Annotated in this window: 59 protein-coding genes (2 of these 59 running past the window's edge); 30 read left to right on the top strand and 29 right to left on the bottom strand. The window is 64.5% G+C overall.

The features are described 5' to 3' along the window. Positions 1-1585, top strand: partial view of a THUMP domain-containing class I SAM-dependent RNA methyltransferase gene (locus ACODSD_RS06095; RefSeq protein ID WP_488876967.1) — the 3' portion only. 1151 nt of this gene lie to the left of the window's left edge; the window shows 1585 of its 2736 coding nt (coding positions 1152-2736); its start codon lies beyond the left edge, outside the window; the stop codon is at positions 1583-1585. Between the two features lie 92 nt (positions 1586-1677). Here ACODSD_RS06095 and ACODSD_RS06100 read toward each other — a convergent pair whose 3' ends face one another. Continuing rightward, complete coding sequence (locus tag ACODSD_RS06100; RefSeq protein WP_081544270.1) at positions 1678-2031, bottom strand: type II toxin-antitoxin system HicB family antitoxin; 354 nt, start codon at positions 2029-2031, stop codon at positions 1678-1680. Continuing rightward, complete coding sequence (locus ACODSD_RS06105) at positions 2028-2267, bottom strand: type II toxin-antitoxin system HicA family toxin (protein ID WP_259043236.1); 240 nt, start codon at positions 2265-2267, stop codon at positions 2028-2030. The genes ACODSD_RS06100 and ACODSD_RS06105 overlap by 4 nt, the downstream gene beginning before the upstream one ends. 442 nt (positions 2268-2709) lie before the next feature. Here ACODSD_RS06105 and ACODSD_RS06110 point away from each other — a divergent pair, with 442 nt between their 5' ends. Together ACODSD_RS06110 and ACODSD_RS06115 are read left to right on the top strand one after the other, a co-directional pair. Next, the gene (locus tag ACODSD_RS06110) at positions 2710-3003 is read left to right on the top strand and encodes a DUF1484 family protein (RefSeq protein ID WP_488876968.1); all 294 of its coding nucleotides are present in this window, start codon (positions 2710-2712) and stop codon (positions 3001-3003) included. A gap of 196 nt (positions 3004-3199) precedes the next feature. Next, the gene (locus ACODSD_RS06115; RefSeq protein WP_019100349.1) at positions 3200-3802 is read left to right on the top strand and encodes a MarC family protein; all 603 of its coding nucleotides are present in this window, start codon (positions 3200-3202) and stop codon (positions 3800-3802) included. A gap of 25 nt (positions 3803-3827) precedes the next feature. On the opposite strand, the gene ACODSD_RS06120 is transcribed toward ACODSD_RS06115, so the two are convergent. Continuing rightward, positions 3828-4553 carry a substrate-binding periplasmic protein gene (locus tag ACODSD_RS06120; protein ID WP_107798129.1) on the bottom strand — a complete coding sequence of 242 codons (726 nt, stop codon included), beginning with the start codon at positions 4551-4553 and terminating at the stop codon, positions 3828-3830. 239 nt (positions 4554-4792) lie between these two features. On the opposite strand from ACODSD_RS06120, the gene ACODSD_RS06125 reads away from it, so the two are divergent. Continuing rightward, positions 4793-6127 carry a dicarboxylate/amino acid:cation symporter gene (locus ACODSD_RS06125; RefSeq protein ID WP_107798128.1) on the top strand — a complete coding sequence of 445 codons (1335 nt, stop codon included), beginning with the start codon at positions 4793-4795 and terminating at the stop codon, positions 6125-6127. Positions 6128-6252: 125 nt separating this feature from the next. Further along, positions 6253-6843, top strand: a complete 591-nt coding sequence (locus ACODSD_RS06130; protein ID WP_199225794.1) for a thiol peroxidase — start codon at positions 6253-6255, stop codon at positions 6841-6843. Between the two features lie 73 nt (positions 6844-6916). Here the strand turns inward: ACODSD_RS06130 and ACODSD_RS06135 are convergent, their stop codons facing one another. From ACODSD_RS06135 to ppsA, 3 genes are all read right to left on the bottom strand, one after another. Further along, positions 6917-7264 (bottom strand): NirD/YgiW/YdeI family stress tolerance protein, encoded by a 348-nt coding sequence (locus ACODSD_RS06135; protein ID WP_235084381.1) that lies wholly within the window; start codon positions 7262-7264, stop codon positions 6917-6919. A 49-nt stretch (positions 7265-7313) separates the two neighbouring features. After that, on the bottom strand, positions 7314-7736 hold the full coding sequence (locus ACODSD_RS06140) for a hypothetical protein (protein WP_146176563.1): 423 nt from the start codon (positions 7734-7736) through the stop codon (positions 7314-7316). A gap of 135 nt (positions 7737-7871) precedes the next feature. Continuing rightward, on the bottom strand, positions 7872-10259 hold the full coding sequence (gene ppsA / locus ACODSD_RS06145) for a phosphoenolpyruvate synthase (RefSeq protein WP_107798125.1): 2388 nt from the start codon (positions 10257-10259) through the stop codon (positions 7872-7874). 322 nt (positions 10260-10581) lie between these two features. Here ppsA and ppsR point away from each other — a divergent pair, with 322 nt between their 5' ends. The 5 genes from ppsR (at position 10582) to ACODSD_RS06170 (ending at position 14224) form a co-directional block, all read left to right on the top strand. After that, positions 10582-11406 carry a posphoenolpyruvate synthetase regulatory kinase/phosphorylase PpsR gene (gene ppsR, locus ACODSD_RS06150; RefSeq protein ID WP_048415701.1) on the top strand — a complete coding sequence of 275 codons (825 nt, stop codon included), beginning with the start codon at positions 10582-10584 and terminating at the stop codon, positions 11404-11406. Positions 11407-11738: 332 nt separating this feature from the next. Further along, positions 11739-12038, top strand: a complete 300-nt coding sequence (locus ACODSD_RS06155; protein ID WP_488876969.1) for a hypothetical protein — start codon at positions 11739-11741, stop codon at positions 12036-12038. Positions 12039-12265: 227 nt separating this feature from the next. Next, positions 12266-13288: a tryptophan--tRNA ligase gene (trpS, locus tag ACODSD_RS06160; RefSeq protein WP_235084383.1), complete on the top strand. Its 1023-nt coding sequence runs from the start codon at positions 12266-12268 to the stop codon at positions 13286-13288. 73 nt (positions 13289-13361) lie between these two features. Next, positions 13362-13667, top strand: a complete 306-nt coding sequence (locus tag ACODSD_RS06165) for a chorismate mutase (RefSeq protein ID WP_107798122.1) — start codon at positions 13362-13364, stop codon at positions 13665-13667. Positions 13668-13759: 92 nt separating this feature from the next. Continuing rightward, positions 13760-14224, top strand: a complete 465-nt coding sequence (locus tag ACODSD_RS06170) for a CreA family protein (RefSeq protein WP_107798121.1) — start codon at positions 13760-13762, stop codon at positions 14222-14224. Positions 14225-14268: 44 nt separating this feature from the next. Here the strand turns inward: ACODSD_RS06170 and ACODSD_RS06175 are convergent, their stop codons facing one another. From ACODSD_RS06175 to mltG, 7 genes are read right to left on the bottom strand one after another with little or no spacing between them, the layout of a single operon-like run. Continuing rightward, a complete protein-coding gene (locus ACODSD_RS06175) occupies positions 14269-15045 on the bottom strand; it encodes an MBL fold metallo-hydrolase (protein WP_227106882.1) in 777 nt (258 codons plus the stop codon). Positions 15046-15069: 24 nt separating this feature from the next. Beyond that, a complete protein-coding gene (locus ACODSD_RS06180; RefSeq protein ID WP_107798119.1) occupies positions 15070-15462 on the bottom strand; it encodes a hypothetical protein in 393 nt (130 codons plus the stop codon). 14 nt (positions 15463-15476) lie between these two features. Further along, complete coding sequence (locus ACODSD_RS06185; RefSeq protein WP_227106878.1) at positions 15477-16247, bottom strand: TatD family hydrolase; 771 nt, start codon at positions 16245-16247, stop codon at positions 15477-15479. A 48-nt stretch (positions 16248-16295) separates the two neighbouring features. Further along, positions 16296-16670 carry a PilZ domain-containing protein gene (locus ACODSD_RS06190; protein WP_048416050.1) on the bottom strand — a complete coding sequence of 125 codons (375 nt, stop codon included), beginning with the start codon at positions 16668-16670 and terminating at the stop codon, positions 16296-16298. A 19-nt stretch (positions 16671-16689) separates the two neighbouring features. Beyond that, the gene (locus tag ACODSD_RS06195; RefSeq protein WP_235084397.1) at positions 16690-17703 is read right to left on the bottom strand and encodes a DNA polymerase III subunit delta'; all 1014 of its coding nucleotides are present in this window, start codon (positions 17701-17703) and stop codon (positions 16690-16692) included. Beyond that, complete coding sequence (tmk, locus tag ACODSD_RS06200) at positions 17703-18338, bottom strand: dTMP kinase (RefSeq protein WP_081544255.1); 636 nt, start codon at positions 18336-18338, stop codon at positions 17703-17705. Before tmk ends, ACODSD_RS06195 begins: the two co-directional genes overlap by 1 nt. Then, a complete protein-coding gene (gene mltG, locus ACODSD_RS06205; RefSeq protein WP_107798116.1) occupies positions 18338-19330 on the bottom strand; it encodes an endolytic transglycosylase MltG in 993 nt (330 codons plus the stop codon). Before mltG ends, tmk begins: the two co-directional genes overlap by 1 nt. Positions 19331-19528: 198 nt before the next feature. Here mltG and ACODSD_RS06210 point away from each other — a divergent pair, with 198 nt between their 5' ends. The 8 genes from ACODSD_RS06210 to ACODSD_RS06245 all read left to right on the top strand — a co-directional run bounded on the left by ACODSD_RS06210 (position 19529) and on the right by ACODSD_RS06245 (position 26763). Next, positions 19529-20206 carry a DUF3313 family protein gene (locus ACODSD_RS06210; RefSeq protein ID WP_227106874.1) on the top strand — a complete coding sequence of 226 codons (678 nt, stop codon included), beginning with the start codon at positions 19529-19531 and terminating at the stop codon, positions 20204-20206. A 106-nt stretch (positions 20207-20312) separates the two neighbouring features. Then, positions 20313-20993 carry a DUF3313 family protein gene (locus tag ACODSD_RS06215; protein ID WP_488876970.1) on the top strand — a complete coding sequence of 227 codons (681 nt, stop codon included), beginning with the start codon at positions 20313-20315 and terminating at the stop codon, positions 20991-20993. Between the two features lie 57 nt (positions 20994-21050). Beyond that, positions 21051-21779, top strand: coding sequence for a molybdate ABC transporter substrate-binding protein (gene modA / locus ACODSD_RS06220; protein ID WP_107798113.1), 729 nt, complete (start codon positions 21051-21053; stop codon positions 21777-21779). Continuing rightward, positions 21776-22450, top strand: a complete 675-nt coding sequence (gene modB, locus ACODSD_RS06225; protein ID WP_107798112.1) for a molybdate ABC transporter permease subunit — start codon at positions 21776-21778, stop codon at positions 22448-22450. The genes modA and modB overlap by 4 nt, the downstream gene beginning before the upstream one ends. Positions 22451-22713: 263 nt before the next feature. Next, entirely contained in the window at positions 22714-22977 is a 264-nt protein-coding gene (locus ACODSD_RS06230) for a hypothetical protein (RefSeq protein ID WP_107798111.1), read from the top strand. Positions 22978-23147: 170 nt separating this feature from the next. Further along, on the top strand, positions 23148-24629 hold the full coding sequence (gene fliD, locus ACODSD_RS06235; RefSeq protein WP_488876971.1) for a flagellar filament capping protein FliD: 1482 nt from the start codon (positions 23148-23150) through the stop codon (positions 24627-24629). A 92-nt stretch (positions 24630-24721) separates the two neighbouring features. Next, entirely contained in the window at positions 24722-25420 is a 699-nt protein-coding gene (locus tag ACODSD_RS06240) for a FadR/GntR family transcriptional regulator (protein ID WP_488876972.1), read from the top strand. Positions 25421-25491: 71 nt separating this feature from the next. Next, positions 25492-26763 (top strand): CynX/NimT family MFS transporter, encoded by a 1272-nt coding sequence (locus tag ACODSD_RS06245; RefSeq protein WP_488876973.1) that lies wholly within the window; start codon positions 25492-25494, stop codon positions 26761-26763. A gap of 208 nt (positions 26764-26971) precedes the next feature. Here ACODSD_RS06245 and ACODSD_RS06250 read toward each other — a convergent pair whose 3' ends face one another. From ACODSD_RS06250 to ACODSD_RS06260, 3 genes are read right to left on the bottom strand one after another with little or no spacing between them, the layout of a single operon-like run. Continuing rightward, positions 26972-27496 (bottom strand): DUF2946 family protein, encoded by a 525-nt coding sequence (locus tag ACODSD_RS06250; protein ID WP_227106865.1) that lies wholly within the window; start codon positions 27494-27496, stop codon positions 26972-26974. A 55-nt stretch (positions 27497-27551) separates the two neighbouring features. Beyond that, positions 27552-30044, bottom strand: coding sequence for an ABC transporter permease (locus tag ACODSD_RS06255; RefSeq protein WP_253313787.1), 2493 nt, complete (start codon positions 30042-30044; stop codon positions 27552-27554). Continuing rightward, entirely contained in the window at positions 30041-30733 is a 693-nt protein-coding gene (locus ACODSD_RS06260) for an ABC transporter ATP-binding protein (protein WP_048414370.1), read from the bottom strand. Before ACODSD_RS06260 ends, ACODSD_RS06255 begins: the two co-directional genes overlap by 4 nt. Positions 30734-30735: 2 nt before the next feature. Here ACODSD_RS06260 and ACODSD_RS06265 point away from each other — a divergent pair, with 2 nt between their 5' ends. Continuing rightward, the gene (locus ACODSD_RS06265; protein ID WP_227106861.1) at positions 30736-31335 is read left to right on the top strand and encodes an arylesterase; all 600 of its coding nucleotides are present in this window, start codon (positions 30736-30738) and stop codon (positions 31333-31335) included. 100 nt (positions 31336-31435) lie between these two features. After that, a complete protein-coding gene (locus tag ACODSD_RS06270; protein ID WP_488876974.1) occupies positions 31436-32722 on the top strand; it encodes an MFS transporter in 1287 nt (428 codons plus the stop codon). Between the two features lie 76 nt (positions 32723-32798). Here ACODSD_RS06270 and ACODSD_RS06275 read toward each other — a convergent pair whose 3' ends face one another. The 6 genes from ACODSD_RS06275 to ACODSD_RS06300 form a co-directional block, all read right to left on the bottom strand. Next, complete coding sequence (locus ACODSD_RS06275) at positions 32799-34040, bottom strand: GGDEF domain-containing protein (protein ID WP_146176562.1); 1242 nt, start codon at positions 34038-34040, stop codon at positions 32799-32801. After that, positions 34037-35239, bottom strand: coding sequence for a GGDEF domain-containing protein (locus tag ACODSD_RS06280; protein WP_488876975.1), 1203 nt, complete (start codon positions 35237-35239; stop codon positions 34037-34039). Before ACODSD_RS06280 ends, ACODSD_RS06275 begins: the two co-directional genes overlap by 4 nt. Before the next feature lie 138 nt (positions 35240-35377). Continuing rightward, entirely contained in the window at positions 35378-35992 is a 615-nt protein-coding gene (locus ACODSD_RS06285) for a peroxiredoxin (protein ID WP_107798102.1), read from the bottom strand. A 290-nt stretch (positions 35993-36282) separates the two neighbouring features. Next, positions 36283-38076, bottom strand: coding sequence for an aspartate--tRNA ligase (gene aspS, locus ACODSD_RS06290; RefSeq protein ID WP_488876976.1), 1794 nt, complete (start codon positions 38074-38076; stop codon positions 36283-36285). An 84-nt stretch (positions 38077-38160) separates the two neighbouring features. Beyond that, positions 38161-38811, bottom strand: a complete 651-nt coding sequence (locus tag ACODSD_RS06295; RefSeq protein ID WP_254894626.1) for a DUF502 domain-containing protein — start codon at positions 38809-38811, stop codon at positions 38161-38163. Between the two features lie 24 nt (positions 38812-38835). After that, complete coding sequence (locus tag ACODSD_RS06300; RefSeq protein ID WP_107798100.1) at positions 38836-39102, bottom strand: FmdB family zinc ribbon protein; 267 nt, start codon at positions 39100-39102, stop codon at positions 38836-38838. A 265-nt stretch (positions 39103-39367) separates the two neighbouring features. Between ACODSD_RS06300 and fabI the strand changes: the two genes are divergently transcribed. Genes fabI through ACODSD_RS06315 form a run of 3 tightly spaced genes read left to right on the top strand, consistent with a single transcriptional unit; the run spans position 39368 to position 42242 of the window. Next, positions 39368-40144 carry an enoyl-ACP reductase FabI gene (gene fabI / locus ACODSD_RS06305; protein WP_107801628.1) on the top strand — a complete coding sequence of 259 codons (777 nt, stop codon included), beginning with the start codon at positions 39368-39370 and terminating at the stop codon, positions 40142-40144. Positions 40145-40155: 11 nt separating this feature from the next. Next, positions 40156-41091 carry a phosphate acetyltransferase gene (locus ACODSD_RS06310; RefSeq protein ID WP_235084438.1) on the top strand — a complete coding sequence of 312 codons (936 nt, stop codon included), beginning with the start codon at positions 40156-40158 and terminating at the stop codon, positions 41089-41091. Further along, complete coding sequence (locus ACODSD_RS06315; protein ID WP_235084440.1) at positions 41088-42242, top strand: acetate/propionate family kinase; 1155 nt, start codon at positions 41088-41090, stop codon at positions 42240-42242. Before ACODSD_RS06310 ends, ACODSD_RS06315 begins: the two co-directional genes overlap by 4 nt. Before the next feature lie 88 nt (positions 42243-42330). Here the strand turns inward: ACODSD_RS06315 and ACODSD_RS06320 are convergent, their stop codons facing one another. Further along, positions 42331-43374 carry a phospholipase A gene (locus ACODSD_RS06320; protein WP_488876977.1) on the bottom strand — a complete coding sequence of 348 codons (1044 nt, stop codon included), beginning with the start codon at positions 43372-43374 and terminating at the stop codon, positions 42331-42333. 93 nt (positions 43375-43467) lie between these two features. After that, positions 43468-43731 (bottom strand): 30S ribosomal protein S20, encoded by a 264-nt coding sequence (gene rpsT, locus ACODSD_RS06325; protein ID WP_048409254.1) that lies wholly within the window; start codon positions 43729-43731, stop codon positions 43468-43470. Positions 43732-43857: 126 nt separating this feature from the next. On the opposite strand from rpsT, the gene murJ reads away from it, so the two are divergent. Genes murJ through queF form a run of 3 tightly spaced genes read left to right on the top strand, consistent with a single transcriptional unit; the run spans position 43858 to position 47052 of the window. Continuing rightward, complete coding sequence (gene murJ / locus ACODSD_RS06330) at positions 43858-45393, top strand: murein biosynthesis integral membrane protein MurJ (protein WP_227106845.1); 1536 nt, start codon at positions 43858-43860, stop codon at positions 45391-45393. Between the two features lies 1 nt (position 45394). Further along, positions 45395-46162, top strand: a complete 768-nt coding sequence (locus tag ACODSD_RS06335) for a CPBP family intramembrane glutamic endopeptidase (protein WP_488876978.1) — start codon at positions 45395-45397, stop codon at positions 46160-46162. 50 nt (positions 46163-46212) lie between these two features. After that, positions 46213-47052 carry an NADPH-dependent 7-cyano-7-deazaguanine reductase QueF gene (gene queF / locus ACODSD_RS06340; RefSeq protein WP_488876979.1) on the top strand — a complete coding sequence of 280 codons (840 nt, stop codon included), beginning with the start codon at positions 46213-46215 and terminating at the stop codon, positions 47050-47052. 234 nt (positions 47053-47286) lie between these two features. On the opposite strand, the gene ACODSD_RS06345 is transcribed toward queF, so the two are convergent. From ACODSD_RS06345 to aroQ, 5 genes are all read right to left on the bottom strand, one after another. Further along, the gene (locus ACODSD_RS06345; RefSeq protein ID WP_488876980.1) at positions 47287-48432 is read right to left on the bottom strand and encodes a DUF3426 domain-containing protein; all 1146 of its coding nucleotides are present in this window, start codon (positions 48430-48432) and stop codon (positions 47287-47289) included. After that, a complete protein-coding gene (prmA, locus tag ACODSD_RS06350) occupies positions 48393-49289 on the bottom strand; it encodes a 50S ribosomal protein L11 methyltransferase (RefSeq protein ID WP_107798093.1) in 897 nt (298 codons plus the stop codon). The genes ACODSD_RS06345 and prmA overlap by 40 nt, the downstream gene beginning before the upstream one ends. After that, positions 49289-50647, bottom strand: coding sequence for an acetyl-CoA carboxylase biotin carboxylase subunit (gene accC, locus ACODSD_RS06355; protein WP_235084448.1), 1359 nt, complete (start codon positions 50645-50647; stop codon positions 49289-49291). Before accC ends, prmA begins: the two co-directional genes overlap by 1 nt. A gap of 126 nt (positions 50648-50773) precedes the next feature. Continuing rightward, positions 50774-51229: an acetyl-CoA carboxylase biotin carboxyl carrier protein gene (accB, locus tag ACODSD_RS06360; RefSeq protein WP_107798091.1), complete on the bottom strand. Its 456-nt coding sequence runs from the start codon at positions 51227-51229 to the stop codon at positions 50774-50776. 36 nt (positions 51230-51265) lie between these two features. After that, positions 51266-51715 (bottom strand): type II 3-dehydroquinate dehydratase, encoded by a 450-nt coding sequence (gene aroQ / locus ACODSD_RS06365; protein ID WP_107801626.1) that lies wholly within the window; start codon positions 51713-51715, stop codon positions 51266-51268. A gap of 279 nt (positions 51716-51994) precedes the next feature. On the opposite strand from aroQ, the gene queA reads away from it, so the two are divergent. The 4 genes from queA to ACODSD_RS06385 all read left to right on the top strand — a co-directional run. Beyond that, complete coding sequence (gene queA / locus ACODSD_RS06370; RefSeq protein WP_488876981.1) at positions 51995-53017, top strand: tRNA preQ1(34) S-adenosylmethionine ribosyltransferase-isomerase QueA; 1023 nt, start codon at positions 51995-51997, stop codon at positions 53015-53017. A gap of 36 nt (positions 53018-53053) precedes the next feature. Further along, positions 53054-53425: a gamma-butyrobetaine hydroxylase family protein gene (locus ACODSD_RS06375; protein WP_107798089.1), complete on the top strand. Its 372-nt coding sequence runs from the start codon at positions 53054-53056 to the stop codon at positions 53423-53425. A gap of 2 nt (positions 53426-53427) precedes the next feature. Continuing rightward, on the top strand, positions 53428-54162 hold the full coding sequence (gene ubiE, locus ACODSD_RS06380) for a bifunctional demethylmenaquinone methyltransferase/2-methoxy-6-polyprenyl-1,4-benzoquinol methylase UbiE (protein WP_474455633.1): 735 nt from the start codon (positions 53428-53430) through the stop codon (positions 54160-54162). A gap of 230 nt (positions 54163-54392) precedes the next feature. Further along, on the top strand, positions 54393-54594 hold the 5' portion of the coding sequence (locus ACODSD_RS06385) for a ubiquinone biosynthesis accessory factor UbiJ (RefSeq protein WP_488876982.1). 383 nt of this gene lie beyond the right edge of the window; only the first 202 of its 585 coding nucleotides appear in the window; it begins with the start codon at positions 54393-54395; its stop codon lies beyond the right edge, outside the window.

Genomic DNA, 54594 nt, shown 5'->3' on the forward strand with positions numbered 1-54594 from the left:
GGGCGGCCCGCGCAAACTGTTCGGCAAATCCGCCGAACGCGACAACCGCAGCCGCCGCGACGACGCCGAACCAGCGCCGCGCCAGGACCGTCCGCAAGGCGAACCGGCCGAGCGTAGCGAAGGCGGCACGCGCAAGCTGTTCAGCAAGCCGTCCTACCGCGACGACGCCGAACGCGCGCCGCGCCAAAGCTGGCAACAGGAAGAACGCCCGCGCCACGAGCGTCGCGAAGGCGAAGCCCGTCAGTTGTTCGGCAAGCCGGGCGCCGGCAGCCTGAAACCGCTGGGCGACCAGCACCGCGTGGAAACCCGCGGCGAGCATCGCCACGCCGACGCGCCGCGTCATGCGCCGTCCGAACGCCAGGCCCCGAGCCTGACCCAGGTGCGCGACAGCGTGCTGTCCTTGTTCGCCCCCTGCCCGCGCGGCCTGGAAGCCATCCTGGCCGACGAGTTGCGCGGCCTGGGCGCGCGCGACATCGCCACCGCCGACGGCGGCGTGGCCTTCGCCGGCGACCGCGATCTGCTGATGGCGGCCAACCTGCACAGCCGCACCGCCAGCCGCGTGCTGCTGCAACTGGCCCAGGGCGGCTACCGCAATGAACAAGACATCTACCGCCTGGCGATGAATGTGGACTGGCCGCGCTGGTTCGACGTGTCCAACAGCATCAAGCTGAAGACCGACGCCATCCGCTGCCACTTCAAGAGCCAGGACTTCATCTCGCTGAAGGTGAAGGACGCGATCTGCGACCGCTTCCGCCAGGCGCAACTGGGCCGACCCAATGTCGACACCCGCCACCCGGACGTGCGCGTCCACGTCTTCCTGACCGAAGACAGCGCCACCATCTACCTGGACACCAGCGGCGAACCGCTGTTCAAGCGCGGCTGGCGCCAGGAAACCGGCGACGCGCCGCTGCGTGAAAACCTGGCCGCCGGCATCCTGATGCTGACCGGCTACAACGGCAGCCAGCCGCTGCTGGACCCGATGTGCGGCAGCGGCACCTTCCTGGTGGAAGCCGCCGACATCGCGCTGAACCGCGCGCCGGGCCGCCAACGCAAATTCGCCTTCCAGAAACTGCGCGGCTTCGATTCCGCCAGCTGGGAAAAACTGCTGCTGGACGCCCAGCACGCGGAAAAACCGCTGGCCAAGCTGGCGATCAACGGCTCCGACCGCGACCAGGCCATCATCAACGTCGCCAAGGACAACCTGGAACGCGCCGGCCTCTCCGGCCTGGTGGAACTGCAAGCGATGGACGTGCTGGACGCCCGCCCCAACGGCGAAAACGGCATCCTGGTGGCCAACCCGCCCTACGGCGTGCGCATGGACGAACTGGACCAGCTGGCCGAGTGGTATCCGCTGCTGGGCGACTGGCTGAAGGCCCACTTCGCCGGCTGGCACGCCAACCTGTTCAGCGGCGACCTGCGCCTGGCCAAGCTGATCCATCTGTCGCCCAAGCGCCGCACCCCGCTGTACAACGGCTCGCTGCAATGCCGGCTGTTCGTCATCAATATGGTGGAAGGCAGCGCCCGCAAGGAAAAACCGGGCGAGCAGGCTGAAATCATCGAGCAGGACGATCACGCCGCGGAGTAACACCGCGCGCGGACAGCAAAACGGCGAGCCATGGCTCGCCGTTTTTCATGGAGCACTCCCGCGGAGTGCCCCAAGATTGAACCATGCGGTGTTTAAGCCGTTTTGAGGTCCATGGCCTCCGCCCGCTCCTCGATCGCCGCCTCCACCCATTCGTTCAAGCTCTTGGACTCGGCCGACGCCGCTGCCGCCGCCATTTCATGCAAGCGCGGCGCAATGCGCACATTGAATTTTCCCGAATAGGTTTTAAGAGGCTGCAGCCCCTTCTCGCGGCATGCGTCCAGATACACGCGCAGCGATATTTCGGCTTCTCGTTTGAGACTTGCGACATCGCCTGCATAAAAATCCGCTCCGCCGCTCAAGCCCAGAAACTCGCCGCGAAACATGTCAATTTCCGGGTCATAGCTGATCACAGCTCGGTAGCCTTCAATCTGCAGAATATTCTTCATGGAGTCACCCCGTTGGTTTCCAGCCATTTTCTAATTGCGGCCACCGCGCCTTTGTCCGTATCCGGAGAAGGATGGGGCCGATGAAACACCCTCACCACACCGAATAAGGCAACGCAGATACGCGACCCTTCGCGCTCCTCGATCTCCGCGCCAAGCTCCAAAAACAAAGCCTCAATATCGCTCCACCGGATATTGGCGCTGACTGGACGCGTGAAGATCAACTGCAAGGTGATCAAGTGTTTTCGTTTCACACTCAACTGGTACCATAAATCAGTACCAAAATCAATATCATCGGATAAGACCGACAACACAGCACAGCTGGACGCTGCCGCTTGACCCCACCCAGCCCATCGGCAACAATCGCCGCGTGCCGTTTCACTTAACGGCGCTGGGTGTGAGAGCCCATATAAAGGAAAAAGGGGGATGCCACTGTGTAACAGTCGCGTCCGAAACGCTATTGTCTTGCCATCCGGCGGGCCGTGGCGGGGAGGCCTTAACGGCCTACCGGTTTCCTTTTTCCCGGTCTCTCAACCTCGTCACGCGCCTGCCAGCCCGTTTGAGAGCGAGCCCGCAGGCGGACCACGAAAAAGGAGCGTTCCCCATGTTGGTTCTACCCTTGTTCAGCTATCCCCCGCCCCGCGACACGCCGGCCCGCGCCCCGCTTCCGGAGGCTCAGCCATGAATCCCGTCCCCAGCCTCATCGAACTAGACCGCCTGATCCAGCAGCTGCACGCGCAGCGCCTCTGCGAATCCGAACTGGAACGGCTGGCGCAATGCAGCCGACACGTCCACGACATCTGTCACACCGCCTCGCTGGAACTGGGCCAGATCAGCAGCGCGCTGGCCGGACTGCTGACGCTGCTGGACCAGTCCGAGATCGAGCATCTGGCGCGCGAGCAGATGTATTGTCTGCTCGAGCCCTACGCTCGTCGTTTGCAACAAGCTTATGAAGCCTTGCAGGAACTGAGCTGATCTCGTCAACGCCCGCCAGCCCTGCCTGGCGGGCAGACTGAGGCGGCAAGCCAAACGAATAAAACCGTCGCAATCCGGACTAACCCATTCGGCATCGCCGTGAGATAATCCCGCCCGGACGCGCGCTTAAAAATCCAGAGCCTTACGCACAGGGCCTGCGCGCCATTGACACCACTCAACGCTGCAAGCACACACCATGCAAACCTCTTTCCTGTCCGCCACCGTCCTGCTGATCCTGATCACCGATCCGCTGGGCAATATTCCGCTGTTCATCGCCGCGCTCAAGCAGGTCAAGCCGGAACGCCGCCGCCGCGTGGTCTACCGCGAATGCCTGATCGCCTTCCTGGTGCTGTCCGCCTTCATGTTCTTTGGCCGCAACTTCCTGGACCTGATGCATCTGACCGACGATTCGATGCGGGTGGCCGGCGGCGTGATCCTGTTCCTGATCGCCATCAAGATGATCTTCCCCGGCGAGGGCAGCGTGTTCGGCGGCGACAAGATGCACGGCGAGCCCTTCATCGTGCCGATCGCCGTGCCGCTGATCGCCGGCCCGTCGGCGATGGCCACCGTGCTGCTGATGTCCACCCGCGAACCGGAGCGGATGCTGGAATGGCTGGGGGCGCTAACCATCTGCATGCTGGTGACGCTGCTGGTGTTTCTCTTCTCCGGCAAGCTGCAAAAGCTGCTGGGCGAGCAGGCGATCACCGCGCTGGAGCGGCTGATGGGCCTGGTTCTGACCGCGATCTCGATCGAGATGCTGCTGGGCGGCGTGGCGTCCTACATCAAACAATTCCACTGAGCTTCGCGCTCCTAGGCGGCCCAGCCTAACGGTAATGTTTGCGCAGCGCGTCCACCACGCCGTCGCGCTGCATATTGAGCAGCGTCTTGTTGAGTTTCAGCACGATGCGCTCATCCATTCCCGGGTTGCAGGCCAGATACATCTGCACCGTGTTGAAGCTGAACAGCAGTCGGATGGGCAGCCGGTTGGCGGAGGCGATGTAGGCGCCGCTGAACTCGCCGCTGGCCCAAAAGTCGATATGGCCGGCCACCAGCTTTCTGGCGTTCAAATCGTCCGCTCTCGCCAGCTCCAGCTTGAAACCCAGATCGGCCAGATACTGCGACATCCCCGAGCCCTTGTAGCTGCCTATGGTGAAGCCGCGCGCGTCGTCCAGCGCGGCCACCCCCGCCGGGCTGTGAGGGCCGGCGAACAGGCTCCAGGAGTTGCTGACCAGCGGCCCCACCCATTTGAACTGACTCTCCCGGCTGGGCGTGCGCGAAGTCGAGTAAACGCAGCTATTGTCTTCCTGCTGGGCGATGGCGTAGGCGCGCAGCCAGGGCAGCAACTCCATGCTGTACGGGATGCCCGCGCGCTGGAACATTTCGCGCAGGATGTCAGTGGACAGGCCGCCGATCTTGCCCTCCTCCAGCGCGATGTTGAACGGCGGGTAATCCTCGGTCAGCAAACGGATGCGGGGCGATGTCGACTCCGCCCGGCCGCAGACGGCGAGCGCGCCCAGCAACAGGGCGGCGTGGACAAAGGCGAGCTTCATGGCGGCATACCTCCCGCGGAATTCTGACGACGCGTCTTACCAAGCATAGAAGCTGACGGCTGGCCAACAGCGGCGATTTACTTCGTGTTGGGGTTATCCCGCATAGGGATATCGGCAATTCGTCCCCGCGCTTCCTCTTGCTAGCATCCGCAATCATGGGCCGTTAAGAGCCCGCTTTTGATTGCATAACAACTTCGGCCCGCCCCGAGCCGAAGTCAGACAACGCTACAGGGACCGCGATGCAGACCAAAACCCCCCTCTACCAGCGCCTTTATTTCCAGGTGCTGCTGGCCATTTTCCTCGGCGTGATGCTCGGCGCCTTCGTTCCCGACCTGGGCGCGAAGATGAAACCGCTGGGCGACGCCTTCATCAAACTGATCAAGATGATGATCGCCCCCATCATCTTCGCCACCGTGGTGGTGGGCATCGCCAAGATGGGCGATATGAAGGAAGTGGGCCGCGTGGGCGTGAAAGCGCTGTTCTACTTTGAAGCCGTCACCACGCTGGCGCTGGTGATCGGCCTGGTGGTGGTGAATGTGCTCAAGCCCGGCGCCGGCCTCAATGTGGACCCGAGCACGCTGGACGCGCACTCGGTGGCCAAGTACGCCGCCAACGCCAAGGAGATGAGCAGCATTGATTTCCTGATGCACATCATTCCGGATACGGTGGTGGGCGCGTTCGCCAACGGCGAAATCCTGCAGGTACTGACCTTCTCGGTGCTGCTGGGCCTGGCGCTGACCAAGATGGGCGATAACGGCAAGACCATCGTCCACATTCTGGACGAGTTCTCCCATGCTTTGTTCGGCGTGATCAATATGCTGATGAAGCTGGCCCCCATCGGCGCCTTCGGCGCGATGGCCTTCACCATCGGCAAATACGGCGTGGGTTCGCTGAAACAGCTGGGTTTCCTGATGCTCTGCGTCTACCTGACCTGTTTCGCCTTCGTCTTCGTGGTGCTGGGCACCATCGCCAAGCTCAACGGCTTCAGCCTGTGGCGCTTCCTGATTTACATCAAGGAGGAGTTGCTGCTGGTATTGGGCACGTCTTCGTCCGAGTCCGCGCTGCCGGGCATCATGAAGAAGCTGGAAAACCTGGGCTGCTCCAAACCGGTGGTGGGCATGGTGATTCCCACCGGCTACTCCTTCAATCTGGACGGCACCTCCATCTATCTGACCATGGCCGCCATCTTCATCGCCCAAGCCACCAATGTAGAGCTGACGCTGGCGGAGGAGCTGGGCCTGCTGGGCGTGCTGCTGCTCACGTCCAAGGGCGCGGCGGCGGTGACCGGCGGCGGCTTCATCACCCTGGCCGCCACGCTGGCCACGCTGGGCGGCAAGCTGCCGGTATCCGGCCTGGCGCTGCTGATCGGCATCGACCGCTTCATGTCCGAGGCCCGCGCCATCACCAATCTGATCGGCAACGGCGTGGCCACCATCGTGGTGGCGCGCTGGGAGAAGGCGCTGGACGAAGAACGCATGCGCCGCGTGCTGGCCGGCGAGCCGGTGCTGCCGGAGGAGCCGGCCGCCGCGCCGCTGCCGGCGCAACTGGCCGCCGCGGAAGCCGCCCGGTCCTAAGCTTTTGTTTTCCCAGCCCTTACAGCCTGCGTTCGCGCAGGCTTTTTTTATGCTCTTAGCACAGCGGCGGCTTGATTTTGCCGCTGCGTGGTCCACGATAGAAGCATGGGCATTGGGAGACGAGAATGAGCGACTTCATGTTGCAATACGGCGATGAGTTGTTGCCGGTGGAGGGGGACTTTCCCGAAGTGGGCGCCTATCTGCCCAGCTTCATGCTGGTGGGCGACGGCAAGCAGGACGTGTCGCTGGAAGGCCTGGGCGGCGTGCCCAAGCTGATTTTGACCCTGCTGTCGCTGGACGAATACGAGCATGGCGGCCAATACCTGCTGCAGGAGACGCGGCGTTTCCTGGAGCGCTGGCCGCAAATCAGCCTGGCGGTGATCACCGTGGATTCGCCGTCTTCGCTGGCGCGGGCCCGGCGCGAGCACGGCCTGCCCCACGTCACCCTGCTGTCCACGCTGCGCGGCCGCGATTTCCACAAACATTACGGGGTGCTGATCCGCGAATATCCGCTCAGCGGCTACACCGCGCCCGCCCTGCTGCTGGCCGACGGCAGCAACACCATTCATTACGCCGAGCGGCTGCGCAACACCCAGGATCTGTTCGACTTCGACAAGATCAACCACTTGCTGCGCGAAGCCGAGGAACAGGCGCTGGAGGCGCAGCAGGAACTGGAGCATGAGGAGCAGTTGAAGGACGAAGGGCCGTCACAGTAAGCCCCCAATAACGACACGGGCCCGGCCTGCTTGCGCAGCGCCGGGCCCGTTCGCGTTGCAGGGGGACAACGGTTTACGGCAGCACTTCCACCAGCTTGGCGTCCACCTTGGTCGACGTCAGTTCCTTGTCCACTTCGCCGACGATGCGCAGCTTGCTGTTCTGGTCGATCTTTTGCGCCGGCAGGCGTTTCTGGCTGATCTTCACCGTCATGGTGCCGGTGGCGTCGCGGAATTCGTAACGCTTGTGGTCGATCTGACGAACGATCTTGCCTTCCAGCGTCACCGGGGTGTCGTCGGCGGCTTTTTGCGCGGCGGCCACGGTGGTGACGGCGGCCGGCACGCCGGGGCCGGTGAATTCCGCCTGGGCGGCGAAAGGCAGGGACAGCGCGGCGGCGGTGAGCAGAACGGTGATGGTTTTCATGTTTGGACTCCTAGTGTGTTGTCGATGTCTGGATTACAACACGGCAGCCTTAACCGAAACTTAAAGCCAGCTTGTCGCCCAATACGCGCCGGGAAGGCTCCAGATCCACCGCGTAGCCCTGCTTGGCCAATTGCAGCCTATCGCCGTAGTGCCGGCCTTCAGCCTGAATCCGTTGTTCAATCCCTTGCAAGGATTGCTTGAGCGCCGCGCCCAGGCGATCCAGCTTCCCATCCAGCTCCGCGCCTTGGCGATTATTGAATTGCCGGCTGCCCGCGACAATGGCGCCCCAGCGCTGGCAATCGGCGCGCAAAGCGCCCAGATCCGGATACACGCCTTGTTCCAACGCGCGATTGGAGCAGGCGGTCAGCACCTGAGCCAGCGCGGAGGCCTCCTTGGCCGGCCTGGCGTCCAGATAACGCGGGATGACGATGTCCAACGAGGCTTTGACGGGAGTGCTACGAAATAACTGCATGACGGGCTTCCTATTGGCGTTCATGAATCGATGCGCTCAAGCATAGCCCCGCGTCCGCGCCCGCCGCTTGCAAGAAGCGCCGGACAAAACAAAACCGCCCGGCAAGCGGGCGGTTTGAAAGCGGTGAAACAGGGATTAGCTGTTCAGTTCACGCGCCAGGTACAACCAGGTTTCCACCACGGTGTCCGGGTTCAGGGACACGGTTTCGATGCCCTCTTCCACCAGCCACTTGGCGAAGTCCGGATGGTCCGACGGGCCTTGGCCGCAGATGCCGATGTACTTGCCTTGCTTGCGGCAAGCCTGGATCGCCATGTGCAGCATGACCTTGACCGCTTCGTTGCGCTCGTCGAAGGTGGAGGCGATCGGGCCGCCGGAGTCGCGGTCCACGCCCAGCGTCAGCTGGGTCATGTCGTTGGAGCCGATGGAGAAGCCGTCGAAATGCTGCAGGAACTTGTCGGCCAACACGGCGTTGGTCGGCAGTTCGCACATCATGATCAGGCGCAGGCCGTTTTCGCCGCGCTTGAGGCCGTTGGCGGCCAGGATCTCCACCACTTGCTCGGCTTCGGACAGGGTGCGCACAAAGGGAATCATCACTTCCACATTGGTCAGACCCATCACGTCGCGCACTTTCTTGATGGCGCGGCATTCCAGTTCAAAGCAATCGCGGAAGGATTCGGCCACATAGCGGGCGGCGCCGCGGAAGCCAATCATCGGGTTTTCTTCGTGCGGCTCGTACAGCTGGCCGCCGATCAGGTTGGCGTACTCGTTCGACTTGAAGTCGGACATGCGCACGATGACCTTTTTCGGATAGAAAGCCGCGGCCAGGGTGGACACGCCTTCGGCGATCTTGTCCACGTAGAAGTCCACCGGGCTGGCGTAACCGGCGATGCGGTCGCTGATGGTGGCTTTCAGATCCGCCGGCAGCTTGTCGAACTCCAACAGCGCTTTCGGGTGGATGCCGATCTGACGGTTGATCACGAACTCCATGCGCGCCAGACCCACGCCTTCGTTCGGCAGCTGCGCGAAGTCGAAAGCCAGTTCCGGATTGCCCACGTTCATCATGATCTTGACCGGGGCCTTGGGCATCTTGTCCAGTTCCAGGTCGATCACTTCCACGTCCAGCAGGCCGTCGTAGATATTGCCGGTGTCGCCTTCGGCGCAGGACACGGTCACCTGCATGCCTTCGGACAGCACCTGGGTGGCGTCGCCGCAGCCCACCACGGCCGGGATGCCCAGCTCGCGCGCGATGATGGCCGCGTGGCAGGTACGGCCGCCGCGGTTGGTGACGATGGCGGCGGCGCGTTTCATCACCGGTTCCCAATCCGGGTCGGTCATGTCGGTCACCAGCACGTCGCCCGGCTTGACGCGGTCCATCTCGGACGCGTCCTTGATGGTGCGCACCACGCCCTGGCCGATCTTCTGACCAATGGCGCGGCCTTCGCACAGCACTTGCGATTTGCTGTTCAGGCGATAGCGGCGCAGGGTGTCCTTGCGGTCTTCCTGCGACTTCACCGTTTCCGGACGCGCCTGCAGGATGTAGAGCTTGCCGTCGTGGCCGTCGCGGCCCCATTCGATGTCCATCGGACGACCGTAGTGCTTCTCGATGATCAGCGCGTATTCGGCCAGTTCAGCCACTTCGGCGTCGCTGATGGAGAATTGCTGGCGCTCCGCCGGGGACACGTCCACGGTCTTGACCGAGCGGCCGGCTTGCGAGGCATCGGTGAACTCCATCTTGATCAGCTTGGAGCCCATGGTTTTGCGCAGCACCGCCGGACGGCCGGCTTTCAGCGTCGGCTTGTGCACGTAGAATTCGTCGGGGTTTACCGCGCCCTGCACCACGGTTTCGCCCAGGCCGTAGGATGCGGTGATGAACACCACGTCGTCAAAGCCGGATTCGGTGTCGATGGTGAACATCACGCCGGCCGCGCCGCAGTCGGAACGCACCATGCGCTGCACGCCGGCGGACAAAGCCACCACGTCGTGCTCAAAGCCTTTGTGCACGCGGTAGGAAATGGCGCGGTCGTTATAGAGGGAGGCGAAAACGTGCTTCATCGCATCCTTGACATTGTCAAGGCCGCGGATATTCAGGAAGGTTTCTTGCTGGCCTGCGAACGAGGCGTCGGGGAGGTCTTCTGCGGTGGCGGAGGAACGGACTGCAACGGAGATGTCGGCGCCGCCGGCATCGGCCACCATCTGATCCCAGGCCTCTTTGATATCGGCGTCAAGCTTGGCGGGGAACGGGGTATCGATGATCCATTGCCGGATTTCCTTGCCGATTCGGGCCAGTTCGCTGACATCGTCGATGTCCAGCTTGGCCAGCGCGGCGCTGATCTTTTCGGCCAGGCCATTGTGCTGCAGAAAATCCCGGTAAGCCTGCGCCGTGGTGGCAAAGCCCCCCGGGACGCGAACCCCGGAGCCAGCCAGTTGGCTGATCATTTCACCAAGGGAGGCGTTCTTGCCGCCTACCTGCTCCACATCGGTCATGCGCAGTTTCTCGAACCAGATGACGTAGTTCTCAGCCATCACTTCACTTCCTGTGTTGGATTGGGACGATAGGGCCGCATTCTAGCCGAATTACGTGCCAGATGCGTAGCGTCTTTTGCAGCGCAACACGGGTTTTCGGCCGAACGAGGACAAGCATTGCAACAGAATCAATAAGTTGACGGACATTCCTGATGAAAATGATTGTCAAAACCGTGTAATTTACGCACTACATGATTGGCCGGCTCTCGCCGCGGGTTTCTTCGCGGCCTTTCAGAGTATAGAATCCCTTGAACCCCGGGCGCCCCAGCAATGCGCGGCAGGCGCGGTTCCGGCCTCGTTCACTCGCAATACAGGTGTTTGCATGCCCCACCATCTCCGCTCCGCCTTCTTCGTTTCCGATCGCACCGGCATCACCGCCGAATCGCTGGGGCACACGCTGCTGACCCAGTTCGACACCGTGGAATTCAAGCGCGAGACCATTCCCTTCGTCGACACCGTGGAAAAGGCGCAGGCGCTGGCCGAGGTCATCCGCCAGGTGTCGGAAACCGATCACCTGAAGCCGCTGGTGTTCACCAGCATCATCAACCCGGACGTGCGCAGCGCGCTGCAGGTTGAGAACGCGGTGATGATAGATTTCTTCGATACCTTCATCGGCCAATTGGAGCAGGAAATCGGTCAGCGCGCCTCGCTGAGCGTGGGCAAGGCCCACGGCATGGTCAACGAGGAGAAGTACGATCACCGCATCGAAGCGGTCAACTTCTCGCTGAACCACGACGACGGCGTCAAATTGAAGGACTTGCACGAGGCGGACGTGATCCTGGTGGGCGTGTCCCGCTCCGGCAAGACGCCGACCTGCCTGTATCTGGCGCTGCAATACGGCATCCGCGCCGCCAACTACCCGCTGACGCCGGAAGACCTGGGCAGCCCGACCTTGCCCAAGCTGCTGCTGCCGTTCAAGGACAAGATCTTCGGCCTGACCATCGATCCGGCGCGCTTGCATCACATCCGCTCCGAGCGCCGGCCGGACTCCAAATACGCCAGCATGGACAATTGCCGCCGCGAGGTGAACGAGGCCGAATCCATGTTCCGCCACCACGGCGTGCCCTTCATCAGCACCACCCACAAGTCCATCGAGGAAATCGCCTCCACCATCATGCATAAGGCGGCGCTGGGCCGACGCTTCTAAGCACCTGTTCACTGCCTGCCGCGCTTCGTGAGACGCGGCGCGGTGGGCTCCGCTTCGAAATCCTCACGTAGCACCCATACATTCCGCTTCCTCAGCGGTTTTCCCTTGTCTCGCTCTTGCTCGCGGGACTTTGAACCGACGCTAAGCCCAGCCCTCAAGCCCCGAAAACAGCCGGCATCGTCCGGCTTTTTTCATGCCGTCGCGCTGCCTACCCCACAGCCAATATCCATATAGCACTTTGTTTATTATCACTTTTTTACAATTCAGGCCGGAACATATAGCAAGCAGGCGCTCTCCAACAGGCATCTTGAATCCACTGCCGGACTATTCCGATGCATATCGTCGCCATCGCCGCCCCGCCCAGATCCGCTGTCTCGCCGTTGAAGGAAGTGGGCGCCGTCGCCGCCAAGACCGACAGCCGCGCCGCCGCCAGCGACCCGCGCAAGGAGATGGCGGAGTTTCTCACCCCTCATCCGCAATCTCCCGCGCTCGACGGGGACGCCCCGCCCCGCGGCGAGTCTTTCGAGCGGCTGCTGCGCCAGGCCCAGAGCGCGGTCGGACGCAAGGACGCTTCGCCTTATTCCGAAGACCTGATGCCGCCAGCCGGCAGCCTGTTGCACGTGGTGGCGTGAACGCGGCACTTGACGCTGCTTTGCCCGCCGTGCTCTGATAAAGCCCATGAACTACGCAACCGCATCCGCAACCTTCTTTTGGTGGTGGCGCCTGAACTAAGGCGGCGCCGGCGTTTGCATACCCAAAACCCGGAAGCTGCCGATACGGCGGCATAGGGTTTCCAGCAGTACTCCTCCCCCCGGATCGGCAGTTTCCAACAAGCTCAAGCTTACTGGAGACCACTGTTATGAATCTGGACAGCATCACAGCCAAAGACATCATCCTGACCGGCGACCGCACCACCGGACAATTGCATCTGGGCCACTACGTCGGCTCGCTGCGCAACCGCGTGATCCTGCAAGACCGTTGCCGCCAGTTCCTGCTGCTCGCCGACGCCCAGGCGCTGACCGACAATATGGGCAACTATCTGAAGGTCCGCGACAATGTGCTGCAGGTGGCGCTGGATTATCTGGCGGTGGGCATAGACCCGGAAAAAAGCACCGTCTTCATCCAGAGCCTGGTGCCGGAGCTGACCGAGCTGTCTTCCTACTATCTCAATCTGGTCACCGTGGCGCGTCTGGAGCGCAATCCCACCATCAAGGACGAGATCAAGCAGCGCGGCTACGAGCGCGACATCCCCGCCGGCTTCCTCACCTACCCCGCCGCCCAGGCCGCCGACATCACCGCCTTCAAGGCCAGCATCGTGCCGGTGGGCGAAGACCAGATTCCGATGATTGAGCAGACCAACGAGATCGTGCGCCGCTTCAACGGCAGCGTGGATCGGGCGGTGCTGGTGGAAGCGCGGGCGGTGGTGCCGGAGCAAGGCTCGCGTCTGCCCGGCATCGACGGCAAGGCCAAGATGTCCAAATCGCTGGGCAACACCATCACTTTGTCGGCCACGCCGGACGAGATCCGCCAGGCGGTGAAGATGATGTACACCGACCCCAATCACCTGCGCGTGGCCGATCCGGGCCAGGTGGAAGGCAATGTGGTGTTCACCTATCTGGACGTGTTCCATTCCGACACGGAGCAGGTGGCGGAATGGAAGGAGCATTATCGCCGCGGCGGCCTGGGCGACACCGTGATCAAGAAGCAGTTGGAAGAATGCCTGCAGACCCTGCTGGAGCCGATCCGCGCCCGCCGCGAGCAGTACGCGCGCGATCCGGCGGCGGTAATGGCGATGCTGAAGACCGGCACCCAGCGCGCGCGCGAAGTGGCGGCCGCCACGCTGGCCGAGGTTAAGGCGGCGATGGGCTTGAACTACTACTAAGAGCCTTTTTACGATCTGCTGCGCGTCGGCGAGACCGCGTTGAAAACACACTCTTTTAAGAGGAGAGCACCGCATGGAACAAGTCTACCAATGCCAAAATCTGGAAGAGGTGCGCGGCCAGATCGACCGCATCGACCGCGCGCTGGTGGCGCTGATCGCCGAGCGCGGCCTTTACGTGCGCCAGGCGGCGGCGTTCAAGCACAGCCGGGAAGAAGTGGAAGGCGGCAAACGCGTCGATCAGGTGATGCGCCGCGTCGAGCGTCTGGCCGGCGAACTGGGCGCCGACGCGGCGCTGACCGCTGCGGTCTACCGCACGATGATAGAGTACTTCATCGCCGATGAAATGGCGGCCTTCCGCGCCAAAGCGGCTGCCGATTGAGGCGGAGGCCGGCTTTCCCTACAATCGCTTCCATCCGCTGACCGCCGGCCGCCCTCCGCGGCCGGCGTTTTTCCCGCGGCCGGAGAACCTGAATGAACAAGATTGCCCTGTTGCTGCTCGCCTGCCTGACCGCGCCCGCGATGGCCGAGGAAGTGGGCGAGGTGTCCACCACCTTCAAGCTGCTCAGCCCCAACGACAAGGTGGTGGTGGAAGCTTTCGACGACCCGGCGGTGCAAGGCGTGGCCTGCTATATCTCGCGCGCCAAGACCGGCGGCTACAAGGGCGCGCTGGGCCTGGCCAAGGACCCGTCCCGCTTCTCGGTGGCCTGCCGCCAGGTGGGCGCGATCAAGTTCTCGCGGCCGCTGCCCAAGCAGGAGCAGGTGTTCAAGGAAGGCGCGTCCTTCATCTTCAAGCATGTGCGGGTGGTGCGCATCGTCGACGCCAAACGCAATACCCTGACCTACCTCAGCTATTCCGACAAGCTGCTGGACGGCAGCCCGGACAATGCGCTGACCGCGGTGGCGGTGCTGGATCAAAAGATCCCGCTGCAACCCTGAAATAAAAGCGATTGATTATTAACGATTTCTTGGCATGACGGGCATCAGCTAAACGGCAGCTCAACGCGCAAGCCGTCATAGCCGACCTCCACGCCGGGCGGACATTCGGCGCTGAGCGCGCCGAATTCCAGCCTGTGGGTCATATGGATCAGCACCGTGCGTTCGGCGCCGATGCGCTCGGCCCAGGCAAAGGATTGCCGCACACCGAGGTGGGACGGATAGGGATCGTGGTTCAGGCAGTCCAGGAACAAGAGCTTCAGCCCCTGCAACAAGGGCAGGCTGCTGTCAGGGATATCCGACACGTCGGTCAGCCAGGCCATGTCGCCGACGCGCCAGCCGAGGCAAGGCCAGGAGCCGTGTTGCAAGGGCACGGGCGTCAGCGTGACGCCGCCGCAGTCCACCGGCCCGTCCACCTGCTGCGGCAACAGCACCGGCTTGTCCCACATCTTGGACGGCGGCAGCAGCGCATAGTCGAAACGGCTCTTGATATTGTCCAGGGTGAAGGCGTTGCCGTAGAGCGTGATCGGCCCCTTCTTCACGTAGCAGAAGGCGCGCAGGTCGTCGATGCCGTTCAGGTGATCGGCGTGCGGATGGGTGTACAGCACCGCGTCCACCTGGCTCAGCCCTTCGCGCAGCGCCTGCTGCCGCAGGTCCGGCCCGGTGTCGATCAACAGCCCCTGGCCGGCCGCCTTGATATAGGCGCTGGCGCGGGTGCGGCGATTGCGCGGATCCGGCGAACGGCAGGTGACGCAGTCGCAGCCTATGGCCGGCGTGCCGGAACTGGAGCCGCAGCCCAGGATGGTGACTTCAAGCGAACCCAATGGCGTTTCCCAAGTAATAAGGCATCAGCGGCAGCGCTCGGGGCGCTCCGCCTTCTCGCGCACCCAGCCGCCGTCGCAGCGGACATTGCCGTCGGCGTCTTGCTGACAGCCGCCGCGCGGCTGCTTGGCGCAATACGGATTGCCGTCGCGCGACAGCAGGCAGGCGCCGGGACCGGCGTAAGTGACGCCGTTGGCGCGCACCACGCCGCCGCCCGGATAAGGCGAGCACAGCACGTTGCCGAATTCATCGATCGCGCATTCGCCCTTGCCGCACATCGCCTGTCCGCGCTGCACCAGGGCGATGCCGCCGTCTTCGGAACAATAACTGCGTCCGTTCAGATTGACGCAATTGGCCCAGGCCTGGGCCGAGAACAATATGGCCAGCAAGGCCAGCCCGGACAGCAAGATTCGCTTCATGCGCTTTCTCCGCTTCAACGGCTGGCCTTGGAGAACAGCCGGAAAAAGTTATCGCTGGTGACGCGCGCCACCTCTTCCACCGCCATGCCGCGCAGCTCGGCGATGTGTGCGGCCACATGGCGGACATAGGCCGGCTCGTTGACCTTGCCGCGATACGGCACCGGCGCCAGATACGGGGAATCGGTTTCGATCAGCATCCGATCCAGCGGCACTTTCTGCGCCACTTCCTTGACCTGGGCCGCGTTCTTGAAGGTCACCACGCCGGAGAAGGAAATGTAGAAGCCCAGCTCCAGCGCGGCTTGCGCCACCTCCCAGGTTTCGGTGAAGCAATGCATCACGCCGCCGCACGCCTCGGCGTTTTCTTCCCGCATCAGCCGGATGGTGTCCTCGGCGGACTCGCGGGTGTGGATCACCAGCGGCAGGCCGACGCGCTTGGCGGCGCGGATATGGGTGCGGAAGCGCTGATGCTGCCATTCCAGATCGCCCTTGCACCAGTGGTAGTCCAGCCCGGTTTCGCCTATGCCCACCACCCGCGGGTGCGCGGCCAGCGCCACCAGTTCGTCCTCGCTGTACTCTTCCGCTTCCGGGTCGTCCGGATGCACGCCCACGGTGGCGTATAGATTGCCGTGGCTCTCCGCGAGTTCCAGCACTTGCGGATATTTGGGACGGCTGACGCCGATCACCAGCGCGTGGCTGACCTGGTTGGCCTGCATATTGGCCAGCACTTCCGGCATGCGCGCGGCGAGGTCGGGAAAATTGATATGGCAGTGGGAGTCGATAAACATATTTGCATCAATCAGGCTGCGGCGCGCGGACGCGCGCCGCTAAAACAATCACATGGTATGAGTGGGCCGGCTGGAGTTGAGCACGCCGCTGAGCAGGGCCTCGATCTTGTCCTTGGCCTGCTTGCCGGCGTCGCCGGCGACGAACTCGACGCCGACGCCCTGCACCCGGCTGTTGTTGGCGCCGGCCGGCGTCAGCCACACCACCTTGGCTTGCACCGCGATGCGCTGCGGGTCGTCCATCAGGGTCAGCAGCAGGAACACCTCCTCGCCCAGCTTCATTTCCTTATTGGTGGGAATGAAGATGCCGCCGTGGCGCACAAAGGGCATGTAGGCGGCGAACAGCGCGCTGCGCTCCTTGATGTGCAGGGACAGCACCCCGGGACGGTTGGGATTCAGGTCCGGGCGAGTGGCGGAATTGTCCATACTTGGCTAACCCTCTGTGTCAGGCGGCCTTGCCGCTGGCGAATATCTTCAGATAGTCCATCAGCACCGCTTCCAATTGCAAGCGCGTGTTCAAGGTATGCTGGCCGAACGGCGCCAGTTGGTTGAGCGTCTGCTGACACGCCATCAATTGCGCGATGTCGGCGCGCGCCGCCAGTTGCTGCAAGGCGCGCTCCTGATCTGGATAATAGCGGACCAAACCGGCCAGTCTCAAACTCGCCAGATCATGCAGCCACTTCATCAGCCAGCCTATGGGCAGCAACAGCGGCAGTTTCTGCTTGTCCACCGCCTCCGCCAGCTGCAACACATTGGCGAAGCTGGGCTGGCCCAGGCCCTGGACGAACTGGCCGCGCAGCTTGGCCAAAGCCGGATCGTGGTCGAACAGCGGCGCGCCGCCGTTATGGGCCAGTTCCAGTTCCGCGTCCGCCACGCCCTGCTCGCGCAGCCAGGCCAGCGCCTGGGCCTGGTGCGGCCGCGTCAGCGGAAACTGGCGGCAACGGCTGCGTATGGTGGGCAGCAAGCGCTGCGGCGCATGCGCCACCAGCAGGAACAGCACCTCGGCCGGCGGCTCTTCCAGGATTTTGAGCAAGGCGTTGGCGGCGGCCGGATTCAGGCTTTCCGCCGGTTCCACCAGCACGATGCGCCGGCCGGCGCGATGCGCGCTCAGGTGGGCGAAATCGATCACATCGCGCACCGCCTCGATCTTGATCACCGGCAGCTTGCGGCTGACTTTCTTGCCCTCGGCGCCCTCCTTGCCTTCCTCGTCCTCGTCGCCCAGCGGCGACAAGCGGCGGAAGTCCGGGTGGGTGCCGTGCCGATACCAGCGGCAGGCCTCGCATTCGCCGCAAGGCTGGTGGCCGGCCTGCGGGCGTTCGCACAGCAGCGACTGGGCCAGGTGTTCGGCGAACTCCAGCTTGCCGATGCCGGCGGCGCCGGTGAACAGCCAGGCATTGGGCAGGCGTTCGCGCTCGGCGTTCAGCCGCGTCCAATCGCCTTCTTGCCAGGGCAGCAGCATCACGCGGCCTCCAGCAGTTTTTGCAGGCAGGCCGCGATGTCGACCTGGATCTCGGCGATGGAGCGGCTGGCGTCCAGCACCGCGAAACGCGGCTGGCCGGCGGCGCGGCGCAAATAGGCTTCGCGCACGCGCACGTGGAAGTCGGCCTTCTCCTGCTCGAAGCGGTCCAGCTGCCGGGTCTTGGACATGCGCTCGGCCGCCACTTCCAGCGGCAGGTCGAACAGCAGGGTCAGGTCCGGCTGCAAACCGTGCTGCACCCATTGTTCCAGTTCGGCGATGCGCTCGAACGGCACGCCGCGGCCGCCGCCCTGGAAGGCGAAGGTGGAATCGGTGAAGCGGTCGGACACCAGCCACTGGCCGGCGGCGAGCGCGGGCTCGATCACGCTGTGCAGCAATTGCTGGCGCGAAGCGAACACCAGCAGGGTTTCCGCGTCCAGCGAGGCCTCGGTGTCCACCGCCAGCAGCAGCTCGCGGATTTTCTCGCCCAAAGGGGTGCCGCCCGGTTCGCGGGTGAATACGGCGTCGACGCCGTGTTGCGCCAGCCAATCGCGGATGAAGGCCAGATGGGTGCTTTTGCCGGCGCCGTCTATGCCTTCCAGGCTGATGAAGCGGCCGCGTTGCTGCTCTAGCGCCATTACTGTCCTTTCTTCAAAATATATTTGCGCACCGCCTGATTGTGTTCGTCCAGCGTTGCGGAGAAATGCGAAGTGCCGTCGCCGCGAGCGACGAAATACAAGGCCTTGGTTTCGGCCGGATTGGCCGCCGCGTCCAGCGCCGCCTTGCCCGGCAAGGCGATGGGCGTGGGCGTCAGGCCGGCGCGGGTATAAGTGTTGTAAGGCGTGTCGCGGCGCAGATCAGCCTTGCCGATCTTGCCCTGGTACAGACTGCCCATGCCGTAGATCACCGAGGGATCGGTCTGCAAGCGCATGCCCTGCTTCAAGCGGTTGACGAACACCCCCGCCACCATTGGACGGTCGGCGTCTTCGCCGGTTTCCTTCTCAATCAGGCTGGCCATGATCAGCAGCTCGTAAGGCGTGCGGTAAGGCAGCTCCGGCTTGCGCGCCGCCCAGGCCGCTTCCAGCCGCTGCTGCATCGCGCCGAAGGCCTGGCGGTAGAGCTCCGCGTCCTCGGTGTCCGGCGAGAACAGATAGGTGCTGGGAAAGAACAGGCCTTCCGGCTTGGCGTCGCCGAAGCCCAGCCGCCGCATGATCTCCTCGTCGCTCCAGTCCTTGGCCGTATGCTTGATGTCGGGGTTGCGGTCTATCGCCTGGCGGAATTGGCGGAAGGTCCAGCCCTCGATCACCGTCAGGCTGGCCTCGTCCGGGTGGCCGTCGGCCAGGCGGTTCAGGATGTCCAGCATCGATGCCTGGCCGTCGAAACGATACAGGCCGGCCTTGATCTTGCGGTCCACGCCTTGCAGGCGGGCCAGGGCCACCATCACCTGACGGCTACGAACCACGCCCTCCTGCTCCAGTCCCCGCGCCACTTGGCTCAGGGTGCGGTTGGGCCCCACGGTCAGCTTGTAACCGGCTTCCGGCAGGCCAACCGGAATCAGGACCACCCAAACCAGCCAGGCACAGCCCAGCGCAAGGCACAGCAAGAACAGGCGAAACAGAGTTTTCATCATTTGACGGGAAGCATGAGACAGCGCAGCGGGACGATCGCGCATGATACCAGACAAGCCGGCCTGACCGACATGTCAGGCCCGCCCCCCGCAATCAAGCAAAGTTTGCGCCAAATCAACTGTCCACCTTTCCATTTTGCATAGTTTTGCTCGCGTTCTATACCTGATTAAATGGACTGCTTAAATGATGCGAGTCTTTTCATGAAGCCATTCTTCAATCTGGGATGCGCATTGGTGGCCTGGACGGCGCTGGCCAGATTGGCGGCAGTCCGGCAGACCGACAGGGATTTATGGCGCCTGCCGATGGACGCTTTCCGACAAGGAGGGCATCCGCAGCAATTGACTTACCAGCAATCCCCCGCTGCGCTGAGCGGCTACCACGCGCTGATCGTGGAGCCTTTGCTGCTGTTGAACCGCCAGCAGGACGGCGGCTGGCAGCTGCTGCAAACCGCGGAACAGGAAAACGCCAACCAGATCATGCGCCGCCAGGTGGCCGCGCTGCTGCAGGCCTGGCCTATCGCGCTGACCGACGTGGCCACCGCCGGCGTGCTGCGCTTGCGCATCGCGGTGGCCGCGCGTCAGTCTCGGATTGCCCAGGACAGCCAGCCGCTGAACAGCAGCCACGTGGCGCTGCAACTGCCTTGCATGGCTTCCAATATAGAACCCTATCTGCAACTGGTGTCCTCGGTGTCCCAATTGGAAGACGCGCTGGGACGGGGCGTGGTCGCCGGCGGCGTCACCATGCAGTCGCAAGCCGAAGCCGCCTCCGGCGACGAAGACGACGGCTGGCGGCAGCTGCTGACCCAGGACTGGTCCCCGCTGCTGCGCCAACAACTGGCGCCGGCGACGCGGCGCGGCGCGGCCTCGACGACGCGATAAGCCGCATGAAGACAGTCCGCCCCGTCACAAAGTCGCAACAATATAGAGGGAACGCCGCTTGGCGGCCGCAGTCCATCTCCCACGCAATCTCCACTGAGCCCGCACGATGAAACCATTCTTTAAACTCGCCTGCGCGCTGATGGCTTCCGCCTTGCTGGCCAATATCGGCCACGCCGGGGAGCCGCCGGAGAATCTGGTCCTGCTGCCCAGCGAAGCTTTCCATCCCAACCCTGAGCATGCCGGCCAGGTGCTGTACCTGCAGCCCGGCGTCGATCTGAAACGCTATCACGGCATCCTGATCGAGCCGCTGATTTTCCTGGGCCGCCAAGCGGACGGCCAATGGCTGGCGACGGCGGCGGACGAGCACAACCGCCTAGACGCCTGCTACCGCAACAGCCTGGCCCGGGCGCTCTGCCGCGAGGGACTGCCGGTGGCCGCCGCGCCCGGTCCGGGCATCGCCCGGCTGCGCGTGGCGGTGGGCGACATGCTCAGAGAGCTGGCCGGCCCCAAGGAACGGCACCCCGTGAAGACCGCCCTCAATCTGGCGCGCTTCGCCGACGATATCGATCCCTATCTGGCCCAGGTGTCCACCGTGGGTCAGCTGGAAGACTCCGAATCCGGGCTGCTGTTGGCCGGCGGCGTCAATCTGCTGGGCAAGGACATGGACCTCGCCAACGCGCAACCGTCCAATGCGGAATGGCTGCAACAGCGCGTCGACCTTTGGAGCAGCCACCACGCGCGGCAGATGGCCCAGCATCTGGCTGCGGCTACGTCGTTTGGGGAGTAGGCTAGCGCCCAGGCTGGCGGCATAATGGTCGCCTCATCTCTTGTCAGAAAGCCGACCATGCCGCGCAAACTACTGAGTTTCTTGCTGTTGTTGTCCCCGCTGTTCGCCGCCGCCGACACCGTCACCGTGGCGGTCGCCAGCAATTTCCAGCAGACGCTGGACAAGATCGCGGTGGAGTTCAAGGCCGCCAGCGGCCACGACATCAAGGCCAGCGGCGGCGCTTCCGGCAAGCTCACCGCGCAGATCCGCCAGGGCGCGCCCTTCGACGTGTTCCTGTCCGCCGACGACGAACGCCCGGCCGAGCTGCTGCGCGACAAGATAGGCAAACCCGACAGCCGCTTCACCTACGCCATCGGCAAGCTGGCGCTGTGGAGCAAACAGCGCGACGACGCCGGCGAAGCCGCGCTGCGCGGCGGCAACTTCAACAAGCTGGCCATCGCCAACCCGGCGGCCGCGCCCTATGGCCGCGCGGCGATGGAAACCCTGACCGCGCTCAAGCTCGTCGACGCGCTCAAACCCAAGTTCGTCACCGGCGACAATATCAGCCAGACCATGCAGTTCGCCCAGGTCGGCGGCGCCGACTTCGCCTTCGTCGCTTACGCGCAGCTGCTGGAACAAGGCATCTCCGACCGCTACTGGCTGGTGCCGGCCAAGCTGCATCAGCCGATACGCCAGGACGCGCTGCTGGTGCGCGACACGCCGGCGGCCAGGGCCTTCCTCGCCTTCCTCAAGGGCGACAAGGCGCGCGCGCTGATCAAGAAAGCGGGCTACGACTTCGCGCAATGATGGCTTCCGAATGGGCGGCCATCGCGCTGACGCTGCGGCTGGCCGCCATCAGCACCCTGATCCTGCTCCTGCTGTGCGTGCCGCTGGGCTGGTGGCTGTCGCGCACGCGTTCGCGCCTCAAGCCGGTGATAGAGGCCGGCGCGACGCTGCCGCTGGTGCTGCCGCCCACGGTGCTGGGCTTCTATCTGCTGGTCGCCTTCGGCCCGCACGGCCCCATCGGCCAGCTGACCGCCTGGTTGGGCTGGCCCGGCCTCGCCTTCACCTTTCAAGGGCTGATCATCGCCTCGGTGCTGTACTCCTTGCCCTTTGTGCTGCAACCGCTGATCGTCAGCTTCAACGCGGTGCGGCGCGAGGAAATCGAAACCGCGATGGTATTGGGCGCCAACCGCTGGCAGCGGCTGACCCGCGTCATCCTGCCCAGCTGCCGCTCCGGCGTGCTGGCCGCCGCCAGCATGGGCTTCGCCCACACCGTGGGCGAATTCGGCGTGGTGCTGATGATAGGCGGCAATATCGAAGGGGAAACCCGGGTCATTTCCATCGCGCTGTACAACCACGTGGAACAGGCCGACTACGCCAGCGCCCACCGTCTGGGCCTGCTGCTGGTGCTGTTCGCCTTCTCCACCCTCGCCCTGGTCTACCGCCTCAACGCGCGCCAGCGCCGCTACGACTAAGAGCCGCTCGCAAAATTCCGGACCTGCCTTGCGCCCGACGGGCGCTGCCTGCGTCGACGCGCCTTGGCTCAGCTTCCCCGCGAGGTTCGCTTAGCGGTTCTTAAGAGACCGCGAATCTGGCCGCGTTTACTGACAATGCTGACATCTATCGATGCAAACCGTTACATGACGTCAACAAAACGCAGTGTTCATGCGCTATAACTTGGAGTATCGTTTTTCTCGCCCGTCATGGGCCCGACAACCTGTGCTACCAAGGATGAATCATGCGCAAATACCTGATGATCGCTGTTCTGGCCCTGACTTCCGCCAACCTGGCGCTGGCTGACGCCGCCTGCGACGCCAAAGCCGCCGAGAAGAAACTGGCCGGCGCCGCCAAAAGCAGCTTCCTGAAGAAATGCGAGAAAGACAGCGCCGCGGCCAACGCCCAGAAAGCCTGCGACGTCAAAGCCGCCGACAAGAAACTCGCCGGCGCGGCCAAGGCCAGCTTCGTGAAGAAATGCGTGAAGGACGCGGCTCCGGCCAAGTAAGCCCCCTCCCCGGCGGCCTGTCCGCCGGGACAGCCCGCTCGCCGGCAAGTCCCTGATTTTTCGCCTACACTGAGATGTGGCAACAGGGATTCTGCGGGTGAGCCATGGCAAACAATATCCTTGGAAATTACAATCCGCTGTTATCGCTTTTCGGCAATAACAACCAACTCTTGAGCGGTTTATTGGGCTCCTCGCCCATTGTGCCGCTGATCCGGAGCAGCAACAGCTCGCCAAGCGCCGGCACCGATCCCAATGTGGTGCTGATTTCCGGGCTGGGCCAATTGCTGTCCAGCCTGAACATCTTCCAAGACAGCCTGCAACAGATCTATTCCCCGTACGCGGTCAACAACTCCATCAGCGGCAGCAGCAGCAATCCGTCGGTGGCCAGCGTCTCCACCGCCGCCGGCGCGCAAAACGGCAATTACAGCGTATCCGTCTCGCAACTGGCCCAGGCTCACAGCGCGGTCACCGCCTTCACGCTGCCGGACACCAGCAGCACCACGGTGGGCAGCGGCAGCCTGACCATCAAGACCGGCAGCTACGCCTACACATCGTCCACCTCGGCCAGCAGCTTCACGCCCAGCGGCAGCTCGGCCACGCTCTCCATCAGCAACGGCACGCTGTCCAGCATCGCCACCGCCATCAACGGCTCCGGCGTCGGCATGGTGGCCAATATCGTGCAGAACGCCTCCGGCAATTATCAATTGCAGATCAGCGCCGCCCAGACCGGCGCCAGCAACAATTTCCAGATCCTGGTCAGCGACAACGACGGCAACAACACGGATCAGAACGGCTTGTCGCGCTTGGCTTTCGACCAGACCCAGGCGGTGGGCAGCGGGCAGAATCTGACCCAGACCCAGGCCGCGCAAAACGCCAACTACCTGATCAACGGCGCCTCCGGCTCCAACGCCGGCAATAGCGGCATCTCGCTGGGCGCCTCGGTATCCATGGACTTGCTGTCCACCGGCAGCACCAATATCTCGGTCAAGCTGGATCTGAACGGCCTCAACGGGCAGGCGCAATCGCTGGCCGACGCCTTCAACACCCTGCAAGGCAGCCTGAACGCGCTGCTGGTCAGCGGCGGCCTGCTCAGCCGCGACCCCATCGCCAAGCAATTGGCCAACAGCATGAACCAGCAGGCCGGCGCCAGTTACAGCAACGGCAGCTCGCTGCTGGTCAAGCTGAACCAGATCGGCCTCAATTTTCAATATCCGCAGCAGTTCGGCCAGATGGGCAGCCTCAGCCTGAGCAACAACAGCCTGCAAAGCGCTTACAGCGGCGACTCCCAGGGCGTGGCCAATCTGCTCTACACCGCCGCCCGGGCGCTGAACTGGCTGGCCAACAGCTACGCCTCCTATGGCAACGGCACCATTCCGCAAACCCTGACCGCCTTGCAGAAAATGCAATTCAGCCTGCAGCTGCGGCAGTCGGCCACCCCGACGTCCAACACCGTCCCCGCCAACCTCGCCTCCTTGACCGGTAACCAGTCCGGCACCATCCAGCTGAGCGCGCAGCAGATCAGCGCGCTATCGCTGTACGCGATGGTTTACTCTCTGGGCGCGCCCTATGCGGTCAATTCCCAGATTCTGAACAACGGCCTGGGCCTGTCCGGCAACGGCAACAGCGGCAACGGCATCTCCACTTATGCATGATTGATATTTGCTATTTGTTTTTCATCTAGCATTGCCTGCGCCGTACTGTCTCGTTAAAATTCATCGGATGATTGGATGAATAAGGAGGCCGCATGCTGGCGCTGCCCTATAAACGCTCGCTGGTCGACATCGCCGTGGAAAACATCGCCAAACGTCTGGCGGACGGCGACTGGCCGATAGGCGCTCGCATTCCCACCGAACCGGAACTGGCGGAGCAGCTGGGCGTCAGCCGCAACACGGTGCGCGAGGCGGTGCGGGTGCTGCTCTACGCCGGCCTGCTGGAGGTGCGCCAGGGCGACGGCAGCTATGTGCGCGCCACGGTCAACCCCGGCGAGGCGATGCGCGCCATCAGCCGCGCCAGCCTGCGCGAACACTTGGAAGTGCGCTGCATGCTGGAGGAAAGCGCCGCTCGGCTGGCGGCCGGCCGCTGCCCGGAAGCGGATCTCAGCGCGATAGCGGACGCGCTGGCGCGGCGCGGCGAACGCCTGCCGCAGGAGCCGCTGGAGGACTTCATCGAGCGGGATCTGGAATTTCATCTCGCCATCGCCAACGCCAGCGGCAACCAGGCTTTGGCCGAGCTCTACGCCTATTTTTCACGCGCGGTGCGCCAGCACGTGCAGCAATCCATCCTGGACGAGGCCTTGCCGGACCCCGACCTCGCCGCCCACCAGGCGATTTACGAAGCCATCCGCCAGCGGCGGCCAGACGAAGCCGGACAAGCCGCCGCCGCCATTACCCGCCCCTTGCTGGAGGCGCTGGACCGCTTGCTGGATCGCCCCGCCAAGGTTTAAGCCAAATTTGAGCCGGCCCTCAGGCGCGGGGAGCCGGTTCCGACAACAACAAAAGCGCAGAAGGAAAACCCATGTCCACACCCAAATCCATGCCTGACCACCTGCCGGTCGAGGACACGCTGATCGACGCCGAGATCGACGACGCCGGCGTGCAAAGCCAGCGCCCCGCGCTGCACCGTCCCTGGCTCTTGCTGCTGGGCCTGATCCTGGTCGGCGTCAATCTGCGGCCGGCGCTGTCCAGCCTGTCCCCGGTGCTGGGCGATGTCGCCGCCAGCCGCGGGCTCAGCGGCATGATGGCCGGCCTGCTCACCACGCTGCCGGTCGCTTGCCTGGGCCTGTTCGGCCCGCTGGCGCCGCGGCTGGCCCGCCGCTGGGGCAGCGAAAAGACCATCGCGCTGATCCTGGTGACGCTGGCGCTCGGCATCCTGCTGCGCACCCAGTTCGGCCAAGTCGGCCTGTTCGCCGGCTCGGCGCTGGCCGGCGCCAGCATCGGCATCATCGGCGTGCTGCTGCCCGGCATCGTCAAGCGCGACTTTCCGCGCCAGGTCAGCCTGATGACCGGGGTCTACACCATGGCGCTATGCCTGGGCGCGGCGCTGGCCGCCGGCCTGACCGTGCCGGCGATGCACTGGATGGGGAACAGCTGGCAAGGCGCGCTGGCGATCTGGGCGACCCCGGCGCTGCTGGCCTTGCTGGCCTGGTGGCCGCAGACGCGAAAACAACAAGCGGCCCACCACGGCCAATGGCTGGTGCGCGGCCTGCTGCGCGACCCGCTGGCCTGGCAGGTGACGCTGTTCATGGGCTTGCAGTCATCCATGGCTTACATCGTGTTCGGCTGGCTGCCGTCCATCCTGATAGACCGCGGCGAAACGCCGCTGCACGCCGGTCTGCTGCTGTCCATTTCCATCATGGTGCAAGTGGCCTCCTCGCTGCTGGTGCCGGCGCTGGGACAGCGCTGCCGCGACCAGCGCCCGCCTATCGCCGCCACCGTGGCGCTGGTGCTCAGCGGCCTGTTGGGCATGTTGTTCGCGCCCACCGACAGCCTGCTGCTCTGGGCGGTCTTGCTGGGCCTGGGCCAGGGCGGCCTGTTCAGCATGGCGCTGAGCCTGCTGGCGCTGCGCTCGCCGGACCCCCATGTCGCCGCCCATTTGTCCGGCATGGCTCAGGGCGTCGGCTACGCGCTGGCCTCGCTCGGCCCGCTCAGCGTGGGCCTGATCCGCGACCAGACCCACGCGCTGTGGCCGCTGGGCCTGTTGTTCTCGCTGATCTCCGCCGCCACCTTCGCCATGGGCATGCTGGCCGGGCGCAAGCGTCTGGTGCAGGTGGAGTCGCGTCCGCTCTAAGAACCTGTTTACGATCTGCTACGCTTCGTGGAGCGTTACACGGTGAGTACGGCTTCAAAATGCTCATGTACCGTGTGTACACTCCGCTTTTTCAGCCGTTTTCGCCTTGTCTCGCCCTTGCTCGCGAGATCGTAAACCGGTTCTAAGCCATCCGCGGACCAAACAAAACCCCGGGCTTGCCCGGGGTTTTGTTTGGAGGTGAAACGGCTCAGCCCTTGGGCCGGCCGACAATGCCGTAACGCCGCCACAAGTCCGGCAGGCTCTCCTTGCCCAGCGGGATGGCGCTCTTGCCCAAGGCCAGCCGGTCCGGCAGCGAGTCCATGTCGCCGTCCCAGCCCGGCGCCCCTTCTTCCAGCACCGCGGCCAGGTCGCGGTCGTCCACCGCCGCCAGCTCGCCGCCGATCTCGATCAGCAACATGCCCTCCGGCGTCAGCCAGGCGGAGCGCGCCGGCACGTCGTCGTCGTAGGGCAGCGTGCGCCAGCCCGACGGAGTGCGCCGCGCCACCAGCGGCGCGGCGTCCAGCGTCACATAGACTTTCTGCGGCCCGTTCTGCACATAACAGCGCCCCAGCCCGTCGCGGCTGTAATTGCGGCCGAAAAACTCCACCATCGCCTCGTGCTGCAGGCGTTCGTCCTTGATCCACCACTGGCCGCGCGCATCCAGCCGCAGCCAGCCGAACACGGCGGGCACGTTCGGCCACTTGGCCATTGCCGCCTGTACTATCGCATCCATCATGCGTCTCCTTGCGGGCTTGCTCCCGCTTGATTCTCAGCTTTGACCACTACACTCAGATCGCTCTCAACACCGCCATCGGCGACGTTCTGGTCACCCGCCCCACAAGCGGCCAACCGGCCACCACCACCACCAGCGCGCCGCTGGCGACGCCGGCGGGCAACAGCCACGGATTGAACACCAAGGGCAGATTGAACAATTTGACCGAAGCCAAAGCGCCGATGCCCATGGCGCCCAAGGCCGCCAATAAACCGGAAAACGCGCCCAACCAGGCCAGCTCCGCCAGCACCACGCTGCGCACCTGGCGCCGCGACGCCCCCAGCGCCCGCATCAGGCCGACATCGAACAGCCTCTCGTCGCGAGTGGCCGCCAGCGACGCCCACAACACCAGCACGCCGGCGGCCAGGGCCAGGCCGAACATGGCTTCGATGCCGCGCGACAGCTTGTCCATCATCGCCCTCACCTCGCTCAGGATCGCCCCGACGTCGATCACGGTCAGATTGGGAAACTCGCCCACCAGGCGGTTGACGAAGTCCTCGTCCGCCGCCTCCAGACGGAAGCTGGTGATCCAGCTGGCCGGCTGCTGGCTGAACTGGCCCGGCGTGCCGATCACGAAGAAATTGACGCGGAAGCTGTCCCACGGCACCTCCCGCAAACTGCTCACCTTGGCGCGGTAAGCGGTGCCGGCCAGATCGAAGACCAGCGTGTCCCCCAGCTTGATGCCCAAGGTGGCGGCCAGCTCGCGCTCCACCGAGAACTGCGGCGGAATCCGTTTCTGAGGCTGCCACCACTGGCCCGCCGTCAGCTTGTTGCCCGGCGGCAACTCGTCGCGCCAGGACAGGTTGAACTCCCGCTCGGCCAGCCGACGCGCGCGTTCGTCCTCGTAAGCCGACGGCCGCACCGGATGCTCGTTGATCGCGATCAGCCGCGCCCGCACCATGGGCGCCAGCTCCGGCGCCGCGCGTCCCTCCACCGCGAAGGCGTTGCGCACGCCGTCGAGCTGGTGGCGCTGGATATTGATGACGAATTTATTCGGCGCGTCCGCCGGCACGCTGCGCTGCCAGGCGCCGATCAGGTCGTCGCGCACAATGGTCAGCGTCAGCAAGGCCATCAGGCCCACCGACAAGGACACGATCTGGATCACCGCCAGCCAGTGGCGGCGCGCGATATTGGCGATGCCGAAGCGCCAGCCCACCCGGCGTCCGCGCGGCAGCCGCCGCATCAGATAGACCACGCCCAGCGCCAGCGCGCCCACGGCGGCGAAGAAGCCCAGCATGCCGGCCAGCAGCCAGCCGGCCACCGCCAGATCGCCCACCTGCCAGGCGGCCAGGCCCAGCAAGGCCACCAGGGCCAGCAAGGGCGCCAGCACGCCCTGGCGGGTCGGCGTCAATTCATCGCGCAGCACCGCGGCCGGCGGCACGTCGCGTATGCCCATCAAGGGCGGCAGAGCCAGGCCGGCCAGCAACACCAGCGAGGCCAGCGGCCCCACCAGCCAGGTCAGCCAGCCCGGGTCCGGCAGTATTTCGCCGACATAGCCGCTGGCCAAGCGCATCAAGGCCAGCTGCACGCCGAAGCCGCCGGCGGTGCCCAAGGCGCCGGCCAGCAGGCCCAACAAGAGGAATAGGCTGACGAACAGCCCCCACACCTCGCCCGCCGTCAGGCCCAGGCAGCGCAGCACCGCCACCTGCTGCCAATGGCGCGCCAGATAGCGGCGGACCACCAGCGCCACCGCCGACGCCGCCAGCGCCACGGTCAGCATCGCGGTCAGGCCCAGGAAACGCCGCGCGCGCTCCAGCGCGGTGCGCACTTCCGGCCTCGCCTCCTCGACGTTTTCCAGCCGCGCGTCCTTGGGCTTGGCCTTGTCCAGCCACTGGCGGAAGTCGGCGATACCTCGGTCGTCGCCGGCGAACATCAGGCGCCAGCGCGCGCGGCTGCCTTCCTGGATCAGGCCGGTGGCGGCCAGGTCGGCGCGGTTGAACATCAGCCGCGGCACGAAGTTGTACAGGTCCATCGCGCCGTCCGGCTCGCGGACGATTTCGCCGGCCAGCCGCAGTTGCGCGCCGCCGACGCCCAGGGTGTCGCCCAGTTTCAGCTTCAAGCGCCGCATCAGACGGGCGTCGGCCCAGGCGGTGCCCGCGGCCGGCCGCAGGCTGCCGGTTTCCACGCGGCCGTCGGCCAGGCGCACGCTGACTTCGCCGCGCAAGGGGTAGTTGTCGCTGACCGATTTATACGTGGCCAAAGCCGCCTGACCGCCGGAAAACACCATGGAGGGAAAGCTGATGTTGTCGGCCAGCCGCAGACCGCGCTTTTCCGCCTCCCGGCGGATGGGTTCCGGCGCCGGCTGATTGCCGTTGAGCACCAGGTCGGCGGCCAGCAGCTGCGTGGCCTGGGTGGTCAGCGCGCGTTCCACGCGATCGGAGAAAAAGGCCACGCTGCTCATCGCCATCACCGCCACCACCAGGGCCAGGGCCAGGATGGTCAGTTCGCCGGACACCAGTTCGCGGCGGATGAAGCGCAACACCAGGGTCAAGCGGCCGGCCAGAGTCATGAGCGCGCCCCGTTGAGCTTGCCTTCCACCAGCCGGTAGATGGCGTCGCAGCGGCTGGCCAGCTCGGTGTCGTGGGTGACCAGCACCAAGGCGGTGCCCTGCTCGGCGTTGAGCTGGAACAGCAGATCGATGATCTGGCGGCCGCTGTGCGGGTCCAGATTGCCGGTGGGCTCGTCGGCGAACAAGAGGCCGGGATGAATGACGAAGGCGCGCGCCAAGGCCACCCGCTGCTGCTCGCCGCCGGACAGATGGCGCGGATAATGGCCCAGCCTGTGGCTGAGGCCGACGCGGTCCAGCATCTGCCGCGCCGCTTCGCGCGCGTCGGCGCGGCCGGCCAGCTCCAGCGGCAGCATCACGTTTTCCAGCGCGGTCAGTTGCGGCATCAGCTGGAAATTCTGGAACACGAACCCCACCTTGTCTCTGCGCAGCAGCGCGCGCGCGTCTTCGCTCAAGCCGGACAGCGCCTGGCCGAACAAGGACACCTCGCCGCCGGACGGATGATCCAGCCCCGCCAACAGGGACAACAAGGTAGACTTGCCGGAGCCGGAAGCGCCGACGATGGCCACGCTCTCGCCCGGATACAGGGTCAGCGTGGCGCTGCGCAGGATGTTCAGCGGCTCGCCGTGGAAATGCACCTGCTTGGCCAGCTCGCTGGCCGCCAACACCGCCTGGGTTTCAATTGGATTCATTTATGCGCTCGATACTAAGCAAAGTTCTACTTTCCGCCGGCCTGTGCCTGCTGATGCTGCCGGCGTCCGCCGCGACGATACTGGTCTTCGGCGACAGCCTGTCAGCCGGTTACGGCCTCTCTCCCGGCCAGGGCTGGGTCAGCCTGCTCGCCAAGGAGATGGGGGCGAAGCACCGCATCGTCAATGCCAGCATTTCCGGCGAAACCACCGCCGGCGGCCTGGCCCGCCTGCCGGACGCGCTGGCGCGCCATCGCCCGGACATCGTGGTGCTGGAATTGGGCGCCAACGACGGCCTGCGCGGCCTGCCGCTGGAGCAAATGCGCGGCAACCTGTCCAAGATGATCGCCTTGGCCAAACAAAGCAAGGCCAAGGTGGTGCTGGTGGGCATGGCCCTGCCCCCGAACTATGGCCCGCAATACGGCGCCGAGTTCCGCAAAGCCTACGCCGACCTGGCCAGGCGCGAGCGCCTGTCCTTCGTTCCGCTGCTGGTGGCCGGCTTCGAGGCCGATCTATCCAAGTTCCAGCCGGATGGCTTGCACCCGGCCGCCGCCGCCCAGCCCGCGATGATGCGCACGGTCAAGGCCAAGCTGCCGCTGAGCTGAAAAGCCGCGGCGTCCCGGACGGACGGATATTCATGGTGTTGACTTTCTTCGTTGCAACGCAGCAAGATAAGTCAAAAGCATAATCATATCCTGGATTCTTATGAGCCGCCCGCCCCCTTCCCCCTGGCTGAAACGCCTGCTGTCCCCCTATCGCGGCCTGCCCGCCACGGTCTACATCCAGGTGCTGTGCAGCCTGATCAACAATATCGGCGGCATTTCCAAACTATTCCTGCCGCTCTATCTGCGCGAGAGCTACCAGCTGGGCTATGCGCAGATCGGTCTGACCATGGCGGCCTACGGCGCCGGCGCGCTGCTGGGCTCCCTCAACGGCGGCTCGCTATCCGACCGCTTCGACGGCCGCAAGCTGGCCACGCTGTTCCTGTCCGTTTCCGGCCTGTGCCTGCTGTTGCTGGCGCTCGCCATCCCGCTATGGCTGTTCGCGCCGGTCTTGCTGGTCTCCGGTTTCGCCGACGGCGCTTTCCGGCCGGTCAATCTGCGCCTGGCGCTGGAACCCTGTCTGCCGCGGCAGCGCGCGGTGGCCCAGGGCATGTTGCGGGTGGCCTTCAACCTGGGCGTCGCCGGCGCCGGTTTGCTCAGCGGCTCGCTGGCCGCCATCGGCTATGGCTGGGTTTACGCCGCCAACGCCGCCGCCACGCTGAGCGCGGCGCTATGGCTGGCCTGGGCCTACCGCCGCGCCGGCGCGGCCCACGCAGAGCCGCCGCGGGCCGGCGAAGACGCCGGCGGCCGCCAAGGCCCCTGGCGCGACGCGCCCTTTCTGCGCATGTTGCTGGGCATGGTGCTGATGACCGCGGTATTCGACCAGATCTATGTGACGCTGGGACTGTTCCTGCGCGAGCATTACCAGCTGGGGCCGCAATGGGTGGGTTATCTGTTCACGCTGAACGGCCTGATGGTGGTGGCGCTGCAGATCGCCATCAGCCGCCGCATCCTGGATTGGGGCCTGCTGGCCAGCACTCAAACCGGGGTGCTGTTGACCGGTTTCGCCTTCCTGTGGCTGACCCTGGGCCAGGGTCCGCTGTGGGCGGTGCTGATGATGGCGACGCTGACGCTGGGCGAACTGCTGGTGTCGCCCTGCTACGCCATGCTGGTGATGCACCGCTCGGAAGGCCGGCTTCGCGGCCGCTATCTGGGGCTGTACAACGCGGTGTGGCAGGGCCGCACCCTGTTCGCCCCGGCGCTGGGCACCTGGCTGTACGGCGCCGTGGGCGGCATTGCGCTATGGTGGCTGTGCGCCGCCGCCGTCTGTCTGTCGGCGCTGATCCAGCAGCCGGCGCTGCGCGCCATGCTCGCTAATGAGCCCGAGCCGGCGCCCCCAAACCCGTACAAGCTCTCGCAAGCCCGCGCGAGACAAGGCGAAAACAGCTGAAGAAACGGCATGCACAGGCGGCGCGCAAGCCGGCCGGAGCGGCGCTCACGAAACGCGGCGGGCCTTGATCAGCTGCTCAGCCGGCCTGGCCCCGCTCCGGCTCCGCGTTCCACAGGCATACCCGGTTGCGGCCGGACGCCTTGGCGCGGTACAAGGCGGCGTCCGCCTGCAACAAGGCCTGCTGGCTGCCGTTCAGCGGCGGCTGGCCCGCCACGCCGATGGACACCGTCTGCGCATAGCCCTCCGGCAAGCCGTCCAACTGGGCCTGCGCCAGGCGCAGCCTGACCGCCTCCATTCTTTCCGCCAAGCCCTCCGGCGCCAAGCCCGGCGCCAGCACCACGAACTCCTCGCCGCCATAGCGCGCCAGCGTCATCCAGGCCTCCAGACAGGAGGCGATGTGCTTGGCCGCCTGCTGCAGCACCTGGTCGCCCACCAAATGGCCGAAACGGTCGTTCACCTGCTTGAACTCGTCCAGATCCAACATCGCCAGGCTCCAGGGGCCCGCGTCGGACTGATCCAGCTCCGCCATGCGGCAGCGCAAGGCCCGCTGGTTCAAACAGCCGGTCAGCACGTCGGAGTCCGCCAGCAGATGCATCTGCTCCGCCGCCTGCTGCAGCATCTGTCTGCGCTGTTCCAGCAGTTCCCGCTTGGCCGCGCTTTCCGCGTACAGATCTTGCAGCCGGCGCAGCACCACCGCATTGCGCTCGCGCAGCCTCACGGTGTCGCGCAGCAGGGGGTTGAAGCTGGACAGGAACTCCCATTGCACCAGGATGAAGATCACCGCGCCCACCAGCAAGGCGCTGTACAGCAAGGTGCCCTCGCAATGGAAGCGGTAGAGCGGATACACCCAGTAGCCGACGAAGAAGGTCAGGTGCAGATCGCGGCACGGCGCCAGCAGCAGGCATACCGCAGCGAAGCCGCCGGCCAGCCACAGCACGACCACGATGCGGTAGGGCCCTTCCTCCTGCGGAAACATGAACCACATCATCATGCTCCACACCAAGGCGCTGAACAGCATCAGTTGCCGCAGCGCCTGGTAATGCCGGAACACCTGGTCCTGGGTATGCGCGTAACGGCGAAAGCGGTAGACCAGGCGCGCGAACAGCAGCTGCATCAGCAGGAACATGCCCACCCAGCACAGGATGCGCCAGCCGGGCGCGTGCCCGTACATCAGCACGCCAAACAGGGGAATGGCGATGAAGGACTGCAGGATAGAGAGCTGAAGCATGGAGACGAACTGGCGCACCAGCTCCGCCTCCAGCTGCGGGTGCGCGGCCTGCCAGGGAAACGGCATCAGAATGCCCAGTCTTCGCCTCACGCCCCGGCCTCTCTCGCCAGGCAGACGCGGTCGCGCCCTTGCGCCTTGGCCTGGTACAAGGCCTTGTCCGCCTGTTGCAGCAAGCCCAGCGGGTCCACGCCCGGCCGCCAGGCGGCCACGCCGCAGGACAAGGTCACCGGCAAGTCGCCGGTCCAGCGCCGCCAGTCCCAGCCGCCCACCTTGTCGCGCAGCGTTTCCATGCGCCGGCTCAATTCGGCGCCGCTGCAGGCCGGCGCCAGCAGCAGGAACTCCTCGCCGCCGTAACGGCCGAACAGCTCGCCGTCCGCCAGGGCCTGCTGCGCCAGCTCGCACAGCTGCTGCAACACTTCGTCGCCGCGCGCATGGCCGCAGCTGTCGTTGACGCGCTTGAAATGGTCCAGGTCGATGATGGCGATGGCGAAAGGCGCGCCCTGGGTTTCCGAAAGCTCCAACAGGCGCTCCATTTCCCGCATCAGGGTTCGCATGTTCAGCACCCCGGTCAAGGGATCGCGCGAGGCCAGTTCGCTGATGCGCTCCACGGCGCCGTCCAGTTCTATGTTTTGCCGCTCCAGTATCGCGTTGTAGCTGTCCAGCTGCGTCTGTTCCAGCGTCAACTCGCGCATCAGGCTGGCGTTTTCGGCGCGCTGCCCCATGGATTCCAGCGCGAAGCGATGCAATAAGGCGGTGAACAGCGTCAGCGACAGGCAATAGATGATGCCGGAAGCGCCCACCCAGCGCAGCACCGCTTCCGGCGAGAGAAACATGCGCAGCAGCAGCAGGCCCCAGAGCGGGCCGACGAAGCCGTAAAACAGCTCCCGGCGCGCGGACAACATCGCGCCTTGCACCGCGCTGACCGCGATGCCCCACAGCACCACGATCAGGCTGTAAGTCAGATCGTCGCTGGGCATCAGAATCCAGGCGGCCAGGCCCCAGCCCGCGCCCGCGGCGACGATCTGCGCGGAAAAACGCCTATGCAAGGCGGCGATCTGCCAGGCGTCGTGCTCGGGGCAGCGGCAAGCCCGCCACGTGGTGCCCCACAGGCTTAGCAGCAGCAGGCTGAAAAGCAATAGCCACAGCAAGGCGGCCACCAGCGGCGCCCGCCCCCATTCCAGACCGGTCAGCAGGGCCGCGCCCAATAAGGCGTGCGGCACGGACAGGTGGGTGGAGCGCATCGCATGCAGCATGGTGAAGCTGTCCAGCTGGCTGATCGGCAAAGACATGGCTTGGGCCTGTCCTATTTTGGAAACTTATTGTTAGTTATAGCGAGCAATGCGCCAAACCGGCCAAGGCCGCGCAAGAAAAAGCCCCGCGGGCCAAGGCGCGCGGGGCAGGGTCGGACGCAATCCGTTAAAGACGGATTACAGGTCCTTGGCGTTTTCGGCCAGGTAGGAAGCCACGCCTTCGGCGCTCGGCTTCATGCCTTTCTTGCCCTTGTTCCAACCAGCCGGGCACACTTCGCCGTGCTCTTCGGTGAATTGCAGCGCGTCAACCATGCGCAGCATTTCGTCGACGTTGCGGCCCAGCGGCAGGTTGTTCACCACTTGGTGCTGCACCACGCCGGAACGGTCGATCAGGAAGGAGCCGCGGAAAGCGACGCCGCCGTCGGCTTCAACGTCGAAGGCCTTGCACAGTTCGTGCTGGATGTCGCCCACCAGGGTGTAGCCAACTTGGCCGATGCCGCCTTTTTCCACCGGGGTGTTGCGCCATGCGGCGTGGGAGAACTGGCTGTCGATGGACACGCCGATCACTTCCACGTTCTTGGCTTTGAAGTCCGCCAGGCGGTGATCGAAAGCGATCAGCTCGGACGGGCACACGAAGGTGAAGTCCAGCGGGTAGAAGAACACTACCGCGTACTTGCCGGCGGTAGCTTGCTTGAAGGAGTAGTTGTCAACGATCTGACCATCGCCCAGCACGGCGGAGAAGGTTTTCGCGCCATCGAAGAAGGGGGCTTGTTTGCCAACGAGTACGGCCATTGCGGATCTCCTTAAAGGTCTTGGTATGACTGCGCTTCCCTGTTCGGGCATCGGGAAACGCGGCGGAATGCGAGGCTTTATAAAACAGGGCCGCCGACATCGGCAAATTGTAAATCCATATCGTTGCGATAAAGTTTTGCAATGTCGGCCCGGCAGGCGCTCGCTTACAAGTATGAGGCCGCTATTAGATTGGGCCAAAAGCGCAAGGTTCAAGCCGACGTCTCCGGCCGGCCCGGAATAAAAAACGGCCGCTGCATGGCAGCGGCCGTCGGCATCGCGTCAAACCGGCATCAAGCGGACGGCTCGGCCTTCTGGCGCAGACGCAGGTTCAGTTCGCGCAGTTGCTTGTCGTCCACCGCGTTGGGCGCGTTGGTCAGCAGGCACTGGGCGCGCTGGGTTTTCGGGAAGGCGATCACGTCGCGGATGGACTCCGCGCCGCACATCAGCGTCACCAGACGATCCAGGCCGAAGGCCAGGCCGCCGTGCGGCGGCGCGCCGAACTTCAGGTTGTCCAGCAGGAAGCCGAACTTGTTCTGCTGCTCTTCCGGGCTGATCTTCAGCGCGCCGAACACTTTTTCCTGGATCTCGGCGCGGTGGATACGGATGGAGCCGCCGCCGATTTCCCAGCCGTTCAGCACCATATCGTAGGCGCGCGCCAGGCAGGCGCCCGGATTGGTGGCCATCAGGTCCTCGTGGCCCTGCTTCGGGCTGGTGAACGGATGGTGGCAGGCGGTCCAGCGGTCGTCGTCCTCGTCGTGCTCGAACATCGGGAAGTCCACCACCCACAGCGGGCGCCATTCCTTGACGAAGTAGCCGTTGGCCAGGCCGTGCTCGTGGCCGATCTTGATGCGCAGCGCGCCGATGGCCTCGTTCACCACCTTGGCCTTGTCCGCGCCGAAGAAGATGATGTCGCCGTTTTGCGCGCCGGTGCGCTCGATGATGGCTTTCAGGCCGTCAGCGGACAGGAACTTGACGATGGGCGACTGCAGGCCTTCTTCGGTGGGCTTGCTGGCGTCGTTGACCTTGATGTAGGCCAGCCCCTTGGCGCCGTAGATGCTCACGAACTGGGTGTAGTCGTCGATTTCCTTGCGGCTGAGGCCGGAACCGCCCGGCACGCGCAGGGCCACCACGCGGCCGCCCGCCATGTCGGCCGCGCCGCGGAACACCTTGAACTCTTCCGACTTCATCACATCGGTCAGTTCGGTGAATTTCAGGTCCACGCGCATGTCCGGCTTGTCGGAGCCGTAGTAGAACATCGCGTCGGCGTAAGTCATGCGCGGGAACTGCGGCAGTTCCACGCCCAGCACGTCGCGGAAGATCTCCTTGGTCATGCCCTCGGTGATGTCCATGATCTGGTCCTCGTTCAGGAACGAGGTCTCGATATCGATCTGGGTGAATTCAGGCTGACGGTCGGCGCGCAGGTCTTCGTCGCGGAAGCACTTGGTGATCTGGTAGTAGCGGTCGAAGCCGGCCACCATCAGCAATTGCTTGAACAGCTGCGGCGATTGCGGCAGCGCGAAGAATTCGCCCGGGTGCACGCGGGACGGCACCAGGTAGTCGCGCGCGCCTTCCGGCGTGGAGCGGGTCAGCATCGGGGTTTCGATGTCGATGAAGCCCTGCTTGTCCAGATGGTTGCGCACGCCCATCGCCACCTTGTAACGCAGACGCAGGTTTTTCTGCATCGCCGGACGGCGCAGATCGATCACGCGGTTGGTCAGGCGCACGTTCTCGGACAGATTCTCGTCGTCGATCTGGAACGGCGGCGTGGCGGCGGCGTTGAGGATCTCGATGTCCTTGGCCAGGATTTCGATCTCGCCGGAAATCATCTTGCTGTTGGCGGTGCCGGCCGGACGCTCGCGCACGATGCCGGTGATGGACAGCACGTATTCGCCGCGGCTGCTGTCGGCCAGCTGGAACGCTTCCGGGGTGTCCGGATCGATCACCACCTGCACCAGGCCTTCGCGGTCGCGCAGGTCGATGAAGATCACGCCGCCATGGTCGCGGCGGCGGTGAGCCCAGCCCTTCACGGTAACGGTCTGGCCGAGGTATTTCTTGTCAATAAGTCCGCAATAGTCGGTACGCATTTGGGTAAACCCTTTTATTCAAATTCGGTGAGGCTTCCCCGCCCGGGGGAAAGAAAGGCGTTAAGGGCTAGACAGGGTGTCGGTCTAGCCCTGCCGATTATGTTCGTCGTTCAGACGCGGACGCTGGGCGGCCGGCGGCGGGTTCGGCGCCACCATGCCCATGGAGATCGCGTATTTCAACGCTTCGTCCACGCTCATGTTCAAGGCGCGGGTGTCCTTCTTGGCCACCATCACGAAATAACCCGAGGTCGGGTTGGGGATGGTGGGCACGTAGACCCCGATGAACTCGTCGTCGGACAGCGATTCGGACACGACTTCAGGCAGCGGGCCGGTTTGAAACGCCACCGTCCACATGCCGGAATGAGGGAACTGCACCAGCAGCGCCTTTTTGAAGGCCTGGCCGGAGTCGGACAACAGCGTGTCGCTGACTTGCTTGACGCTGTTGTAAATGCTTTTCACCACCGGGATGCGGGACAGCAGCGCGTCCCACATGTCCAGCACGCGCTGACCCAGCACATTGGCGGCCAGCATGCCGGTGCCCAACAGAATCAGCACCGACAGCACCACGCCCAGGCCCGGCAGATGGAAGCCGAGCAAGGCCTCCGGCTGCCATTCCTGCGGCAACAGGTTCAGCGTCTGGTCCAGCGAAGTGACGATCAGGTTCAACACCCACAGCGTCACGGCCAAAGGCAGCCACACCAGCAAGCCGGTGACGAGATAGCCCTTAAGCGTCATTTTGATTTGCGGCGTCATCGAGGTTTACGCGCACCCACAGCCGGTGCCGCAACTATGACCTCCGCCGCTGTCCGAAGACGCGGAGGAGGAAGAGCCGGACGCGGACGCGCCGCCCTTGAAGTCCGTGGCGTACCAGCCGGAACCCTTCAGCTGGAAGCCGGCCGCGGACAGCTGCTTGCGGTACTCCGCGCTGCCGCAGGCCGGGCATTGCGCGACAGGCTCGTCGCTGAGTTTTTGCAGATGCTCTTTGGCGACGCCGCAGGCGCCGCAACGGTATTCGTAGATTGGCATAGCTTTGCTTCCCCACCAGTAATCATGATGGCATAATAAACCGAACTCATGCTGCACTGCACTATCCGAGCGTGAACTTACGCTCGGCATGCCTAGTCGGACAGATGCGGACGAACGCCCCCAAGATCAAGCCTTCGTTCCCGCCAAATCGTCGATTATATCCGACTGAATCGTCAATACAAAAATCCCTTTGCTTCATTAGCCCGCAATACTGCCCTGCAACCCTACAAATCCCGGAGGTCACATGGTTTACCAAGAGGGTCAGATGGAAAGCATTCGCAACATTCTTGCCGGCAAGAAAGGCCTGATCGTAGGCATCGCCAACGAGAACAGCATCGCCTACGGCTGCGCCAGCGTGCTGCGCGACCTGGGCGCGGAGTTCGCCGTCACCTACCTGAACCAGAAAGCGGAAAAATACGTGCGTCCGCTGGCCGACCAGCTGGGTTCGCCGCTGGTGCTGCCGCTGGACGTGGAACAGCCGGGGCAGATGGAAGCGGTGTTCGAGGCCATTCGTCAGCAATGGGGCAAACTGGATTTCGTCATTCACTCCATCGCCTATTGTCCGATGGACGATCTGCACGGCCGCGTCACCGACTGCTCGCTGGAAGGCTTCCAGCAGGCGATGCGCGTGTCCTGCTACTCCTTCATCGAAATGGCGCGTCTGGCCGAACCCTTGATGAGCCAGGGCGGCAGCCTGATCACCATGAGTTATTACGGCGCCGACAAGGTGGTGGAGAACTACAACATCATGGGTCCGGTCAAGGCGGCGCTGGAAAGCGTGTCGCGCTACCTGGCCAGCGAGCTGGGCGCCAAGAATATCCGCGTGCACGCGGTGTCCCCCGGCCCCTTGCGCACCCGCGCCGCCTCCGGCATCGCCCACTTCGACCAGTTGATCGAGGACGCCATCGCCCGCGCGCCGCAAAACCGCCTGGTGGAAATCGAGGACGTGGGCACCACCTGCGCCTTCCTGATCTCCGAAGCCGCCCGCGGCCTGACCGGCCAGACCATCTATGTCGATGGCGGCCATCACATCAAGGCCTGAGGGAACACGCCATGACACGCGACGAACACGCTTTTTCCGACATCCTTCAACAGGCCGTCGGCCTGGGGCCGCTGCCGATGGCGGTGACCCACCCCTGCAGCCGCGAGGCGCTGTTGGGCGCGGTGGAAGCCGCCGACCACGGCATCGCCACCCCCATCCTGGTGGCCCCCGCCGCCAGGCTGGCCAAGCTGGCCGACGAACTGGAAGTGGACCTGAGCCGCTTCGAGCTGGTCGACGTGCCGCACAGCCACGCCGCCGCCGAACAGGCGGTGAGCCTGGTCCGCGACGGCTACGCCGACATCCTGATGAAGGGCAGCCTGCACACCGACGAATTCATGGGCGAAGCGCTGGCGCGCGGCACCGGCATCCGCACCGACCGCCGCATCAGCCACGTCTGGATCATGAAGGTGGAGACCTATCCGCGCTACCTGTTCATCACCGACGCCGCGATCAATATCGAACCGGACCTGCTGACCAAGCGCGACATCTGTCAGAACGCCATCGACCTGACCCAGGCGCTGGGCATACGCCAGCCCAAGGTGGCCATCCTGGCCGCGGTGGAAACCATCAATCCGGCGATGCGCTCCACGCTGGACGCCGCCGCGCTGTGCAAGATGGCGGACCGCGGCCAGATCACCGGCGCCATCCTCGACGGCCCGCTGGCTTTCGACAACGCCATCTCGCGCGAAGCCGCCGACAGCAAGGGCATCGTCTCGCCGGTGGCCGGCGATCCCGACATCCTGCTGGTGCCGGATCTTGAGGCCGGCAATATGCTGGGCAAGCAGCTGACGTATCTGGCCGCCGCGGCCTCCGCCGGCATCGTGATGGGCGCGCGCGCGCCCATCGTGCTGACCAGCCGCGCCGACGACGCCAACGGCCGCCTCGCCTCCGCCGCCGTGGCCAATTTGCTGGCGCACAAACGCCGGCAAAGCGGACAGCGGACATGAGCCGGGTGCTGCTCGCCGTCAACGCCGGCTCCTCCACGCTGAAATTCCGCGCCTTCGCGCCGGACGGCCGCCAATTGCTGGCGCGCGGCATGGTGGACCGCTTCGGCCAGGCCAAGCCGGAGCTGCAATTGCTGGACGGCAAGGGCCAGACGCTGAGCCGCCACGCGCTGGACGACGGCAGCCGCGGCAGCGCCATCGCCGCGGTGATCAACAGCCTGGCCGATCAGCAGCTGGAACCGCTGGCCGTGGTGCACCGCGTGGTGCACGGCGGCGGCCGTTTCACCGCCGCCATGCGGCTGGACGCCGACATCCGCGCCCAGCTGGAGGACTACGTGGCGCTGGCGCCGCTGCATCAGCCGGTCAGCCTGTCGGTGATCGCCGCCTTCGAGGAATACGACGCCCGTTTGCCGCAGTTCGCCTGCTTCGACACCGCCTTCCACGCTCAACAGCCGGAAGTGGCCACCCGCTTCGGCATCGCCCGCCATTGGCATGATGAAGGCGTCCGCCGCTACGGCTTCCACGGCCTGTCCTACGCCGCCATCGCGCGGCGGCTGCCGGAGCTGGGCCTGGAACGCGCCAAGGTGGTGGTCTGCCACCTGGGCAGCGGCGCCAGCGCCTGCGCGCTGGACGCCGGCCGCAGCATGGCGTCCAGCATGGGTTTCTCCGCGGTGGACGGCTTGATGATGGGCAGCCGCCCCGGCTATATCGATCCGGAAGTCATTCTCTACTGGCAGGAACAGGCCGGCATGAGCGTGGCCGAGGTGAGGCGCGAGCTGTACAAGAACTCCGGCCTGCTCGGCGTCTCCGGCCTGTCCTCAGACATGCGCGAACTGCTGGCCAGCGATTTGCCGGCGGCGCGCGAGGCCATCGAGCTGTTCTGTTACCGGGTGGCGCGGGAAGTGGCCAGCCTGGCGGCGGCGATGAAGGGGTTGGACGCGGTGGTGTTCACCGCCGGCGTGGGCGAGCACTCGCCGGAAGTACGCGGCCGGGTGCTGCAACAGCTGGCCTGGCTGGGCTTTGAAGCCGACCAGGCCGCCAATCTGGCCCAGGCGCGGCGGCTGACCACCGCCGCCAGCCCGCGCGCGGCCTATGTGCTGCCTACCGACGAGGAAGGCGAAATGGCGCGCCAGGCGGCCGCGCTGCTGCAATAAGCGCAGGGCCCGCCCATGGGCGGGCCTGCTTCGGGCCTGTTCACAATCTTTCCAACAGCCGCGCAGCGAACTCCAAAGCTAGCGAGACTCACTCCAGCCAGTCGCTCATCGTCAGCCCCACGCCCAGCGCGCGGGTGCGCACGTTGTAATCGATCAGGCTTTCGCCGTAACCGTCGAAAGCCTGCACATAACCGCGCAGCTTGCCCTTCACCGGGAAACTCCAGTCCAGTTGCAGTCCATGCTTGCCGCTGTCGAAATTGGGCCGCCACATGGCGCTGAAAGTCTGGCCGCGGTACTGGTAGATCGCCTGCAGATCCCCGTGCCCCATGTATTTGACGATGTCGGGATTGTCGTCCTTGTCGCCGGACTCCGGCAGCCTGGCCCACCAGCGGCCTTGCAGCGTGAACGGACCGTTGTCCAGCGCAGCCATCGCGTACACCCGGTTCCAGCTGCGCGACAAGGGATTGGCGCGGCCGTTGGATTGATGCAACAAACCCAGGCCGCCCATACGCAGCCGGGTGTCGCCCCAGGCCCAGGCGGACGGCAAGGGGAAGGTAAGAATCAGTTCCGGCTCGTAGTCGGTGCCGCGGAACGGCGCGGAATGCGCCTGGTTGTAGATTTGCCAATGCGATTGCTGGGTGTAGGCGAACCACAGGTTCAGCGGGGTATCGAAAATGTCTTCCCACACCTTGGTCTTGAACGACAGCTGGAATTTGGCCTCGGTCTTGTCCAGTTCCCCGCCCGGCGTCTGGCTGGGCGGCCGGGTCGGCGACTGCGGCTCGTTATTGGGCTTGGCCATCTGCCAGACCGGCAGATAGTAATTGGGGCGGTATAAGCGAAACCCGAAGGTGTCGCCGCGCGAGCGCCCGTCCAGATCCCAGGCTTCGGCCAGCCGGCTGGGAGCCGGCGCGGCATCCGGCTCTACGCCGGCGGCCGGAAGCGGGCGCTCCGGAGGCGCGGCGGCCGCGGAAGACGGCGCTGCGGGCGCCGCAGCGGCCGCCAGCCCGTCGTAGCAGGCCAGACGCAGCCTGGCGTCCGCCAGGCGGCCGCAATCGGCCAGTTGCTGCGGCAGTTCCGCCGCCAGGGTCTGCGCCGCGCACAAAGCCAGCGCCCAAGCCGTCCATCCCGACATAGCCATGCCTCCAGCGAGGGAAATCGATGCGCCAGACACACAAAAGGCTCCGCGATGCGGAGCCTTTGCGTATTCTTCAGCGCTGGGCTGTGATCAGGCCATGGCCTTGATCTGAGCCGACAGACGGCTCTTGTGACGAGCGGCCTTGTTCTTGTGGAACACGCCCTTGTCAGCAATGCGGTCAATCACTTTTTCGGAAGTCTGGAACACTACCTTGGCAGCGGCTTTATCGCCTGCTTCAACTGCCTTGAGCACTTTCTTAACTGCGGTACGGAACGCAGTACGCAGGCTGGCGTTGTGCGCGCGCTGCTTAAGGGCTGTGCGTGCACGCTTGCGAGCTTGTGCGCTGTTAGCCATGAATCTTTCTCCTGATGAGCGGAATCTGAAACCCGCGATTCTAAGCCCTAAACTCAGGTTTTGCAACAATAAACCTGGCGGCGTACACTAGCGGGCTTGCTCAACGCTAGATAAACCACCCGCAACATGAATCTGCTCAAGGCTCTGGCTGCTGTCAGCAGCATGACCATGGTGTCCCGCATCCTGGGTCTGGTCCGCGATACCATCATCGCCCGCGTTTTCGGGGCCGGCATGGCCGCCGACGCCTTCAACGCCGCCTTCAAGATTCCCAATATGCTGCGCCGCCTGTTCGCCGAAGGCGCGTTTTCGCAGGCTTTCGTGCCCATTCTCGGCGAATACAAGAACCAGCGCAGCGAAGAGGAAACCCGGGAATTCATCGCCAAAATCACCGGCGTGCTGGGCTCGGTGCTGCTGCTGGTTACCGCCGTGGGCATGCTGGCCGCGCCGCTGATCATGTGGATATCCGCGCCCGGCTTTTACCGCGAGCCGGCCAAGGCCGCCTTGTTCGCCGACATCCTGCGCGTGTCCTTTCCTTATATCTTCTTCATTTCGCTGTCCTCCATGACCGGCAGCGTGCTCAACAGCTGGGGCAAGTTCTCGATTCCGGCTTTCACCCCCACCTTCCTCAACCTGAGCTTCATCGTGTTCGCGCTGTTCTTCAGCAGCCGCTTCGATCCGCCCATCATGGCGCTGGCCTGGGCGGTCTTCGTCGGCGGCCTGGTGCAACTGGTGTGGCAGCTGCCCTTCCTGAAGCAGATAGGCATGCTGGCGCGCCCGGTGTTCGCCTTCCGCGACCCGGCGGTCTGGCGCGTGATCCGGCAAATGGGACCGGCCATCTTCGGCGTGTCGGTGGCGCAGATCTCCTTGCTGATCAACTCCACCTTCGCCTCCTTTCTGCCCACCGGCAGCGTGTCCTGGATGTATTACGCCGACCGGCTGATGGAGTTCCCGTCCGGCGTGCTGGGCGTGGCGCTGGGCACCATCCTGCTGCCCTCGCTGTCCAAACACGCCGCCACCCGCTCCGACGGGGAGTTCAGCGTGCTCTTGGACTGGGGCATCCGCCTGTCCCTGCTGCTGGCGGTGCCGGCCACGGTGGGCCTGGGCCTGCTGTCCGGCCCGCTGCTGGCCACTCTGTTCACCTACGGCAAATTCACCGCCCACGACGCGCTGATGTCGCAGCAGGCGGTGATCGCCTACTCCTTCGGCCTGCTCGGTCTGATCCTGGTCAAGGTGCTGGCGCCCGGCTTCTACGCACGCCAGGACATCAAGACCCCGGTGCGCATCGCGCTGATCACCCTGTGCCTGACCCAGCTGATGAACCTGGCCTTCGTGTTTCCGCTCAAGCACGCCGGCCTGGCGCTGTCCATCGGCCTCGCCTCCTGCCTCAACGCCGGCCTGCTGCTGCGCGCGCTGCTCAAGCGCGGCATCTACCAGCCCTCGGCCGGCTGGGGCGGCTTCCTCAGCAAGATGGCCGTGGCCATCGCGGCCATGGCCGCCGCGCTGCTGGCGCTGCAATGGCTGCTGCCCGTCCACTGGCACGGCCCGGCCTGGCAACGCGTGGCCTGGCTGAGCCTGCTGGTGTCGGCCGGCGCGGCCGTCTATTTCGCCGCGCTGTTCGCGCTCGGCTTCCGCCCGCGCGACTTCATGCGCCGCGAGCGCTGACATGACCAGCCAGCCACGTCTGCCCGCCCTGACGCCAGCCGATCGTCAGGCGGCCGGCGTGCTGCTGGTCAGCTGCCTGTGCCTGACCTTGCTCTACTACCCCGCCAACCGTTACTGGATGATGGACTGGCTGCTGCAATGGTGGCCGGCGCTGGGCTTGTCCTTCCGCCAGCAGGTGGTGCACAACCCGGACACCGATCTCTACCGCGCCGCCTACTGGGCGCTGGCCAGCATCGCCAGCTACTGCCTGCTGCCGCTGCTGGCCATCCGGCTGCTGGATCGCCGCCCGCTGGCCGACTTCGGCCTGGCCTGGCCGGACCGCGCCACGCTGAAGACGGACCTGAAGCTGTTCCCGCTGTTCTACGCCCTGATGCTGCCCTTGGTATGGTGGGCGTCCGGCCAGCCGGGCTTTTTGAAGATCTACCCCTTCTTCCGGCTCAGCCCCGGCGAGAGCTTGTGGCCGCACTGGCTGCTGTGGGAGCTCTTGTATTTCGCCCAGTTCGCCGCGCTGGAATTCTTCTTCCGCGGCTATATGGTGCACGGCCTCAAACCGCGGCTGGGCGTCAGCGCCGTCTTCGTGATGGTGCTGCCCTACTGCATGATCCATTTTGAGAAACCGCTGCTGGAGAGCCTGGCCGCCATCGTAGCCGGCATCGCGCTGGGCGCGCTCAGCTACCGCTACCGTTCCATCTGGCTGGGCATCGCGCTGCATTGCAGCGTGGCGCTGACCATGGATTTGATGGCGCTGTGGCGCAAGGGCCTGCTTTAAAAAGCGGCTCACGATCTGCCGCCTCTTTGAAAATCGATATAATTCAAGCCATGAACACTCAAGCCATGTCCCCGGAGCAATCCCCTCTGGGCAAAACCGTCAGCTACCAGGATCATTACGATCCCCATCTGCTGTTTCCGATCCCGCGCCAGGCCAAGCGCGACGAAATCGGCGTGGACACCGCCGCGCTGCCCTTTGCCGGCGTGGACATCTGGACCGGTTTCGAACTGTCCTGGCTCAACGCCCGCGGCAAGCCCCAGGTGGGCATCGCCGCCTTCCGCATCCCGGCCGACAGCCCGAACCTGATCGAATCCAAATCCTTCAAGCTCTATCTGAACAGCTATAACCAGACCCGGATGGCCGGCCTGGACGCGCTGCGCCGCCAGCTGGCCGCGGACCTGTCCGCCGCCGCCGGCAAGCCGATAGGCGTCGACATCATGCTGCCGCAGCAGTTCGGCGGCGAAACCGTGGCCGAACTGGCCGGCGACTGCATCGATGATCTGGACATCGAAGTGGACAACTACGCGCCCTGCCCGCAGATTCTGCGCGCCGACGCCGGCGACATTGTCAGCGAGACCCTGTGCAGCCATCTGCTGAAATCCAACTGCCTGGTCACCGGCCAGCCAGACTGGGGCAGCGTGCAGATCCGCTACACCGGCCCTCGGCTGGACCGCGAGGCGCTGCTGCGCTACCTGATAGGCTTCCGCCAGCACAATGAATTCCACGAGCAATGCGTGGAGCGCATCTTCACCGATCTGCTCCGCGCCTGCGCGCCGAGCCGCCTCACCGTCTACGCGCGCTACACCCGCCGCGGCGGACTGGACATCAATCCCTTCCGCAGCAATTGCGGCGAGATGCCGGTGGGCAACACCCGCACCGCGCGGCAATAAGACCCTTTCTGAGCGGGAAAAGCAAAAAGGCCGGCGAATGCCGGCCTTTTTGTCATTCTGGAAACGATGATCAATGGATCTTAAAGCCTGTTTACGATCTCGCGAGCTAGGGCGAGACAAGGCGAAAACGGTTGAAGAAGCGGAATGTACAGGTGGTACATGAGCATTATGAAAGCGTTTTTAACGCCCTTGTCTAACTATTCCGCCGACGCGTAGCAGATCGTAAACAGGCTCTTAAGGATAGAACCAGTAAAGGCTATACCCCATCGCATGCACCTTGCCGGCGTCCAGCCGCATGGTGACCTTGACCTCGCTATTGGAATTGAAGTGGCCGAGCTTGAAGTCGTCCGGCTTCAAATACTCCTTGGGCGCGAACACCTTGCGGATCAGCACCTGGTCGTCCGAGTCCTTCAAGGTCACTTCCAGCATCGGATAGGCCTGGGAGTAAGTGGCGTGGTTCTTCAGCGTGGCGGACAGCTGGATCAGATTGGGGAAATCCGGGACGAAGGCCAGTTCCGACCACTCCGTGCGCACGCGGGCGATATCGGTGGGCCAGGGCACGGCGCAGCCTACGGCGCCGCAGAGGTTTTCCAGCGTCGGGCGCAATTCGGGCACTTCCGCGGCGATGCGGGTGCGGTTGAAATACACCAATTGACCGGCCAACACCAGCACGCCTATCGCCGAGGCGACGACGGCCAGGAAGGTCAGCGCCGGATGGCGTCTTCGCGGCGATTCGTCCGGCTCGTCTTCGCCGTGGCTGGACGGCGGCTCGACGCGCGCCTCCGGCGCCGGCTTGGCGGGCGGCTCTTCGAACTTGGGTTCCGGAACCGCTGCCGGCGCAGGCTCCGCCACCGGCTCAGGCGCGGGGCGGCGGCGGTTGCCGAACACCTCCGGCGCGGGTTCCGCCGCGGCAGGCGGCTCGGCGTCAAAGGGGTTGCCCAGCGGCGCGCTGACATGGCGATTCTGCATCGCCTCCGCCAGTGCGCGCTGGAACTCCTCGACATCGGCGCGCGCGGCCGGGGCTTCCTCCGCCTCCGCCATCGGCGGCGGCATCAGCAGTTCGTCCGGCGGCGCTTCCGTCGCGCTGGAGCCCGGATCGAAATCCGGCACTTCCAGCTCGAAATCGTCCAGCGCCTCGCTCTGCCGAGCCTGAGTCTGGACGGGCGGCGGCGCCACGGCGCGCGGAGGTTCCGCCGGCGGCGCTTCCGCCGCGACGAAATGCTCGGTGGCGTTGAACACATGCGAACAGCGCCCGCAGCGCACCAAGCCATTGGCGGCCGCTAATTGGGCATCATTGACCTTGAAGCGTGTCTGGCAATTGGGGCACTGTGTCGTATATGTCATACCGTGGGGCGTCGGGTTCCTGTCAGTCTGGTCCATCCTTCGTCGAACACCGGAGCGTCCATCTGGAACCACTGTTCATAGATGGCCGACAGTTCTTCGGCTTGTTCGGCGAGAATGCCTGAAAGCACGATTCTACCACCGGTTTTGACGTGGCTCGCCAGCAACTGGCCCAACATGCGCAGCGGATTGGCCAGAATATTGGCCAGTACCACGTCGTAGACCGCTTCCGGGTTCTGGTCAGGCAGACAGAAGTCCGCCTTGACCTGGTTCTGTTCCGCGTTGTCCTGGCTGGCCCGCACCGCCTGCGCGTCGATGTCCACGCCCAAGGCGGAGGCCGCGCCCAGCTTGAGCGCGGCGATGGCGAGAATGCCGGAACCGCAGCCGTAGTCCAGCACGCTTTCGCCGCCTTGCAGCTGGGCGTCCAGCCATTGCAGGCACAAGCGCGTGGTCGGATGGCTGCCGGTGCCGAAGGCCAGACCCGGATCCAGTTGCAGATTGACCGCGTTCGGCGCCGGCGGCTCGTGCCAGGTCGGCGTGATCCACAGGCGGTCGGAAATCCGGATCGGGTCGAACTGCGACTGGGTCAGACGCACCCAGTCCTGCTCTTCCACCCGCTCCACATTGTAGCTGGGCAGGGCCAGACCGCAGGCGTTGGCGGCGGCGGCGATCAGCAGGGCCACGTCGGCCGCTTCATCAAACAGCGTGATGATGCGGCTGCGGCTCCACAGCTTGTCCACCGGCTCGCCGGGTTCGCCGAAAATCGGCTCTTCGCGCTCGGTGCCGGCAAAAGCGTCTTCGATCGCGGTGGACAGCGCGCCGGCGTCCATCAGCGCGTCGGCCAGACGCTCGGCGACGGTTGACTCGGCGTCAATGGTGGCTTGCAGCCAGGCCATCACGCGCCCCCTTTTTTCTGCTGCGACAAACGCTGCTCCAGATAATGAATGCACGTGCCGCCGCGCTGGAAGGCCGCGTCCATGAACAGTTCCTGATGCAGCGGGATATTGGTCTTGATGCCGGAAATGGAGATTTCCGACAGCGCCACCCGCATCCGCGCCATCGCCTGCTCGCGGGTATCGCCAAAGGCGATCAGCTTGCCCACCATGGAATCGTAATGCGAAGGCACGGTGTAGCCCTGGTAAATATGCGAATCGATGCGGATGCCCGGGCCGCCGGCCGGGTGATAGCTTTCGATCTTGCCCGGGGACGGCACGAAGGTGAACGGGTCCTCGGCGTTGATCCGGCACTCCATCGCATGGCCGCGCAACACCACGTCCTTCTGTTTGTAGCGCAGTTTCTCGCCGGCGGCGATGCGGATCTGTTCCTGCACGATGTCGATGCCGGTGATCATCTCGGTCACCGGGTGCTCAACCTGCACGCGGGTGTTCATCTCGATGAAGTAGAACTCGCCGCGCTCGAACAGGAACTCAAAAGTGCCGGCGCCGCGGTAGCCGATGCGACGGCAGGCTTCGGCGCAGGCTTCGCCAATCTTCTGACGCTGCTTGTCGGTGATGCCCGGCGCAGGCGCTTCCTCGATGATCTTCTGGTGGCGGCGCTGCATGGAGCAGTCGCGCTCGCCCAGATAGATGGCGTTGCCGTATTCGTCGGCCAGAATCTGGATTTCGATGTGGCGCGGCTCTTCCAGGAATTTTTCCATGTAGACGGTGGGATTGCCGAAAGCCGCGCCGGCTTCGGTGCGGGTCATCTGCACCGAATTGATCAGCGCGCCCTCGGTATGCACCACGCGCATGCCGCGACCGCCGCCGCCGCCGGCGGCCTTGATGATCACCGGGAAACCGATCTTCTTGGCGATCTTGACGATCTCGGCCGGATCGTCCGGCAAAGCGCCTTCGGAGCCCGGCACGCAGGGCACGCCCGCTTCTATCATCGCGTTCTTGGCCGACACCTTGTCGCCCATCATGCGGATGGTGTCCGGACGCGGACCGATGAACACGAAGCCGGACTGCTCGACGCGCTCGGCGAAGTCGGCGTTTTCCGACAGGAAGCCGTAACCCGGGTGGATGGCCTGGGAATCGGTCACCTCGGCGGCGGCGATCAGGGCCGGCACGTTCAGATAGCTCTTGCCGCTGGGCGCCGGGCCGATGCAGACCGATTCGTCGGCCAGCTTCACGTACTTGGCTTCGCGATCGGCCTCGGAATGCACCACCACGGTCTTGATGCCCATCTCGCGGCAGGCGCGCTGGATGCGCAGGGCGATTTCACCCCGGTTGGCAATCAGAATTTTTTCAAACATGGAATTCTCCGCTGGCGGATTCCGCGGCCGGCGTCGTCGCCGGCGGGGGCCGCCAATGCTGTCGTGGCAAACGACAAGGGCACAGACGCTGCGCCGTGCCCCCTTGCCGTCTGCCTGTCGTCTGGCTTACTCGATGATGAACAACGGCTCGCCGAATTCCACCGGCTGGCCGTCTTCGACCAGAACGGCCTTGACCACGCCGGAGCGGTCGGCTTCGATCTCGTTCATCAGCTTCATCGCTTCGATGATGCACAGGGTGTCGCCGGCGTTGACGCTCTGCCCCACTTCGATGAAGCTCTTGGCGCCCGGGCTCGGTGAGCGATAGAAGGTGCCCACCATCGGCGACTTCATCGCGTTCTTGTCGTTGTTGGCCGGCGCGGCGGCTTCGGCGGCCGGCGCGGCCACGGCGGCGGCTTGGGCGTTGGGCACTTGCAGCGCGGTCATCGGCTGAGCGTAGGCCATCTGCGGCGCGGCGGATACGCGGGTAATGCGGACTTTTTCTTCCCCCTCGGTCACTTCGAGTTCGGCGATGCCGGATTCCTCGACGAGATCGATCAGCTTCTTGAGTTTACGGAGATCCATTGATAATCCTTCGAGTGGGATATTCGGTAGAGTGAGTTAGGCCTGCGCGGCAAGATGCCGGATGGCGTGCGCAAGCGCCAGTTCATAGCCGTGGGCGCCGAGTCCGCAGATCACGCCGACCGCGAGGTCGGAGAAATAGGAATGCTTGCGGAACGGTTCGCGGGCATGAACGTTGGAAAGGTGGACTTCGATAAACGGCACTTGCACCGCCGCCAGCGCGTCGCGCAAGGCGACGCTGGTATGGGTGAAAGCGGCCGGATTGACCAGAATGAAGGCAGTACCGTCATGCAGGCACTGCTGCACGCGATCAATCAACACATGTTCCGCATTGCTCTGCAATGCCGACAATTCAAACCCCGCGGCGCTAGCCTGCTGTTCCAGCCGCTGGTTGATATCGTCAAGCGTTTCCCGGCCGTAGTGCTGCGGCTCCCGCTGTCCCAGCAGATTGAGGTTGGGGCCATGCAACACGAGGATTTTTCCGGTCAAAGCCTGCTCCTGTTTATCATCTTGGGCGCGAGTTTGCCGCAATTCGCTGCAAGATGTCTAGCTTTTGCATCATTTCAAACAGTTGTTTGGATGGCGAACACGGCGGATCTTCGAGTCAAAGCACTAGTATCCACGGGCGTTTTTCCGCCTGGCAAGTTTTTACCGCCTGGCCGAAAATCGATGTTGATTCAGCGCAAATCCCGCCACTTCGCTCACTAAGCTGATGCCGGCCGGCGGCGGCGCGGGTATAATTTGCCGATTCTGAATCTTTTACGCCTTATGCAGCTTTCCGACTTCGACTACCACCTGCCCGAGCGCCTGATCGCCCAGCACCCTCCGGCAGAGCGCGGCGCCAGCCGCCTGCTGCGCGTGGCCGGCCATGACCGCGCCAATCTGCGCTTCACCGACTTCATCGATCAGGTCAGCCCCGGCGACGTGATGGTGTTCAACGACACCCGCGTGATCAAGGCCCGGCTGTTCGGCGAAAAAGCCAGCGGCGGCAAGATCGAGGCGCTGATAGAACGCGTGCTGGACGCGCATACCGCGCTGGCCCACGTCCGCGCGTCCAAATCGCCCAAACCCGGCACCCGGCTGATCTTCGCGGATCGCTGGGAGGCGGAAATGGTAGAGCGCCACGGCGAACTGTTCAAGCTGCGCTTCCTGGCCGAGGACAATCTCTTCGACATCCTGGAAGCTTCCGGCAAGCTGCCGCTGCCGCCTTATATAGAACGCGGCGCCGGCCACGAGGATGACGAGCGCTACCAGACCGTCTACGCCCGCGAGCGCGGCGCGGTGGCCGCGCCCACCGCCGGCCTGCACTTCACCGAAGACATGCTGGAACAGCTGCGCGCCAAGGGCGTGCAACTGGCCTACGTCACCCTGCACGTCGGCGCCGGCACCTTCCAGCCGGTGCGGGTGGACAATATCGCCGAGCACAAGATGCACAGCGAAATCTACGAAGTGCCGGAAACCACCCGCGCGCTGATCGCAGAAGCCCACGCCGCCGGCCGCAAAGTGCTGTCGGTGGGCACCACCAGCATGCGCGCGCTGGAATCCGCCGCGCGCGGCGGCGAACTGGCCGCCGGCTGCGGCGAAACCGACATCTTCATCACCCCGGGCTACCGCTTCCGGGTGGTGGACCGCCTGCTGACCAATTTCCACCTGCCCAAGTCCACGCTGCTGATGTTGGTGTCCGCCTTCGCCGGCTACGAGGAAATCCGCGCCGCCTACCAGCACGCGGTGGAGCAGGAATACCGTTTCTTCAGCTACGGCGACGCCATGCTGCTGGAACGCAAAGACTGATGCGCGGCTTAATCGGCCGCCTTTGAGGATCAGACCATGTCCGGACTCTCTCCCGACGCGCCCGCGCCGCAGGAAATCCAGCTGCACGCGGTGTCGCGCGTGCTGGAAATCAGCTTCGACGACGGCGCCCGCTTCGAGCTGCCCTGCGAATACCTGCGCGTCTACTCGCCCTCGGCGGAAGTGCGCGGCCACGGCGCCGGCCAGGAAGTGCTGCAAGTGGGCAAGCGCCATGTCGCCGTCACCGCGCTGGAGCCGGTGGGCCATTACGCGCTGAAGATCACCTTCGACGACGGCCACGACAGCGGACTGTACAGCTGGAGCTATCTATACGAGCTGGGCGCCAAGCGCGACCAGTACTGGCAGGATTATCTCAATCGCCTCGCCGCCGCAGGCGCGAGCAGGGAGTGACCATGGACAAGACGACCCACTTCGGCTTCAAGACCGTTGCCGAAAGCGAAAAAGCCGCCAAGGTGGCCGATGTGTTCCACTCGGTGGCCAAGAAATACGATGTGATGAACGACCTGATGTCCGGCGGGCTGCACCGGGTGTGGAAACACTTCACCCTGACCACTTCCGGCGTCAAGGCCGGCGACAAGGTGCTGGACATCGCCGGCGGCACCGGCGACCTGTCCCGCGGCTGGGCCAAGCGCGTGGGCAAGAGCGGCGAAGTGTGGCTGACCGACATCAACAGCTCCATGCTGACCGTGGGCCGCGACCGGCTGTTGGACGACGGCCTGGTGCTGCCGGTGTCCTTGGCCGACGCCGAGAAGCTGCCCTTCCCCGACAATTACTTCGACGCGGTGTCGGTGGCTTTCGGCCTGCGCAATATGACCCACAAGGACGCGGCGCTGAAGGAAATGTGCCGGGTGCTGAAGCCGGGCGGCAAGCTGATGGTGCTGGAGTTCTCCAAAGTCTGGAAACCGCTGTCGCCGTTCTACGACTTCTACTCCTTCAAGGCGCTGCCGGTGATGGGCAAGCTGGTGGCGGGCGACCCCGACAGCTATCAGTACCTGGCCGAATCCATCCGCATGCATCCCGATCAGGAAACGCTGAAGCAGATGATGCTGGACGCCGGCTTCGGCAAGGTGGATTACCACAATATGAGCGGCGGCGTGGTGGCCCTGCACAAGGGCTACAAGTTCTAAGACCCTGCTCAAAGTCTGCTGCGCGTCAGCGATACGGCGTTGAAAACCAGCTCAAAATGCTCATGTGCCACGCGTACATTCCGCTTTTTCGCTCGTTTTCGCCTTGTCTCGCTCTTGCCCGCAAGACTTTGAACAGCTTCTAAGAGCCTGATTACGATCCGCGGCGCTCCGGCAATGCGGCCTTGATCAGACTAGACCCCTTCACCTTCCAATCACGGCGGAGACAGCGCATGGGCATCCAGATCGCGGCATTCAACCACCTGTTGAACCAACACCCGGCGGTGCGGGCGGAACTGGCCGCGCACGCCGGCCGGCGCGTCGCCGTGGCGCTGCCGCCCTTCCACGTGGCCGGCGTGTTCACCGACGACGGCTGGCTGGCCGCCTGCGAGGGCGAGCCGGAAGCCACGGTGCACCTCAAACACGCCGTCGCGC

Source organism: Chromobacterium sp. FG22 (assembly GCF_057809415.1).

Bases quoted from the DNA above. Each gene is read 5' to 3' on its own strand.
- accB (WP_107798091.1), bottom strand. From the start codon at position 51,229: ATGGATCTCCGTAAACTCAAGAAGCTGATCGATCTCGTCGAGGAATCC.
- ACODSD_RS06280 (WP_488876975.1), bottom strand. From the start codon at position 35,239: ATGTCTTTGCCGATCAGCCAGCTGGACAGCTTCACCATGCTGCATGCG.
- ppsR (WP_048415701.1), top strand. From the start codon at position 10,582: ATGCCCCACCATCTCCGCTCCGCCTTCTTCGTTTCCGATCGCACCGGC.
- queF (WP_488876979.1), top strand. From the start codon at position 46,213: ATGAACACTCAAGCCATGTCCCCGGAGCAATCCCCTCTGGGCAAAACC.
- ACODSD_RS06270 (WP_488876974.1), top strand. From the start codon at position 31,436: ATGAGCCGCCCGCCCCCTTCCCCCTGGCTGAAACGCCTGCTGTCCCCC.
- ACODSD_RS06125 (WP_107798128.1), top strand. From the start codon at position 4,793: ATGCAGACCAAAACCCCCCTCTACCAGCGCCTTTATTTCCAGGTGCTG.
- ACODSD_RS06335 (WP_488876978.1), top strand. From the start codon at position 45,395: ATGACCAGCCAGCCACGTCTGCCCGCCCTGACGCCAGCCGATCGTCAG.
- ACODSD_RS06260 (WP_048414370.1), bottom strand. From the start codon at position 30,733: ATGAATCCAATTGAAACCCAGGCGGTGTTGGCGGCCAGCGAGCTGGCC.
- ACODSD_RS06185 (WP_227106878.1), bottom strand. From the start codon at position 16,247: ATGTTTATCGACTCCCACTGCCATATCAATTTTCCCGACCTCGCCGCG.
- mltG (WP_107798116.1), bottom strand. From the start codon at position 19,330: ATGATGAAAACTCTGTTTCGCCTGTTCTTGCTGTGCCTTGCGCTGGGC.
- ACODSD_RS06170 (WP_107798121.1), top strand. From the start codon at position 13,760: ATGAACAAGATTGCCCTGTTGCTGCTCGCCTGCCTGACCGCGCCCGCG.
- ACODSD_RS06375 (WP_107798089.1), top strand. From the start codon at position 53,054: ATGTCCGGACTCTCTCCCGACGCGCCCGCGCCGCAGGAAATCCAGCTG.
- ACODSD_RS06165 (WP_107798122.1), top strand. From the start codon at position 13,362: ATGGAACAAGTCTACCAATGCCAAAATCTGGAAGAGGTGCGCGGCCAG.
- ACODSD_RS06190 (WP_048416050.1), bottom strand. From the start codon at position 16,670: ATGGACAATTCCGCCACTCGCCCGGACCTGAATCCCAACCGTCCCGGG.
- ACODSD_RS06255 (WP_253313787.1), bottom strand. From the start codon at position 30,044: ATGACTCTGGCCGGCCGCTTGACCCTGGTGTTGCGCTTCATCCGCCGC.
- ACODSD_RS06120 (WP_107798129.1), bottom strand. From the start codon at position 4,553: ATGAAGCTCGCCTTTGTCCACGCCGCCCTGTTGCTGGGCGCGCTCGCC.
- ACODSD_RS06140 (WP_146176563.1), bottom strand. From the start codon at position 7,736: ATGCAGTTATTTCGTAGCACTCCCGTCAAAGCCTCGTTGGACATCGTC.
- ACODSD_RS06110 (WP_488876968.1), top strand. From the start codon at position 2,710: ATGAATCCCGTCCCCAGCCTCATCGAACTAGACCGCCTGATCCAGCAG.
- ACODSD_RS06250 (WP_227106865.1), bottom strand. From the start codon at position 27,496: ATGGATGCGATAGTACAGGCGGCAATGGCCAAGTGGCCGAACGTGCCC.
- queA (WP_488876981.1), top strand. From the start codon at position 51,995: ATGCAGCTTTCCGACTTCGACTACCACCTGCCCGAGCGCCTGATCGCC.
- ACODSD_RS06240 (WP_488876972.1), top strand. From the start codon at position 24,722: ATGCTGGCGCTGCCCTATAAACGCTCGCTGGTCGACATCGCCGTGGAA.
- ACODSD_RS06180 (WP_107798119.1), bottom strand. From the start codon at position 15,462: ATGAAGCGAATCTTGCTGTCCGGGCTGGCCTTGCTGGCCATATTGTTC.
- ACODSD_RS06320 (WP_488876977.1), bottom strand. From the start codon at position 43,374: ATGTCGGGATGGACGGCTTGGGCGCTGGCTTTGTGCGCGGCGCAGACC.
- ACODSD_RS06215 (WP_488876970.1), top strand. From the start codon at position 20,313: ATGAAACCATTCTTTAAACTCGCCTGCGCGCTGATGGCTTCCGCCTTG.
- ACODSD_RS06265 (WP_227106861.1), top strand. From the start codon at position 30,736: ATGCGCTCGATACTAAGCAAAGTTCTACTTTCCGCCGGCCTGTGCCTG.
- modB (WP_107798112.1), top strand. From the start codon at position 21,776: ATGATGGCTTCCGAATGGGCGGCCATCGCGCTGACGCTGCGGCTGGCC.
- ACODSD_RS06285 (WP_107798102.1), bottom strand. From the start codon at position 35,992: ATGGCCGTACTCGTTGGCAAACAAGCCCCCTTCTTCGATGGCGCGAAA.
- aspS (WP_488876976.1), bottom strand. From the start codon at position 38,076: ATGCGTACCGACTATTGCGGACTTATTGACAAGAAATACCTCGGCCAG.
- tmk (WP_081544255.1), bottom strand. From the start codon at position 18,338: ATGGCGCTAGAGCAGCAACGCGGCCGCTTCATCAGCCTGGAAGGCATA.
- ACODSD_RS06315 (WP_235084440.1), top strand. From the start codon at position 41,088: ATGAGCCGGGTGCTGCTCGCCGTCAACGCCGGCTCCTCCACGCTGAAA.
- ubiE (WP_474455633.1), top strand. From the start codon at position 53,428: ATGGACAAGACGACCCACTTCGGCTTCAAGACCGTTGCCGAAAGCGAA.
- ACODSD_RS06300 (WP_107798100.1), bottom strand. From the start codon at position 39,102: ATGCCAATCTACGAATACCGTTGCGGCGCCTGCGGCGTCGCCAAAGAG.
- fabI (WP_107801628.1), top strand. From the start codon at position 39,368: ATGGAAAGCATTCGCAACATTCTTGCCGGCAAGAAAGGCCTGATCGTA.
- ACODSD_RS06310 (WP_235084438.1), top strand. From the start codon at position 40,156: ATGACACGCGACGAACACGCTTTTTCCGACATCCTTCAACAGGCCGTC.
- ACODSD_RS06195 (WP_235084397.1), bottom strand. From the start codon at position 17,703: ATGCTGCTGCCCTGGCAAGAAGGCGATTGGACGCGGCTGAACGCCGAG.
- ACODSD_RS06155 (WP_488876969.1), top strand. From the start codon at position 11,739: ATGCATATCGTCGCCATCGCCGCCCCGCCCAGATCCGCTGTCTCGCCG.
- ACODSD_RS06210 (WP_227106874.1), top strand. From the start codon at position 19,529: ATGAAGCCATTCTTCAATCTGGGATGCGCATTGGTGGCCTGGACGGCG.
- murJ (WP_227106845.1), top strand. From the start codon at position 43,858: ATGAATCTGCTCAAGGCTCTGGCTGCTGTCAGCAGCATGACCATGGTG.
- modA (WP_107798113.1), top strand. From the start codon at position 21,051: ATGCCGCGCAAACTACTGAGTTTCTTGCTGTTGTTGTCCCCGCTGTTC.
- ACODSD_RS06135 (WP_235084381.1), bottom strand. From the start codon at position 7,264: ATGAAAACCATCACCGTTCTGCTCACCGCCGCCGCGCTGTCCCTGCCT.
- ACODSD_RS06100 (WP_081544270.1), bottom strand. From the start codon at position 2,031: ATGAAGAATATTCTGCAGATTGAAGGCTACCGAGCTGTGATCAGCTAT.
- ACODSD_RS06245 (WP_488876973.1), top strand. From the start codon at position 25,492: ATGTCCACACCCAAATCCATGCCTGACCACCTGCCGGTCGAGGACACG.
- ACODSD_RS06295 (WP_254894626.1), bottom strand. From the start codon at position 38,811: ATGACGCTTAAGGGCTATCTCGTCACCGGCTTGCTGGTGTGGCTGCCT.
- ppsA (WP_107798125.1), bottom strand. From the start codon at position 10,259: ATGGCTGAGAACTACGTCATCTGGTTCGAGAAACTGCGCATGACCGAT.
- ACODSD_RS06345 (WP_488876980.1), bottom strand. From the start codon at position 48,432: ATGGACCAGACTGACAGGAACCCGACGCCCCACGGTATGACATATACG.
- ACODSD_RS06230 (WP_107798111.1), top strand. From the start codon at position 22,714: ATGCGCAAATACCTGATGATCGCTGTTCTGGCCCTGACTTCCGCCAAC.
- ACODSD_RS06115 (WP_019100349.1), top strand. From the start codon at position 3,200: ATGCAAACCTCTTTCCTGTCCGCCACCGTCCTGCTGATCCTGATCACC.
- prmA (WP_107798093.1), bottom strand. From the start codon at position 49,289: ATGGCCTGGCTGCAAGCCACCATTGACGCCGAGTCAACCGTCGCCGAG.
- rpsT (WP_048409254.1), bottom strand. From the start codon at position 43,731: ATGGCTAACAGCGCACAAGCTCGCAAGCGTGCACGCACAGCCCTTAAG.
- accC (WP_235084448.1), bottom strand. From the start codon at position 50,647: ATGTTTGAAAAAATTCTGATTGCCAACCGGGGTGAAATCGCCCTGCGC.
- trpS (WP_235084383.1), top strand. From the start codon at position 12,266: ATGAATCTGGACAGCATCACAGCCAAAGACATCATCCTGACCGGCGAC.
- ACODSD_RS06130 (WP_199225794.1), top strand. From the start codon at position 6,253: ATGAGCGACTTCATGTTGCAATACGGCGATGAGTTGTTGCCGGTGGAG.